Consider the following 57,200-nt stretch of genomic DNA (forward strand, 5'->3'; position numbering starts at 1 on the left):
TCGGCCCCGCATTCGTGCGTTTTATGCCGTCGATTGAAAAGCTGCCAATGCCTGGCGATTTAACCCAGGTCAATATTGAAAGTTTACTGGCGTTGCATCCGCAGGTCGTTTTCGTCGCTAACTATGCCCCTGCCGCCATGATCCAGCAGATTCAAAATGCCGGTATTCCGGTGGTCGCCATTTCGCTACGTGAAGATGCCGCAGGCGAGAAAAACAAAATGAACCCGTCGATGCCCGACGAAGAACACGCCTACAACGAAGGGCTAAAACAGGGCATCCGCCTGATTGGTGAAGTGGTGAATCGTCAAGATGAAGCCAACTCGCTGATTGATTACACCTTCGCCGCCCGCGCAAAGTTTAACGCTGCGGTTGCCAATATGGCCCAAAAAGACAAAGTGCGGGTGTATATGGCTAACCCCGATTTAAATACCTATGGCTCTGGTAAATATACCGGCCTGATGATGCAACATGCGGGCGCCATCAACGTGGCCGCCGCCAGCGTCAAAGGCGCACGCCAGGTTTCGTTAGAACAGGTGCTGCAATGGAACCCGCAGGTGATCTTCGTTCAGGATCGCTACCCGGAAGTGGTGGAACAGATAACCCACGACCCGCAATGGCAGGCTATCGATGCGGTTAAAAACCACCGCGTGTGGCTGATGCCAGAATACGCTAAAGCCTGGGGCTACCCGATGCCGGAAGCGCTGGCGATTGGCGAGCTGTGGATGGCAAAAAAACTCTACCCGCAGCGTTATAAAGAGATAGATGTCGATGCTCAGGCGCAGGACTACTATCACCGTTTCTATCGCACAGACTGGCAGGCTAATGCACATCAGTAGTCGGCCTAAAACGGTTCAGGGCGGGCTGATGTTGCTCACTCTGGGGGTCGCCGTGGTATCACTGTGTTTCGGCCAGTACGGCTTATCGCTTAGTGATGTTTTACAGCAGTTGGCACACCCGCACGATACCCACGATATCGCGCATCAAATTGTCTGGTCAGTACGCTTGCCGCGTATTGTGATGGCGCTGTTAGCAGGCGGTGCGCTGGGGTTATGCGGCGCAACGCTTCAGGGCGTGTTTCAAAACCCCCTGGTTGACCCGCATATTATTGGCGTGACCTCCGGCTCTGCCTTTGGCGGCACGCTGGCTATTTTGTTGGGGTTAAGCCTGCCGCTCATGATGAGCACCACCTTTTTCTTTGGCCTGCTGGCCTTAACGCTGGTCTACCTGCTGGCGGCGCTTCAGGGGCGGGAAAGTACGCTGGTGTTAATTTTGGCGGGCATTATTCTCAGCGGTTTTTTTGCCGCATTAGTCAGTTTGATGCAGTACATGGCCGACACCGAAGAGGTGCTGCCGAACATTGTTTTTTGGCTGTTGGGCAGTTTTGCCACCGCCAACTGGACAAAGGTCTGGCTGCTGGCAATCCCCGTCGCGGTTGCGGCGTCGGTGTTGTACCAACTGCGTTGGCGAATCAATTTGCTCTCGCTCGATGATAAAGACGCCCGGGCGCTGGGCGTACGGGTCACTGCGCTTCGACGCGGCGTTTTACTGTGTTGCGCGCTGCTGGTTGCCGCCCAGGTCGCCGTCAGCGGCAGTATCGCCTGGGTGGGATTAGTGATCCCGCATCTGGCGCGGATGCTTACCGGAGCCGATCACCGCCGCCTGTTGCCCTGCGCTTTTTGGCTGGGCGCCAGTTTTATGCTGCTGGTTGACGACCTCGCGCGCACCTTAACCGCCGCTGAAATCCCCATAGGGATTATTACCGCACTGGTGGGCGCACCGTTGTTCACCGTGATGCTGGTACGCGCCAGCCGGAAAGGAATGCTCAAATGACTCCTACGTTGACGCTTTCACAACTGGAATACGGACATAAGTCACCGCTGTTTGCACCGTTAAACCTGCACTGCCAGCCCGGAGAAATCTGGGCAATATTAGGCGCGAATGGGCGCGGCAAAAGCACGTTGCTCGATACCATCACCGGCGTGTTACCGGCACTATCCGGTGAGATAACCGTGACGGGCGGTGTGGGCATTGTGCCGCAGTCTTTTCGCCCTGCTTTCGCCTGGCGCGTGCGCGAAGTGGTGCTGATGGGGCGTGCGCGGCATATCGCGCTGTTTGCGCAACCGCAGGATGAAGACGAACGGCAGGTGATGGCGGCGCTGGCATTACTGAACATTACGTCGCTCGCCGATGCGTTATTCAGCACCCTTTCCGGCGGCCAGCAGCAGTTAGTGATGATTGCCCGCGCGCTGGTGAGCGCCAGCCAGAATATTTTGTTGGATGAACCCTGCTCGGCGCTGGATTTAGGCAACCAGCAAACGGTTTTGCAGCTTATCTCTGACCTCGCCCATAAGCAGTCGCGCAGCGTAATGTTCACCACGCACGACCCGACTCATGCGCTACAGGTGGCAAGCCATACGCTGTTGCTGTTGCCAAACCGCCAATGGCTCGCGGGGCCAACGGCGGAAGTGGTGCAAGAAAACGCTCTGCAACAGGCTTACGGTGTGGCGGTGCGAAAAATCCAGCTTGAGGATTACCCTACCGCCGTCGTTACCCCGCTATTTACTCTGCGCCGCTAGCCGCAATAAATCCGGCCTCGCGCAGGCAGCGTTGCCCTTCATCCGCAAGGACGAACTGGTAAAACTGCCGCGCGGCGTCGCTATCATCAAGCAGCGCCATAAAGTATTCACAGTTGATATTCCACGGTGAAGGGATGTTGACGCAGAGGATATCGTCTTGCCCCGCCAGCGCCGTCGCGTAGTGCGCATAGCCGATGAACAGGTCGGTTAAGTTTTCGCGGATAAGCCAACTGCTCGCCAGCACGTCCGGCGGTAACGTCAGGGAATCGCGCCCGCCGACTAATGGCATTGCCCGCAGTTTCAGCGCGTCCCCCAAACCCGGATAGCTCTCCTCCAGGCGCGAAAACAACTGCCAGGTGTAATCACCGGAAGGGTCGCACAGCGGGGTTGAGGTCGCCAGGCGCAGCGAGGGATCCTCTAGCAGCGCGAGCCAATCTTTACCCGCCGTTTGTGCCGTGTTCCTCGCAGTCAGGATCAGGGCGTTGCGGGCAAAAATACGCAAACCGTGCGCTCGTCCAGCTTCACAAAGCGCCTGCGGGTGCTGGCGATTAGCAGAAGCGAAGAGCGAACACGGCGTGCCGTTTTCTATGCGTTCACGCAGTAGGCCGGCTGGGCCAAAAACCATTTCAATCGCAATGCCAGTCCGTTGGCGAAAAAGCGCCTGTAATGGAATAAAGGCGCGGCGGAGGCTACCCGCCGCCAGAAGTGTCAGTGAGGCGTTCATGGTCAGTTATTCACAGTCTGGAGAGAGCGTTATGTTACCCAGGCTATTACGCGACTGACCAGCGCTTTAGCGATCAATTTCTGCCAGCGCTTTCAACTGCTCCGGGGTGGCTACCGGTAAATGGAAGAAATCAAGATAGGCGGGGATCATCTCAAACAGCATATCTGTGCCCTGCTGTATCGGGCAGTCGCGCGCCAGTGCCGCCTGTAAAAATGGCGTAATGGCCTGTTTCATGACCACTTCCCCGACAAACGTGCCGGGCGCAATGCGCTGTACATCCATCGGGAGTGGGTCACCTACAGACATTCCCAGCGGCGTGGCGTTAACCACCAAATCATGCCCTGCCGGATCGTTACTCATCACCGTTAAATGTAACTGCGGATAATAGCGTTGCAAACGCGCGGCGAGCGCCTGCGCAACTTCCGCACGGGCGTCATACAGCGTTAGCGCGCTTACGCCCGCCGCCGCCAGCGAGGCGGCAATCGCAGACCCCACGCCACCGCTGCCCACCACCAGCGCACGTGCGCCGTGGGTGCGAAAACCTTTACGTTGGATACCGCGCACAAACCCTTCGCCATCAAACATATCGCCGGTTAGCGTGCCGTCGGCTTCACGGCGAATGGCATTACAGGCTCCGGCAATTTGCGCCGTTGGGCTAAGGCGCGCCAGCAGTGCGCAAGTCGCCACTTTATGCGGCATCGTGACCAATGCACCGGCAATATTGGTCAGCGAGAATAACGTAGGGATAAACGCGGCATAATCCTGCGGTTTCACCCCCATTGGCACGACTTTGACGTCCACACCCTGATTTTCAAACCACGGGTTGTAGATCATCGGCGCTTTAAAACTTTCGGTCGGATATCCCAGGTGGGCAATTAACTGTGTGCGTCCACTAATTTGCATGAGACTCTCCTTGCGCCGGGACATCCAGCTCGATACGTTTGACATCGCCTAAGATAAACAGATAGGCCACCACTCCCAGCAGCGCTGCGCCGCCGATGTACACCAGCGCATAGAAGAAACTGCCAAAAGCCGCCACGATAAAGCCAATCACCAGCGGCGTGAGGATCCCTGCCAGGTTGGCGCAGAAGTTAAACAATCCACCGGTTAAACCGCCCAGCCCTTTCGGCGCCATATCGGAAATCAGCGTCCAGCCCAGCCCTACCATGCCCTGTCCGAAGAAGGCAAAAGACATCACCAGGATCACCGCCGTATCGCTGGTCAGCCAGTTAGCGCTAATAATGCAGCTCGCCATCAGCAGCCCAGCGATAATTGGCAGTTTGCGCCCCAGATTGGCGCTACCGGTCGCTTTCAGCAACTTATCGGAAATCCAGCCGCCAAACATCACACCGCCCGCCGCCGCGAGGAATGGCAGAATGGCAAAGAAGCCCACCTTCAGCCACGGCATATGGCGCTCGGTGGCTAAATAGGTCGGGAACCAGGTCAGGAAGAAGACCAGCACGGTGTTACCGGCAAACTGGCCGATGCTGGCACCAATAATCTGCCGTTTACCCAGCAACTGGCGTACCAGCGGCCAGCTAAACGCCTGATGTTGCTCCGCGCCACTGCTCATCCCGCCGCCTGCGGTAATGTATTCACGCTCTTGTTGGCTTAAACGGGTGTCTTCGTGCGGTTCGCGATAATGCCGCCACCAGACCAGCGCAAACACGATACCCACTACGCCAACGGTGATAAACAGCGTGCGCCAGCCGAAGCCGTCCATAATCCAGAACAGCAGCGGCGCAAAGCAGGCTAGCCCAAGATATTCCCCGACGGTATACACCGCCGTGGCTTTTGCGCGTTCATGCTGCGGGAACCAGGCGCTGACCACTCGGCTATTGACCGGGAAACACGGCGCTTCGCTCACCCCGAGGCCAAAGCGGCACAGCAGTAGCGATTTTAAGCCGACGGCAAAACCGTGGAATAACGTAAACAGTGACCACAGTGCCAGCGACAGAAAATAGGTCACTTTGTTACCAAAACGGTCAAGGAACAGGCCGCCGGGAATTTGCGCCAGTGCGTATGTCCACGCGAAGGCGGAAAAGACAATCCCCATCATGGCGGCGCCAATCCCCAACTCTTGGGTAAGCTGCGGAGCGGCGATGCCAAGCACGGTACGGTCGAGGTAGTTGATCATCGTGCCGACGGCGAGCAGCGACAAAATGCCGATACGCCGCCGCGAGCGGGGAACTGCGTTTACCGCCTCAGCGGAAGCCACGCGATTATGGCGAAGAGTGTTCATAGTTGTTACCTGTTGTTGTCGAGTGCAGATGAATATTATTTTTATGGTCTATCTTTGGCCGCATACGTACCGATTGGTACAGCTACGCGTCTAACGGTACTGCATTGCCGAAAGCCGCACGGCGGCGTTCACCGCCCCATACTGGGCATAGCCGTGGCGTCTTTCGGTTAATTCAAAGAAGAAACGGCCTTCGCTAAATGGCCAGGTATAACGGTGGAGAAACTCCCCGCCTGCGCTATCACGATCGTAGAGAATCTGTTGGCGTTGCAGTTGCGCAACTCGCTGCGGGTCACCAAAACGCGCCAGCAGATCGTCGTAGTAGTTGGCAGGAACAGACAGCGAGAGCGACGCCGCCAGCGGTTGGTTTTCCAGTAATGCCGGTAAATCATGGCAGGCAAACGCCGCATGTTGCAGACCCGCGCCCTGATAACAGGCGACCGAGCGGGCAATTTGCGTCGCCCGACTTTGCGAGATATTGAGCGCCAGACGGATATTTCCCTGCGGGCTTTGTACCGCCAGGCTGCGCACTAAACCATACGGATCGGGCAGGGTTTGTTCGTGTTCGAGCGTAAAGCCCAGCACCGCGCGGCAAAACATCACCCAGTTATCGCGGCTGTCGGCTTCCATCCCCAACGCCAGGTGGTCAATCCCCAGCAGTGCGCCGCCGTTGGCCGCCGCAGTCAAATTGAAATCTTGCGAGTAGATATCGAGATGGTCATCGACTAAATAGACCAGGCTGCCGTCTGGCGCACAGACTGCCGGAATGGTGCTTTCGTTCGGCCCCACTTCGCCCTGCCAGGTGGCATAGCCATAGGCTTTTGCGCGCGCTACGATGGGCGCGCTGTCGCTAACCCGCAGCGCCATCGCGCACAGTGAAACGCCATGACGCTGATAGAAGTGATCCGCCCAGCTATGAGGCTGATAGTTGATAATCACCCGCGCCCCGCCGTTGCTCCACAGCGCCACTTGTTTTGAGCGGTGCATTCCCGCCAACTGGAAGCCCATGCCGCTGAGCATGGTGCTGAGTTTTTTTGCCTCCGCTGGGCTTGCGGCAAACTCGATAAATTCAGTGCCTTTGAATGTGGGCAAATCCGCCGTGTGGAACAGGTCAGCGTCGTTGTGCGCCAGCGCGCGGTAAGTTTGTTCTTCCAGCCACAGCAGTGAACGGTAGCCATCTTTGGCGGTAGAACCGTTGGGCGAAGCGCGAAAACCGTCGTTAAAAATTTCCAGCGACCACGGCCCGCGATAGCCAAGGCGGGTCAGTTCACTGGCAAATTCCACCAGCGGTAACTCCCCTTGCCCCGGGAAACAGCGGAAATGGCGGCTCCATTCGAGCACATCCATTTTCATCAGCGGTGCATCGGCAAGTTGCAGGAAGGTGATTTTATCCATCGGCACTTCATGTAGCCGCCGCAGGTCATCGCCCAGCGACAAGATATGGAAGCTATCCAGCACAATGCCAAGCGCCGGGCTATTCACCGCTTTCACCCGTTGCCAGGCCTGATACCAACGGTTGACGTGAGTTCCCCAGGCCAGCGCTTCATAACCGATATGGATATTTTCCTGCTCCGCTAACGTTGCCAGCGCGCGCAAGTCGGCGACCTGCTGGTCAAAATCTGCAGAACAATCTGCCTGTACGTTGCTGCACAGCAGTAAGGTGTCGCAGCCCAGTTCATGCATCAGCGCAAACTTACGCTTTGCTCTTTCCATGTTCGCGGTAAACTGGGCGCGAGTGCTGCCTTCAAAGTCTCGAAACGGTTGAAACAGTGTGATTTTTAGCCCCAGATCGTCGGCCATGTTTCGGATATCGGTCGGCGTACCGGTATAATAGAGCAGATCATTTTCGAAGATTTCAACGCCCTGATAGCCCGCCGCCGCGATGGCGCTTAGCTTTTCAGGCAGGGTTCCAGAAATAGACACGGTAGCAATCGAACGCAACATGGTTTCACCTGGCTCATACTGTGACAGTTGCATCGAATATGAATCATTTGGTTCAGCCATGCCAGAATTAGTTGCCAATTTGTGATCATTATGTGTATTTTCTGTGCCACTGGAAAAGTCAACAGGAGTTGTTATGTCCACCCTCGTTCCCGATGAAGCTCAATCGCTTAAAACCCGTATTTTTACCGCTGCGATCGCCGTTTTCGCCGAACATGGGCTGGCTGGAGCCAGGATGGAACAAATCGCCGGAGAGGCGCAAACCACCAAGCGCATGGTGGTTTATTACTTCAAAACCAAAGAGCAGTTGTACCAGGCGGTACTGGAATATGTGTATACCCGCATTCGCGAAACGGAGCAGCAGCTAGGGCTTGAGAATCAACCGCCGGTTGAAGCATTGGTGCAACTGGTGAAATGGAGCGTGCGCTATCATGCCGAACATGCTGATTTTATGCGGATTATTTGCATGGAGAACATGCAACGAGGCAAATGGCTGCTGGCGTCGGGAAACCTGAAGCGGTTGAACAAAAGCGCCCTTTCGCTGCTGGAGCATATTTTACATCGCGGGCAGCAACAGGGCATTTTTCAACCCGCGCTGGAAGCACGGGATGTCCATCGCTTGATCAGTAGCTTTAGCTTTTACCAGGTATCCAACTTCTACAGCTTTAATAGCCTCTATCTGGAGGGGCCGCTTCCGGACATCGATGACGATACGCTCATCGCCCACCATAGCGAGCTGGCGGTTAAAGCGATTCTGCGCTTTGTCATCGCGTAATTATTCTTAATATCAGGTGGTTATGCCTGGCCTGCCAGCGCAGCTACCACCCTTTGCATCGCTTCGCGCGTTAATTCTGAACGCTGAACTTTGCTATTCGCCAACTCGGTTCGTAGCACACCAGCGATAACAATATGTTTCGGTTCTTGCCCAAGATCGCGCATTTCGAGTACCACTTTACCCACCACGCGACACATCTCCTGGTATAAAACGTCGTCTTTTGTCAGATTTCCCATCGTTTACGCTCGCTAATTTCCATTAAGAATCAAATTATTATTGTTTCTTTTGAGCGACAAAGCAAATTGCCACACCGTGCTGATACCATGTTGTTGCGCACCGAAACTGTTACAGTTTCACACAAAAATCGTTTTTGTTTTGTTAATTAACACATTTTGTTTTTGAAACAGCGTTTTTATTTTCTTTTTTGCGTATTACATCGTATAATCCGCACCGTTTCTTTCTTGAATGGTTTCAGCTCATTGGACTGCATTAATAAACGATTAAAACATCGCCTATTTAACTATGCTGAACCTCTAGCACACTTTCCTCTGCACGCTTTTTTTATGTCACCTATTCTTATGGCGTGGCATAGCAACTTTCGTAACACAGGTTTGACTCCGTGGCCGTGCGCGCATGGGGCGAGAATTTCATATCCTTTCCAATCTCAACTTAAAGACTAAGACTGTCATGAAAAAGACCAAAATTGTTTGCACCATCGGGCCGAAAACCGAATCCGAAGAGATGTTAGGCAAAATGCTCGACGCGGGCATGAACGTTATGCGTCTGAACTTCTCTCACGGCGACTATGCTGAACACGGTCAGCGCATCAAGAATCTGCGCAACGTGATGAGCAAAACCGGTAAGAAAGCCGCTATCCTGCTGGATACCAAAGGCCCAGAAATCCGTACTATCAAGCTGGAAGGCGGTAACGACGTTTCCCTGAAAGCTGGCCAGACCTTCACTTTCACCACTGATAAGTCCGTTGTCGGTAACAGCGAAATCGTTGCTGTCACCTATGAAGGCTTCACCAAAGACCTGAGCGTTGGCAACACCGTACTGGTAGACGATGGTCTGATCGGTATGGAAGTTACCGCTATCGAAGGTAACAAAGTTATCTGTAAAGTGCTGAACAACGGCGACCTGGGTGAAAACAAAGGCGTTAACCTGCCGGGCGTTTCCATCGCGCTGCCAGCACTGGCTGAGAAAGACAAACAAGATCTGATCTTCGGTTGCGAGCAAGGCGTTGACTTCGTTGCTGCGTCCTTCATCCGTAAACGTTCTGACGTTATCGAAATCCGTGAGCACCTGAAAGCGCACGGCGGCGAAAACATCCAGATTATCTCCAAAATTGAAAACCAGGAAGGCCTGAACAACTTCGACGAAATCCTCGAAGCGTCTGACGGTATCATGGTTGCTCGTGGCGACATGGGCGTTGAAATCCCGGTTGAAGAAGTTATCTTCGCCCAGAAAATGATCATCGAAAAATGTATCCGCGCACGTAAAGTCGTTATCACTGCGACCCAGATGCTGGATTCCATGATCAAAAACCCACGCCCTACCCGCGCTGAAGCAGGCGACGTGGCTAACGCCATCCTCGACGGTACTGACGCAGTTATGCTGTCTGGCGAATCCGCTAAAGGTAAATACCCGCTGGAAGCTGTGACCATCATGGCAACCATCTGCGAACGTACCGACCGCGTGATGACCAGCCGTCTGGATTTCAACCACGACAGCCGTAAACTGCGCATCACCGAAGCAGTCTGCCGCGGTGCGGTTGAAACGGCTGAAAAACTGGACGCACCGCTGATCGTCGTTGCAACCCAGGGCGGTAAATCTGCTCGCGCTATCCGTAAATACTTCCCGGATGCCACCATCCTGGCGCTGACCACCAACGAAACAACCGCTCGTCAGCTGGTGCTGAGCAAAGGCGTTGTGGCGCAGGTAGTCAAAGAAATCAACTCTACCGATGATTTCTACCGTCTGGGTAAAGAAGTCGCTGTTGAAAGCGGTCTGGCACAGAAAGGCGACGTTGTAGTGATGGTTTCTGGCGCCCTGGTACCAAGCGGAACCACCAACACTGCTTCCGTACACGTACTGTAATAATCAACATACTTATTATAGTTTGCTTAAAAAGCGCCCATTGGGCGCTTTTTTTATACACTCTGATAACACTGCTCAATAAAAAAGCAAATAGGATTTCACTATTTAATCTTCGATTATCTAAGATGAATCCGATGGAAGTTCCCTGTTTTCACAGACTTTTTCCCTACTAAAACGTAAAGTCGATGGTTCTTTGAGCGAACGATCAAAAATAAGGGAAAACGCATAAAAAAATATTCTCAATATAAAAAAGTTTGTGTAATACTTGTAACGCTACATGGAGATTAACTCAATCTAGAGGGTATTTATAATGAATCGTACTAAACTGGTACTGGGCGCGGTAATCCTGGGTTCTACTCTGCTGGCAGGTTGCTCCAGCAATGCTAAAATCGATCAGCTGTCTTCTGACGTTCAGACTCTGAACGCTAAAGTTGACCAGCTGAGCAACGACGTGAACGCAATGCGTTCCGACGTTCAGGCTGCTAAAGACGACGCAGCTCGTGCTAACCAGCGTCTGGACAACCAGGCTCACTCTTACCGTAAGTAAGAGTTCTGGTAATAAAAATGGCGCACATTGTGCGCCATTTTTTTTGTCTGTGATAGCCCTTCCCTTACTGTGTGACCTTCCCTGAGTTTGCCTCGTTTTGCACCGACAGCACTGGCGCTGCCGCCGCGGTCGTCCCCTTCGCGTCAGACACAATCACCGGATAGCCAGCACGCCGTGCCAACGTTTTCTGTACCTGAGCGTCGTTCACACTGCCATGATCGGCAAATTGCTTAAAGCCCGATGACAACGTCAACTTCATGGTTTGCGTGTCCTGCGCGTCGCTTTGCGACAACGGGCGATGCACTTCAAGATAACCCGCGCCATTCGGCTCCAGCGAATATTTCACCGGCTCGTTGATAATCCGCACCGGCGTACCGCTGCGCACCTGAGCAAACAGCGCTTTAATATCCGGGGCGTTCATTCGAATACAGCCAGAGCTTACGCGCAGCCCGACGCTGTCCGGTGCGCTAGTGCCGTGAATCAGGTATTCACCATTGCCATATGCTAAACGCAGCGCAAAGCGCCCCAGCGGGTTATTTGGCCCCGCAGGGACAACCGCAGGCAACGTGACACCGCGCTCCAGCGAACGGGCGCGTATACCCGGCGTTGGCGTCCACGTTGGGTTCGGGATTTTTTGCCCGATGCGAGTGGTCATTTCCGGCGTTTCCAGCCCTTGCAGGCCAATGCCGATAGGATAAACCTGCACTAGCTGCTGGCCCGGCGGGAAGTAATACAGCCGCAGTTCCGCCAGGTTCACCACAATCCCTTCACGCGGAACATCCGGCAGAAGCATTTGCGACGGGATAGTGACTACCGTGCCCGGTTTCGGCACCGGAGCGATCGTATTGTTGGCCTCCAGGATCAGCATAGCGGCGGTATCAAAACGCCGGGCGATGGCCTGTAGGTTTTTATCCCCCTCCTGAACGGTGTAGGTTTGATTGTGGCCGATTAAACGACTGTTGGCAGGGGGTAACGGGTAATCGACTGCCCAGGCGCTTGAGAACGCGCTGAGGGCGCTTAAAATGCTGAGGGTTAAGAGGGACGCGCGCTTCATATCTGGATTCCTTATTCATATTCACTGACACAATGCCAGAAAGCTGAACTACCCGTTGGCGGGCTCGCGGCCCGCCTTGCGTAACAGAATGAAAGCTGTCTTTTCTATATTAGCTAAAACTCGCCGCCTGCGTGCGAATTGCGCGGATCATCGCTTCCAGCCCCTGCGAGCGCGAGGGCGTGAGGTGTTTCGCCAGCGCCAGTTTTTCAAACCAGGGGCGAACATCAAACGCTACAATATCGGCGGCGGTCATCCCATCATAGAGAATAAAGACGACAGCAATCAACCCTTTAACGATTGCCGCATCGCTATCCCCCTCAAAAGCAACCCGCCCCTGCTCATCGCTCGCCATCACAATCCATACCTGGCTTTGGCAACCCTGGATAAGATGTTCAGCGCGATGTTTTTCTGGGCTAAGCGCCGGTAAACGCTGGCCTAACTCAATGATATAGAGATATTTTTCTTCCCAGTTGGCGCAACGGTTGAAGTTGCGCACCAGTTTGTCTTTATCCGGTAAAGCCGCCATTGATTGGCACTCCCTGTTAAGCCAGCAAACGCTGAATACGCTGTAACCCAGCCACCAGCCGGTCAACCTCTTCCACGGTGTTATACATCGCCAGCGAGGCCCGACACATGGCGGGAACCTGATAAAAATCCATCAGCGGCATTGCGCAATGATGCCCGGTGCGCACCGCAATGCCGTAGTTATCGAGGAAGCTCCCCACGTCGTAAGCGTGGTGTTGGCCTAAATTAAACGCGATAACGCCTAGCCGTTGTGCGGGGCCGTACAGATGCAGCTCGGGCACATTTGCCAGCGCGTCCAAGGCGTAGCGCATCAGCGTCTGCTCATATTCCGCGATAGCGGTAAGCCCCAGCGCGCTAACGTAATCCAGCGCAGCCCCCAGGCCGATGATCCCGCCAGTGTTCGGCGTACCCGCTTCAAATCGCCACGGCGCTTTTGCCCATGTCGTGCCTTGCGTCAGGCTTACCGTGGCAATCATCGCCCCACCGCCTTCCCACGGCGGCATCGCCTGTAAGATGTCCGATTTCACATACAGCGCGCCAATGCCGGTTGGCCCATACAGCTTATGGCCGGAGAAGGCGTAAAAATCGCAGTCCAGTGCCTGCACATCGACGGGCAAGTGCATAACCGCCTGCGCCCCGTCCACCAGCACTTTTGCGCCATGCTGGCGCGCCAATGCAATGAGCGCGGTGAGGGGATTTTCCGTGCCCAGCACATTCGACACCTGCGCCACTGCCAGTAATTTGGTTTTATCGTCAAATAACGTGGCGGCGATATCCCGTTGTAATGTGCCGTCGGCATTTAGCGGGATCACCCGCAGTTGCGCGCCGCTACGGGCGCAAAGCATCTGCCACGGCACAATGTTGGCATGATGTTCCATCGCGGTAATCACGATATTGTCACCCGCCACAACGTTGGCGTTACCCCAGCTATTCGCCACCAGGTTAATCGCCTCGGTAGTGCCGCGCACGAAGACGATTTCTTCCGCGCTGGCGGCGTTCAAAAACGTGGCGACTTTCTGCCGCACCTCTTCCATCCGCGCCGTGGCCTCGGCGCTGAGAGTGTGAATCCCCCGGTGTACCGCCGCATAGCCGTGGCGATAAAATGTCGCTTCAGCGTGGATTACCGCCTCCGGTTTTTGCGCACTGGCGGCAGAATCGAGATACACCAGCGGCTGGCCATTGACTTCGCGAGCTAAAATAGGGAAATCCCCGCGCACCTGTTGTACTGAAAAGGTCATAAGTTGCCTCCTGCCAAACGCTGCCCAATGCGCGCTAACACGGACTGTTTAAGCGGCTCCAGGACAATGGCATCCGTCAACCCGGCGGCAAACGCATGGAGGAGGATGTTCCTCGCCTCCTCCTGCGCAATCCCGCGCGAGCGGAGATAAAAGAGCTGTTCGTCGTCGATTCGCCCCACCGTCGCGCCGTGGCTGCACTTCACGTCATCGGCGTATATTTCTAACTGCGGTTTGGTATCGACTTCCGCCAGACGCCCCAGCAACAGGTTGTTGTTGGTCATCTGTCCGTCGGTTTTTATCGCATGTGGCGCAACGGTAATCACCCCGTTAAACACCGCCCGACCTTTGTCATTGACGATGGTTTTGTGCAACTGGCGGCTATTACAGTAGCCCTGATTGTGCTCAAGCCAGGTGCGGGTGTCGCAAACCTCGTTATTGACCGGCATCGCCAGGCTATTGAGCCGTAGCGTGCTGTTCTCACCATTCAACTGCGTGCTGGTGTGATGGCGCGTCACCGCCGCGCCCAGCAAAAAGCTGTGGCTGGCCGCCAGAGCATCACGCCCCAGGCGTAGATCGTTATGCGCAAAGTGATAGCTCTGGGCGTTTTCAAAACCAAACTTAACATGCTGGAGCTGTGCGTTATCGGCCACCGTCATGGTCAAGCGCGCGCCGGTAAAATGGCGCCACGCGTTCAGACTGACATACTGCTCAATCAGCATGGCTTGCGCGCCTTCGTCCAGTTGTAAATGGTGACGATAATGCGCGGTGTTCATTTCGTCCGTCTCCAGACCACGGGTAATATGCAGCAACAGCAACGGCCTGGCGGGACGTTGATGGCGTCCCACCTGAATATGGGTGACGCTGGTGGCGAGGCTTTCCGTCAGATGTAAGAACACCTCACCGCGAATAGCCTCCGGCAGCGACTGTCGTTGGTCGTCCACGCGCACCACAAAACCGCTGTCGGTAAGGTCGTCACTCAATTCTGCGACATACTGCCCGTCTACAAAGACTAACCGCCACGCATCGAGCGCCAGCGCGTGCGCATCACGTTCGGCAGCGCTCAGCGCAGGCAGTGCTGGTGCAACAAAGGTGCTCGCCAACAACTTGTCCAGCGGGGTGTATTTCCACTCTTCATCTTTGCGCGTTGGCAGCCCCAGGCACTGTAGCTGCTGGAGATGCTGCTGCGCCTGAGTGGACACCGACCCACCGCGCGACTGAAACAGCGTTTGCCATTGTTGTAACGCGCTATTGTTGTTCGCTAAGCCAGCCATAGCCCTGCTCCTCCAGTTGTTTCACCAGTGTGAAGTCACCGGATTTCACAATGCGCCCCTGGTAAAGCACATGCACCACGTCGGGCTTGATATAGTCCAGAATGCGTTGGTAGTGCGTCACAATAATGAACGCCCGCTTACCGTCGCGCAGTGAGTTCACGCCGTCGGCTACGATCTTCAACGCATCAATATCCAGCCCTGAGTCTGTTTCATCCAGTATGCACAGCGCCGGTTCCAGTACCGCCATCTGGAGAATATCGTTACGTTTTTTCTCACCGCCGGAAAAACCGACGTTGACCGAGCGGGTGAGCAAATCTGCGGGCATTTTGAGCAACTCAATTTTTTCTTCCATCAGATCCTGAAAATCAAAGCGATCCAACGGTTCCTGACCACGATGTGCTCGCACCGCATTCAGCGCGGTTTGCAGGAAAAATTGGTTACTGACGCCGGGAATTTCAACCGGATACTGGAAGGCCATAAAAATACCTTCGCCCGCGCGTTCTTCCGCTGACAGCGCCAGCAAGTCGTTGCCGTTAAAGCTCACCGCCCCGCCCGTGACGGTGTAATCCTCACGTCCGGCAAGCGTGGCAGAGAGCGTACTTTTACCGGAACCATTCGGCCCCATAATGGCGTGCACTTCACCAGGGCGAACTTCCAGATTCACGCCACGGAGGATGGCTTTATCGTCAACGGCAACCTGTAACTCTTTAATACTCAACATATTGTTCCCTTAATCTTTAACCGACGCTGTGTTCAAGGCTGATAGCCAGCAGTTTTTGTGCTTCCACGGCAAACTCCAGCGGTAGCTCAGAGAAAACATCCTTACAAAAACCGTTAACAATCATTGAAATAGCGTCATCCTCGCTGATACCGCGCTGTAGGCAGTAGAACAGCTGGTCTTCGCCAATCCGTGACGTTGTCGCTTCATGTTCCAGTTGGGCGCTGTTGTTGCGGCACTCGACGTAGGGGAATGTGTGCGCGCCGCAGTCCGGGCCAATCAACATGGAGTCACATTGGGTGTAATTACGGGCGTTGGTCGCCGTCGGCATGATTTTGACCAGCCCCCGGTAGCTGTTCTGGCTGTGCCCTGCGGAGATCCCTTTTGAGATAATGGTCGATTTGGTGTTTTTACCAATGTGGATCATCTTGGTGCCGGTATCGGCCTGCTGATGACCGCTGGTCAGCGCGACTGAGAAGAACTCGCCCACGGAGTTATCCCCGCGCAAAATACAGCTCGGGTATTTCCAGGTGATCGCCGAGCCGGTTTCCGACTGTGTCCAGGACATTTTGCTGTTTTCGCCTTCGCACAGCGCGCGCTTGGTGACAAAGTTGAGAATACCGCCGCTGTTGTTATCGCCGGGGAACCAGTTCTGTACGGTGGAGTATTTTACCTCCGCGTCTTTATGGATAATCACCTCAACAACCGCCGCATGTAGCTGGTAACTGTCGCGAACGGGCGCTGAACAGCCTTCAATATAGCTAACATAGCTGCCTTCATCGGCAATCAGGATGGTGCGTTCAAACTGACCGGTTTTTTCAGCATTAATGCGGAAATAGGTTGAAAGCTCCATCGGACAGCGCACACCTTTCGGGATATAAATAAATGTGCCGTCTGAGGCCACTGCGGCGTTAAGTGCGGCAAAGAAGTTGTCGTTTGCCGGAACTACCGTGCCGAGATAACGCTGTACCAGTTCAGAATGCTCGTGAATCGCTTCGCCAAAGGAGCAAAAGATGATGCCCTGCTCGGCCAGTTTTTCCCGATATGTTGTCGCCACCGACACCGAGTCAAAAATGGCGTCCACCGCCACTTCTTTACCTTCACGTACCGGCACACCGAGCTGATTAAATGCGGCTTCCACTTCATCCGTTAAAAAGCCGCCCGTTCCGGTTTGTTGTTGCGCCCCCGGCTGCGACGCGCAGGTGTCATCGCAATTACCACAAGATGGCGCCGAGTAATAGCTGTAGTCCTGATAGTTGAGCCTGTCGTAATGCGCCTTCAGCCAGTGTGGTTCTTCCATTTCTAGCCAGGCATTAAAAGCTTTAAGGCGAAACTCCAGCATCCATTCGGGTTCATTACGTCTGGCTGAAATTGCTCGCACCACCTCTTCGTTGATGCCTTTTGCCAGTTCGTCAGTTTGCAGACGGGTGAAAAAGCCCTCTTTATAGTTGAGCGGGCCGCCCGTCCAGCTTTGGACATCGTCAGTTGCGTCAGTATTACGCGTCATTATGTACCGCCTATACCCCGAAGCTTTCGCCGCAGCCACATTCGTTCTGCGCCTTCGGGTTATGATATTTAAATAGCTGATTCAGGCCTTCGCGCACGTAATCCACTTCCGTGCCGTCAAGAAACGGCATTGCGCGTAAAGGAACCCACAGCTTTGCGCCATCGGATTCAAACAACAGATCGTCTTTATCCGGCTCGCTGACCGCGTCCAGCACATAACCAAAGCCCGCACAGCCGGTTTGTTTCACCCCTAAGCGCACGCCCTGAATCCCCGGCTGCTGTTTTACCAGCTCCCGGATATGCGCCGCCGCAGGCGGTGTGAGCGTGACACCACGCCAGGTCACATCGTTAGGGTCAAAAGTTCCTGAATGCAAATCCATAGGTCTACCTCATAGTGGAGCCACAAAAGGGATAACGCTATGTTAGTGATAATGATTATCACTTCAACCCGTGCCGAGTGGGGGTATTCCCCTCTGCGCCCATCCGTCATGGCTTTTTATAAGCATAGACCCTGCCGCCAGCGGCGAGTGGGATAGATGAATTTTTACAATGCTTTGAAAAATAATGGATTTATTAAGAATGAAAGGTATCAGGGAAGAGAAAGATAAAGATGCATAGCCAATACCTATTTATTTGATAGTTTTTTGGCTGTTCTGTGAATCAAAGGGTTAGAGGGTTATCAAGAGGTTAGCAAAACCACCCGTAGCGATCCGTGCATACGTACCATTGGCGGTAGCCGTTTGTCGGATAAAGACGATTTAACGAGGCCTTCGACTCCGCTACCTTTTGTTACCTTTCTTGAATATTTGCCATGACAGTTATATTGTTTATGTTATGAATATGAAAGAGTTGGCGCAAAACGAACCACCATCATCATCGGTTTTGAGTTGTTTTGCGCTAATTTTTTACCCCATAAATCCAATATCAATGAAACCGATCGATTGCGAGATTTCGGTCGAAATGACCAATTAGCCCAAAAAACCTTATCAGTGAATCGTTACCATAAAGTCAAAAATGAGGTGAATGTATGTGGTGGTTTATTGGCATCCTTGCCGTCGTTTTTCTATTTGTGGTACTCGTTATCAGGTCGAAAATACAAGATGTTGACGATGATTATTAAGATTCAATCCTATCCGCGACAGCCATTTTTAGCTTACGCAGCTGACGCATGTAGCGAGTCATTAGTCAGCCCTCCTCCCGCGCGTTTTCTCAGGAAATAAGAGGAGCGGTAAGTGTCAACGGAGTCAACCTCTCCAAAAAACCCGCCGAAGCGGGTTTATTTCAACGGAAGTGGCGTTACCGTCAATGATCTTTAGCCAGTTCCTCGATACGTTGTTTCTGACTGTCTGTGGTTTTCGAGGCGGCATGAAGTAACGCATCAGTGCATGTACGCCCGGGCTTGCTGCATGATTTCGCTATTGTGTTTTTATTATCTTCGTAAACGACACGAATAGCCGCCTGGAATTTGTTGGTGATTTTATCCTCCAGCAGCATAGCGACGATATCTGCGCGTGTTTTCTTTGCCGAATCTTCAGTAAAAGTGCATTTCTTCAGCATCGGAGTGTGCATGATGTATTTATCCATCGAGCATAAGAAATCAATTTTTGACCCTTTCTCTAACTGAAGTATTTTCTCATCATCCCCATTGACATACAGAAAGACGTTTTGGAATTCATTATTCCCATCTACCTTAACATAAGCATCACCAGTAACGTTTTCACCGATTTCTGATGCAACAGACTTCACTCGAACCCGCTTGCCCTTAAGTTTTTTATTTGCCGCCAACTCGTTCTTTTCATACATCGCAAGCAGTTGAGATGCAGAGTAAGGGCCAACAACTGAAGCACCTATTGTGGAGTCACCGCCTCTCATAAATGTGGCATACTCGTTGTCTGCTATTGATTCAACCAGATTGATATAATTAGGATCTTTTACGGTGGATTCATCTGCCAATACTGAATGCGAAACGACGGCGACAAGTAACATCGCGAAAGTTCTCTTCTTCATCCACTTACATCCTATTGCCGTTAAATGAGCACACCTGCAAGGTGTATTTTATAATCTGATGCTACCATAGAGAACAGTTGTAATGAACTGTTCAGTATTAACCTGGTAGCCAAATCAGAGCACCGTTATCCCATTGCGGGTGTCGTCTGTATAACTGCTGAAAAATTAGGAAGATATAATCATCATCATAAAATAAGGATATTTTCTCAAATTCAACATGAGATATGTTTATTCAACTGGTAAAATATAAAAAATCATTGTAAAAATTGCACATCAAAGGCTTCACCATTGTGTTACACAAAAAAAACTTCATTGCTACTAGTGTTATCACCGTTCTCACAACCACCCTCTTTGTATCGATTTTGGCCGATGAAGTAAAACAGCTACACAACTACTTAAAGTATATTGTCGAAAACGGCAAATCGGCGTTATCTTTTGAGGAGTACCTCAATAAGAAAACGGCATTCACTTTATCGAAAAATTTTTCAGCGCAGGATTCACAAAATAAAGATAACGATACTCAGGATATCTGCGCCAATGTTGAAAAAATCGGTGATATTTCAGGCATTAACCTGACGAACAAAAATTTTCACGGCATTGACGGTACGTTGCAAACACGAAATGCAGACTGTCAGACCTGGAGTCGTGATTTCCCGGCATTAGCAGATATCAATCACGTTAGATTAAAAAGAGAAGGCGAATACAGCTTTTCAAACTACACTGGCTATCGGTTCGATGAGATCAAATATTATATTGATCTTGCTAACAATTACATCTATATCAATAAGCCAGTCAATTCCGGCCACTACACTTTTAATAACTGGTTAGTAGACAATGGCCACACTATCGACATCTCAAAGAGCGCCCAATCGATAAAAATAGAATACTCTGCGCTTACCGATCTTTTTTCAGGTAATAGTATCACCTCGCGTATCTACGAAGATGGATACACTCAGAAAAAAATCATCAGTATGCTTACCCCTGTTTTTAACAATGGTAACCTGAAAGGTATTTTTATCACTAATATCGGCATTGAGAGCCTTGCAAAATCATTCTATACCGTTGACCGTCCCTATTTATGGGAATTTCTCAATATCTATGTGACAGATAACAACACAGGTGCAGAGATTGCATTCCATAAATCAAAATCCCCTTCACCATTCACCTTAGATTACGAAGAAGAAGCGACCAAGTACTACACCCTGCACATTAAACTGGATTACCTGTACATTTTAATGCGTAATGCATGGTTAGTGATTTTGTATATAGTAAGCACGGTTCTACTTTGCAAGTATACAAAGTTCCAGCTTATAAAACATGAATCATTATCGAAGGGTCGCGTTACAGATACCATGACGGGGCTATATAACAGAAAAATCATAACCCCTGCTCTGCATGAAAAAATAGAGCGGTTAATTGAAAGCGACGTTTCCATCTGTGTTATTGCCATAGACAGCGATGGTCTAAAAAAGATCAATGATACACAAGGGCAGCATATGGGGGATAAAGTTATTCAAAATCTTGGTCTGGCATTGGCCCAGTCTATTCGCAAGAGTGATTATGGCATACGCCTTGGCGGCGATAAATTTAGTTTGATCCTCATTGATAACACACAGGCAAGCGCCTATGAGGTTATCTCACGCGTCCATGAAAAACTTGCCGTCATTGACAGAGATAAGCTGATCAACTTCTCTTATGGCTGTTACCAACTACGCAAAAATGACACGCTAGAATCTGCATTTATTAAGGCTGACAGCCTGCTGTATCAGCACAAACGTGATAAATACGCGTTTCGCCACGCTGAGATGCCAAACCATTCCTGAGCAAGTCAGTCGTGCTATCAGCGATAAACACAAGCCCTCAATTAGGGGGCTAGATAGGTTTCAAGCAAGTGAATGAGGAGAGGAAGCAAAAGATGTGAAGGAGATGTAGCGGGTAATACGCCTGCGGGTTTTATATTAAAACGGAGAAATCGAGTTCCCCATAGGGCTTAATAAAAACAGCGCGGGCGTTTATTTTCGATAATCAATGCGCGCTTGGCCTGACTGTAGATGCAAGTCAATGTTATCAAAGGTGATCATTGCTGATTTACAGAAGATGCATTTTGCACCAAACGGATTTTTTGCCGTCACATCAAATATAGAGGTTCGGTATTGAGAACCGTGACAATGAGGGCAACGGAAGTGGATAGTATCTGTAATTTCATCGTCCTCAGAGATTCACTTTAATAAACAAACCGCTTACGTCGTCTATGATGTACAGCGGAACATATAATGGCATTTTTTTCATAATAGTATACCTTTTGATATCTCTCACTTCTGTATTTCTGTCTACTCGGGTCAAAACCGTCATCGTTATCGCAAAAAAACAGAAGTCAGAATAAATTAACCTACGATGACAACCTGTGTTGCCGCCGGGCCTTTTGCTCCGCTCTCAATCACGAACTGAACTTTTTGGCCTTCAAATAAAAGCTGGTCTTTAACGCCCTGGATAGAAGAAAAATGCACAAACACATCTTTGCTACCGTCGTCAGGAGAGATAAAACCAAAACCTTTATCTGCATTAAACCATTTTACTAAACCAGCCTGCTGATTAGACATCAATCATATCCTTAATTTAAGCCTTTACGGCGAATAGGGTCTTTATTACAGAACGACTTCGTGCTTAGTGGAGAGGCTCAAAAGAAGGAATATTAGGAATAACGCCTGATGATGAGAGCTACTTTAGTAAACTACTTAGTTTGGGGTCTGTTTTTCAAACCGAGGCATTCATTAACGCACGAGGTTACAGATTAAGCAACACTTATTTTAGCCGTCCAGGAGTCTTAGTGGTAAAGATAATAATAACGCTGGCTTTATTTTTTTCCCTGCGTATAGTGCAGCGCATTATCACCAGCAAGGAAATTATTTGCCTAGTAAAATGACAGGTATTGTCAAATCGTTCGATGGAAAAAGTGGAAAAGGTCTCATCACCCCTTCAGATGGTCGTAAAGACGTTCAGCTTCACATCTCAGCCGTTAACCCCTCAGATTCAGACATTCTCATCCCCGGCGTGCGCGTCGAGTTTTGCCGAATTAACGGCTTACGTGGCCCCAGTGCGGCTAACGTTTATTGCTCATAAGCCCCCTCTTCCCCAAGTGTAAACCAGAAAACGCCGCAATCCTCTGCACGTCGCTGCCCAGTGTTCAACGGTGTGGATGCTGCAAGGGCGTTGGTCGCCCACCGCTTTACGAGTATTTTCGCTGACTGCTTATATTTTAAGCAAAAATTTTGATGAACATTATGTTCCCCCGCGATAGCTAAAAGTTACCGTTTACACATTTGGGTGACTGCCGTTGCATCAATGGGCGCGGAATATTGTTAGGTGTTCAGCGGCGTCGGTGTGTTGCTGATAGCACTGCACCCGATCTCACTAAAATATATCAAGCCATTGCTTTTGAAATAATATGTTAACTTAATTGCTTGTTCTCAATGATGTTGTCTGTAGACTGTTTCTCAACTCGCCTGCGAAATGGATATCTTTATCGCATTATTGGGGTCATCGTTAAATCGGTGACCTGCTGGCATCAGATTATAAAAACAAAATTCAGATGGTTTCATGTTACAAATGAAAAGAAATTCGACAGAAAAACAAAATAAAGAATCATTTATTACGTCTCGTTACATAATAATCTGTGTTGGCATTCTTTGTTGCCTGGCAATTTTGTTGGTGAGAGTGGCAGACCTGCAATTTTTAAACCACCCCATGCTTGCCCGCGAGGCCGATCAGCGCTCACTGCGCACCGTGGTACTACCAACAAACCGTGGAACTCTGGTGGATCGCAACGGTGATGCCCTGGCGATGAGCGTGCCGTCACGTGATGTTGTTGCCGACCCGGAAAAAATCGTCGAGCAAACCCCTAATTTCCACGACCCCAAATGGCAGTATCTCGCCTCGGCACTGAATACCACACCCAACCAAATCGCGAGCAAGATTTATCAGAATGCACACCGCCACTTTCTATTTCTTGGGCGAAAAGTTGAGCTAGGGATCGCCAAAGACATTACCAATCTGCATATTAAAGGGATTACTGAGGTGTACGATGACAGCCGCTTTTATCCGATGGGCGAAGCGGCGGCTCCTTTAATAGGCATTGTTGGCGCAGATAATACGGGATTGAACGGGGTTGAGCGCGGTTACGATGCTATTTTGCACGGTCAGCCGGGGAAAGAGGTCTATCGCAAAGACGCCGCTGGCGGAATTATTAGCGTATTAGATTACGAGGCTCCCAAACAGCCCCCTACCGTGCAGTTGAGTATTGATAAATTTGACCAGTACACGCTATACAGCAAATTGCGCGATGGCGTATTACTGAATAAAGCTGACTCCGGTGCGGCGGTGCTGGTCAAAATTGATACCGGCGAGATCCTCGCGATGGCGTCCTATCCATCGTATAACCCCAATAATTTTGATGATGCCACCCAAACGCAAATGCGCAATGTGGCCATTAACGACAGCTTCGAGCCAGGTTCCACAGTCAAACCGTTGGTGATCGTCGAAGGGCTGGAGCGTCATATCATTCAGCCCAATACCTTGCTGGATACCACGCCATATCGCGTGAACGGGCATCTTATTCGCGATGTCGGTCACTGGCCGCAGCTAACGCCTACCGGTATTTTGCAAAAATCGAGTGATATCGGCGTGTCGCATATCGCGTTGGCGATGCCCGCACAGGCGTTGGTCGATACCTACCAGGCTTTTGGGCTGGGTAAACCAACCGACCTGGGGCTTAGCGGCGAGAGCGTGGGATATTTCCCGCTGCACCGTCGGCTGTGGGCAGATATTGAACGAGCGACGTTCTCATTCGGCTACGGCTTGCGGGTTACGCCACTCCAGATTGCGCGTGAGTATGCCACGCTTGGGTCATTCGGCGTTTATCGCCCGTTGTCGATAACCAAAGTCACGCCTCCGGTTATCGGCCAACAAGTGGCCAATCCGGAGACGGTGAAAACGGTCGTTCATATGATGGAAAGCGATGTTCTGCCGGGCGGCAGTGGCGTTAGAGCCGCAGTACCGGGGTATCGGCTGGCGACCAAAACGGGTACAGCAGAGAAACTCGGTGACAGCGGTAAATATGACGGTGGCTATGTGAACTACACCGCTGGCGTGGCTCCGGTGAGCCATCCTGAAGTCGCATTGGTGGTCGTGGTGAATAACCCGACGGCAGGCACTCACTTTGGCGGGTCGGTTGCCGCCCCCATTTTTGGCAACATTATGGGGCCGGTGTTGAAAAACATGAACATTGCCCCAGATGCCCTGGTGCAGTAGGCACAAAATAGCCTGGCAGGATGCCTGATGCTTGTCAGTTAAGCGCAGAATTTTTTGCAGAATATGAAATCTATGTACCGGTGAACGGACAAAGGGGGCAACCGCGCCCCCTTCACAATTCCCACGGCCCGTAAGGAAATCGGTGCGACTCCCAGCGTTGTGTCGAGCTTATTAACCCCGCCACATCACACGACCGCCGTGGTTAACCGCGACGAACAACATAAATTCCCCTGCTCATCGAAGATTTCAATTTGCCAGACCTGATGGCGACGCCCGGCGTGTAACGCTTTGCAAACACCGCGCACTCGCCCACTGCGTACGGAGCGAATATGGTTAGCATTCACCTCCAGCCCAACGACTCGCTGCTCCCCTTCGGTACACAAATAACCGGCAACAGAACCCAACGTTTCCGCCAGCACGACCGATGCGCCACCGTGTAACAAACCAAAAGGCTGATGCGTTCGTTGATCGACTGGCATAGTCGCCTCCAGTGAGTCATCGCCCAAATGCTCAAACTGAATATCCAGTAGCCCAACCATATTGCCTTCGCCCAAGCCATTGAGCGTGGCCAGCGTCGTTTGTCGTTTCCAGATCACCCAATAATCTCCAGTAAAGCCTGTAACGGATGGCGCACCCCATTGCCCTCAACGCGCTTCACCTGACTGCGGCAGGAATACCCTGTCGCCAGGCAACGGTTGCGTGGCAGGCGTTGCATCGCTTGCTGCCAGGAAAGTGCGTAAATGCCCAGCGAGTTCGCGTGATTTTTTACTTCATGACCGTAGGTTCCGGCCATCCCGCAACAGCCAACGCTAACGTTTTCCAGCTTCGCGCCGAAACGGGCGAAAATAGAGGCCCATTGTTTGGTTGCCGTTGGTAACGCGGTGACTTCAGTACAGTGACCGAACAAATACCACGGCTCCCCCACCAGAAGCGCACTTTCTTGTTGATCTAACACTTGCGGTAGCCATTCATGTACCAGCATCACGTTGAAATCGCCGCGTTTATCGCCCAACACCTGCTTATATTCGTCACGATAACAAAGTACTAACGCCGGATCGACACCGACCATCGGCATTCCTAATGCCGCCACTCGGTTGAGGTATTCCGACGTTTTTTGCGCCGTTTTGGTAAAGCGGTTCACAAAGCCTTTAATATGCTGCGCTTTACCATTCGGCGAGAACGGTAGCAGCACCGGTTGCAGCCCCAGTTTGTCGATGAGACGAACAAAATCAGTCACTACCTGGGCATCGTAATAACTGGTGAACGGATCCTGGACAACCAGCACCGTCTGCGCTTTTTGCTCTGGGGTCAGCGCTTCTAGCTGTTCCAGCGTCAGGTTAGCCGAACGATGCGTCACCATCTGTTTTTGCAGCGAAGGCACGGACAACAGCGGTAAATCAACCATACCGATATGTTTTTCCGACAGCTTCCGCACCAGTGGCTGGCTCATAAAGAAGTTAAAGGTTTTGGGCGCGCGGGCCATCAGCGGCGCGTAGCTTTCCACCGTCGCCACCAGATGGTCGCGTACCGGGCGCAGATAACGCGTGTGGTAAAGCTGTAAGAAGCGCGAGCGGAACTCCGGCACGTCGATTTTAATCGGGCACTGTGTCGAGCAGGCTTTGCAGGCCAGGCAGCCCGACATGGCCTCTTTCACTTCGTGCGAGAAATCATACTCACCTTTGCGTGCGTGCCAGCTATTGCGCGTCCGCTCGACCAACGAACGCAGGCTAGCACGTTGCTCCGGCAGCTCTTTCTCCAGTAGCAGCGGGTCAACGCCGCGATCGGCGAGCAGCCGCAACCACTCGCGCACCAGCGTCGCTCGCCCTTTCGGTGAATGCATCCGATTATTCGAAATTTTCATCGACGGGCACATCGGACTTTTAGCGTCAAAGTTGAAGCACAGACCGTTACCGTTGCACTCCATTGCCCCACGCCACGAAGAACGCACGGTGACGGGAATCTGGCGATCGAAGGTTCCGCGTTTTACCGCGTCCACTTTCATCATTGGCGCGTCAACGCCTTCTGGCGGGCAGATTTTACCCGGATTCAGGCGGTTATTCGGGTCGAACGCGGCCTTCACTTTACGCAGCTCGCCGTACAGTTGCTCACCGAAAAAGGCCGGGCTGTATTCCGCACGGAAGCCTTTGCCGTGCTCCCCCCACAGCAGCCCGCCATATTTTGCGGTCAGTGCCACTACGTCATCGGAGATCTGCTTCATTAAAATCTCTTGCTGCGGGTCGCACATATCCAGCGCTGGGCGCACGTGCAGCACCCCCGCATCAACGTGACCAAACATGCCGTAGCTCAGGCCGTGGCTATCCAGCAATGCGCGAAACTCAACGATATAATCCGCAAGATGTTCCGGTGGCACACAGGTATCTTCGGCAAAAGGAATCGGCTTCGCCGCCCCTTTGGCGTTGCCCAACAGGCCAACCGCTTTTTTACGCATCGCATAAATACGCTCAATACCGTCGAGTTCATTGCAACGCTGCCAGCCAATTACGCCACCTTCATGCTGGGCTATCAACTCATCCAGACGCTGGCACAGCGCGGTGACCTGGCTTTCAATCAGCGCTTCATCATCACCGGCAAATTCAACGATATTCAGCCCTAACATCTCTTTGTCGGGCACATCGGTAATCAGTTCACTCACCGAATGCCAGACAATGTCTTCCCGTGCCAGATTGAGCACTTTCGAATCCACGGTTTCAACCGATAACGCGCGGGCTTCAACCATAAATGGCGCGTTACGCAGCGCGGAATCAAAAGAGTCATATTTGATATTCACCACGCGGCGCACTTTCGGAAGCGGCGTGATGTCCAACCGCGCTTCGGTGATAAACGCCAGCGTACCTTCGGAGCCGGTTAACACGCGGGTGAGGTCAAATTCGCTCATCGCGTCGTTAAACACATGGCGTAGATCATAGCCAGTCAGGAAGCGGTTCAGTTTGGGGAATTTATCGATAATCAGTTGGCGGTTATCGCGGCAGCGTTCATAGACGGTGCGATAAATTCGCCCCGCCGCCGACTGCTCTTTCGCCAGGGTTTCAGCCAGCGCCACCGGCACAGGCTGGGTATCGAGAATATCGCCGCCCAGCAGCACGGCGCGAACACCGAGCACATGGTCGGAGGTTTTACCGTATACCAGAGAACCTTGCCCAGAGGCATCGGTATTAATCATCCCACCGAGCGTAGCGCGGTTACTGGTTGACAGCTCCGGTGCAAAAAAATAGCCATAAGGTTTCAAATATTGATTAAGCTGATCCTTAATGACCCCCGCTTCAACGCGCACCCATCCCTCTTTCGGGTTGATTTCAATGATGCGATTCATATAGCGGGACATATCAATAATGATGCCCTGATTCAGCGACTGCCCATTAGTACCCGTGCCGCCGCCGCGTGGTGTGAAAATCAGGGATTTAAAGCGTTCATCTTCTGCCAGGCGCGCTAGCAGGACGACATCAGCAGTGGAACGAGGGAATACTACCGCATCAGGGAGAAGCTGGTAGATACTGTTATCGGTCGCCATCGTCAGCCGGTCGGCGTATCGGGTGGCGGTATCGCCGGTAAAACCTTGTTGCTCCAGTGCTTGTAAATAATTCAGCACCAGCTGAACCACGCCAGGTGCCTGGGAAATCTGTGGGATCATTACGTTTGACCCTTTCTGAGTGTTGTGTTGTACGCACAAAATCTCACCAGACTGCTCGCGAGCGGCAGACGGTAAAGATGATGTGGATAGATAATTAATCGTTTGCGTTGTGCAGTTATCGTTTTATCACATTTTTTTCTTATGCGCCCGGTAGTTTTTGTCGCAGAATCAGCGGCGGGAATTTATTGATATTATTATCAATGAATGGATTTACGCTGAGTCAAACGTCTGACCAGCAACAGAAGGTAAAACTTATTTATGAACACGATTCCTCGGCCTCGTGATATTCCACAAATACTGCTATCAGTGCTGTTTATAGCGCTGATGATCATCGCTTGTTTATGGATTGTGCAGCCATTTATTCTGGGATTCGCCTGGGCATCCACCATCGTTATTGCCACCTGGCCGGTGCTAATTTGGCTGCAACGCCGCCTTTTTGGCCGACGTTCACTCGCCGTATTGGTGATGACGTTACTATTATTTTTATTGTTCGTTATCCCTATCGCGCTATTGGTAAACAGCCTGGTAGACGGCAGCGCACCGCTGGTACATTCCATGACCAACGGCACATTAACCCTGCCAGACCTTGCCTGGCTAAACAGCATTCCGTTTGTTGGCGCGAAGCTCTACAGCGGCTGGCATAGCCTGCTGGACATGGGCGGCAGCGCATTGATGGCCAAAGTTCGTCCTTACCTCGGCACGACCACAACCTGGTTTGTTGGCCAGGCGGCGCATATTGGGCGCTTCCTGATGCACAGCGCCTTAATGCTGTTGTTTAGCGCACTGCTGTACTGGCAAGGGGAAAAAGTCGCCTTCGGTATGCGCTATTTCGCTACCCGTCTGGCGGCAAAACGCGGTGATGCTGCCGTGCTGCTCGCTGGGCAAGCGATTCGCGCCGTGGCGCTGGGCGTGGTAGTCACCGCGCTGGTGCAAGCGGTGCTGGGCGGGATTGGCCTTGGCATCTCTGGCGTGCCTTACGCGACATTGCTCACCGTGGTGATGATTTTCTCGTGCCTGGTGCAACTGGGGCCATTGATTGTGCTCGTCCCGTGCATTATCTGGCTGTACTGGACGGGCGATACCACCTGGGGCACGGTGCTGCTGGTGTGGAGTTGCGTCGTCGGTACGATGGATAACGTGATTCGCCCGATGTTGATTCGTATGGGCGCAGACCTGCCAATGATTCTGATTCTTTCCGGTGTTATCGGGGGGCTGGTCGCTTTCGGGATGATTGGCCTGTTTATCGGCCCGGTGCTGCTGGCGGTTTCCTGGCGTCTGTTCGATGCCTGGCTGCATGAAGTTCCACCGCCGTCTACGGACCCCGATCAGGTTCTTGAGGAGCTGACCGAGCTAGAACAGAATAATTATCCGAAACAGTAAGATAAACGAAAGGCGGGGCAATCCCGCCTTTTACTTAAGATAAATTGATATATCCAGACGTTTCCCCGACCTAACCTTCCCCGATTTGCGACCCACTTCGATAATCATTCACATTTATTTAACTATTGGGACGAATCCGATCGACGCAAAAAACGCACATGCCTACTATAAACCTCAAGGTACTAAATCAACCTATTGATTTATATATCCCCTGAGTGAAACACCGAATTGCTGTGTGTAGTCTTTGCCCTTCTCCCACGAAGGGCTTTTTTTTGTCTACCACACTCGGTTCCGCTGCGTTTTTAGCCGTTGACCTGCAATGCGTGGTCAGCCGCAAAGCGTGATAGATAAAAAAAATCCCGAACGCAATGTCCGGGATTTTAGCGTCACAGCGCTTTATTTTTTCAGTTCAGCGAGGCTTAGCCAGGTCTGCACGACGGTATCGGGGTTCAGCGACAGGCTGTCGATCCCTTCTTCCATCAGCCAGGCGGCAAAGTCTTCATGGTCGGACGGCCCCTGACCACAAATCCCGACGTATTTACCCTGCTTTTTCGCCGCGCGAATCGCCATCGACAGCAGCGCTTTCACCGCGTCGTTACGTTCATCGAACAGCGCGGAAACCACGCCAGAGTCACGGTCAAGACCCAGCGCAAGCTGTGTCATGTCGTTCGAGCCGATGGAGAACCCATCGAAATGTTCGAGGAACTGTTCTGCCAGCAAGGCGTTGGACGGAATCTCACACATCATGATGATTTTCAGCCCATTTTCGCCGCGTTTCAGCCCCTGACGCGCCAACTCATCCACCACTGCTTTCGCCTGCTCAACGGTACGCACAAACGGCACCATGATTTCGACGTTGGTCAGCCCCATGTCATTACGTACGCGTTTCACCGCGTCGCACTCCAGCGCGAAGCAATCACGGAAGCTATCAGACACATAGCGGCCCGCGCCACGGAAGCCGAGCATTGGGTTCTCTTCTTCCGGCTCATAACGCTCGCCGCCCACCAGGTTGGCGTATTCGTTAGACTTAAAGTCAGACAGGCGCACAATCACGCGTTTCGGGAAGAATGCCGCACCAAGCGTTGCGATCCCTTCCGTCAGACGCCCAACGTAAAACTCTTTCGGCGAGTCAAAACCTTTCATCATCTCGCGAATTTGGTTTTGCAGCTTAGGCTCCTGGTCGTCAAACTCCAGCAGCGCACGTGGGTGCACGCCAATCATGCGGTTGATGATAAATTCCAGACGCGCCAGACCAACGCCTTCGTTTGGCAGGCAGGCAAAGTCAAACGCGCGGTCTGGGTTGCCGACGTTCATCATGATTTTCAGCGGTAGTTCCGGCATGGTATCGACGCTGGAGCTTTTTACGCTAAAGTCCAACAAGTCAGCGTAAACATAGCCGGTATCGCCTTCCGCACAGGATACGGTAACTTTTTCGTCATCTTTCATACGTTCGGTGGCATCACCACAGCCTACCACAGCTGGAATGCCCAGCTCACGAGCGATAATCGCCGCATGGCAGGTACGCCCGCCACGATTGGTGACGATCGCCGCCGCTTTTTTCATGATAGGTTCCCAGTCCGGGTCAGTCATGTCAGTCACCAGCACATCGCCCGGCTGGATACGGTTCATTTCGCTGATGTCCTGAATCACTTTCACCGGCCCCGCACCAATGCGATGACCGATGGCGCGGCCTTCAGAGACAATACGCCCCTGTGAATGCAGCGTATAACGCTCCATCACCTGCCCACGCGAACGCACGGTTTCCGGGCGCGCCTGGACGATAAACAGCTTGCCAGTATGGCCGTCTTTTGCCCATTCGATGTCCATCGGGCGACCATAGTGCTTCTCAATCTGTACCGCCTGTTTCGCCAGTTCCTGCACTTCATCGTCGGTCAACGAGAAGATATCGCTCTGCGCTTGCGGCACATCTTCAATACGCACCTGTTTGCCATGCTCCTGCGTTGGAGCATAAACCATGCGAATCTTTTTCGACCCCATCGTGCGGCGAACGATAGCTGGGCGGCCGCCCGCCAGCGTCGGTTTGTGCACGTAGAACTCATCCGGGTTCACTGCGCCCTGCACGACCATTTCCCCCAGGCCCCAGGCGGAAGTGATAAACACCACTTGATCAAAGCCGGATTCGGTATCGATAGAGAACATCACGCCGGACGAGGCTAAATCAGAGCGCACCATCAACTGCACGCCCGCCGAAAGCGCCACACCGCGATGATCGTAACCCTGATGGACGCGGTAAGAGATAGCGCGGTCGTTAAACAGCGAGGCGAAGACGTGTTTAACCGCCACCAGCACCGCGTCAAAGCCCTGCACGTTAAGGAATGTTTCCTGCTGGCCGGCGAAAGAGGCATCAGGCATGTCTTCTGCCGTGGCGGATGAGCGCACGGCAAAGGAGGCATTGGCGTTGTCCGCCGCCAACTGGTTATACGCGTCGTGAATAGCCTGTTCCAGTTCGCTCTGGAAAGGAGTGTCGATGATCCACTGGCGGATCTGCGCCCCAGCTTTCGCCAGCGCGGTAACGTCATCAATATCGGTATTATCCAACAGTTGATAGATCTGCTGATTCACACCGCTCTGATCAAGGAACTGATTAAACGCATCGGCAGTGGTAGCAAATCCGTTGGGTACAGACACCCCCATCCCGGACAGATTAGTAATCATTTCACCCAAGGAGGCATTTTTGCCTCCAACTCTGTCTACATCATTCATGCCGAGTTGGTTGTACCACAGCACCAGCGGTGACGAGCCATTGTTGGACATCGAGACAATCCTTTTTTGATTAAAGAAGCAGTGATAAGAAACGACTGACTACTCAAAATATCCTCGCATATTTAAACGGCTGAAAAAAACGGTGAATCGAGTAAGCAAATTATTTTTTTACTTTTTAGGATTGATTCCTGGTTATTCATAACCTACTGATTCGGTTAAAAAGGCACAATAAACGGCGGTCTACTGCTGGTGTTTAAAAAATGAAATGGGCATTTCATTAAAAATAAAAATAGCGTTCCATTTTTATTTCACGACAAATACCGCGCGATTGTGGTTAAATTTAATTTAATCTTTGGGATGGTTAACGGGAGCCACACAGAATGGAAAGCGCAGTCGATCGCCAGGTATTTTATATTTCCGATGGTACGGCCATTACCGCGGAAGTTCTCGGTCATGCGGTGATGTCACAGTTTCCCGTGGCGATAAACAGCATTACTTTGCCGTTTATCGAAAGCGAAGGTCGAGCCAGGGCGGTGAAAGAACAGATAGACGCTATCTACCAGCAAACGGGCGTGCGCCCTCTGGTCTTCTATTCCATCGTTATTCCCGAAATTCGCGACATTATTCTGCAATGTGAAGGTTTTTGTCAGGATATCGTGCAAGCGTTAGTTGCACCATTGCAAGAAGAACTCAAGCTCGACCCTACGCCAATTGCCCATCGCACCCACGGTTTAACGCCCGGTAATCTAACCAAGTACGACGCGCGTATTGCCGCCATTGATTACACTTTGGCGCACGATGACGGTATTTCGTTGCGTAACCTCGACCAGGCGCAGGTCATTTTGTTGGGCGTGTCGCGCTGTGGAAAAACACCGACCAGCCTTTATCTGGCTATGCAGTTTGGTATTCGCGCCGCCAACTACCCGTTTATTGCCGACGATATGGATAATTTAGTGCTGCCAGCGTCATTAAAGCCGTTACAGCACAAACTATTTGGCTTAACCATTAACCCGGAACGCCTGGCGGCAATACGGGAAGAACGTCGGGAAAATAGCCGCTATGCTTCTATGCGCCAATGCCGAATGGAAGTGGCAGAAGTCGAAGCGCTTTACCGTCGCCATCAAATTCCGTGGATTAATAGCACTAATTATTCGGTTGAGGAAATAGCGACCAAAATCCTCGATATCATGGGATTAAGCCGCCGTATGTATTAACGCGTAACACTGGAGCGCTGGCTGCCACCGCTCCAGTGATAATGGTTAGTGCGCCTTATCGGCAGAAAAAACCATTCCCGCAGAGTGACGCGCGGCATCCAGTATTTCCATCACCTTCAGGCTATGCGCTAACGCGGTGTAGCACTCCTCATAACGTTGCTGCGCGAACTGTTCACTAAAAATTCGCACCTCCGGCGTCAGGCGATTCTCAGGTAGTTGACCATTCAAGGTAACGCTATGCTCGGCGGTTTGCAGGTCAATCTGCGCGCAGCCGTTAATTCCCCCGACCACGTTGAGATAACCCTTTTCGCCCTGAATCTGGGCGAAATTCAGGCTGAATGAATCTTTTGCCCCGCTGCACACGGCAACGAAATCCGGGTAACGCATCGTCACGATTCCCGAAGTATCAATGCCCTTGTTCATATTGGCGATATAATTGACCTGCTGCGGCGCGCCAAACAATGCGGCCACGAAATGCAGATTATAAATATTAATGTCCATCAGCGCGCCGCCAGAAAACTCGGCGGTAAATACGTTGGGCTGCTGATTTGCCAAAAATGCTGGGTATTTCGATGAGAGTTGACTGTAGTTACACTGCACCATTCGGATACGCCCTAAGGCCGAAAGGTACTGGCGGATTAGTGCAAAATTCGGCATATGAATGACCGAGATGGCCTCAAATAGCATCACCTTTTGCTGTTTCGCAAGGGTTATCAATTCCCGCAGCTCTGCCGCCGTCGAGGTGAACGGTTTCTCACAGATAACATGTTTCCCCGCCGTTAACGCCTGGTGGCAATGGGCGAAATGCAGGCTGTTGGGGGAAGCGATATAAATCACATCAATATTGTCATCCGTCAGCATCACTTCGTAGCTGTCGTAACCACGCGCTACCTGGTGCTGCTGTGCGAACGACTGTGCCCGCGCCAAATCACGAGAATAGACGCCGTTAATACAAACGCCAGGCACAGACTGCGCGGCGGCAATAAACTGCGCGACAATAGCACCCGTACCGACTGTTCCAATTCGCATGACTACGCCCCTCGATATTGATTTTTAGCGGCCACCATCCCCTGCTCCAGCAGGCCCATCACGCCAAGCACTTCATCATCCTGAACCGGTTTATCCGCCCCGTGGCGAATGGACTGATACAGTGCCTGATAAAGCAAGCCGTAATCGGTCACTTCGGAAGGGATACGCTCATGGCAGTCATTACCGCTTTCATCGCGATAATAAAGCTCCCCCCAATTCTCTTGCGCTTCCGGTGTGAAACTCACCGTCGTGGGTCCGTGCGAATTTTTGTGTTGATGACCGCTGCTATTTTTAATAAAACACCCTTTGTCACCGTAGACGCTAAATTTCGCTGGAGTTTTCTTCACAAAATCGCTGCATTTGATGGTGACTTTGGTGACGCCATAGAACAAATCGATATCGACAAAATCATCATTTTCGCCGGGGAAGTAGATACTGCGAACGTCATAAACCACGCGGTCAGGCTTGCCGAAATAGGACCAGACTTGGTCGAGCGTGTGTACCGCTAAACCGTACAATTTGCCAAATCCGGGTTTCACTTTTTCCGGCATAAAATAGTCGTAATGCGATTGCAGTTCGACAATGTTGCCTAGCTTGCCGCTTTCGAGCACTTTTTTCAGAGTCAGGAAATCAGCATCAAACCGCCGGTTTTGGTTCGCCATCGCAATCAAGCCCTTCTCTTTCGCCAGCGCAAAAACCTGTTGTGCCTCGGTGGTATTATTGGCAAATGGCTTTTCAACCAGCACATGTTTGCCATGCTGTAACGCCCCTATCGCATATTCCGCATGGGTATCGACATGTGTGCTCACCACAATCAATTCTATTTCTGGGTCATCCCAGAGATCATCAAGCTGCGAAGTGAAGGTGATGGCGGGATACCATGTTTCAGTTTCACGATCGTTTTGTCTGTCTTCTTCACGGCGAAATATTTTCTTTACGCAAATATTATTCATCCTTGCCAGATACGGCAGATGATAATTGAGCACACTATTCCCATAGCCAATAAATGCTATATTCAACATAATAACCTCTTAAATTAGACAATTAATTTTTTACTAACTGTGATTTTTCCCACGCCTTCCAGAAGGGATAATAGATAACCACGCCAACCAGAAAATTAATGAATACAATGCATGGCGCGAGCCAATCTCCACCAGTGGCGATATAGCCAGAAATAAATGGAGGGGTCGCCCACGGTAACTCTACAAATACGCGATTAATCCAGTGCAGATCGAATACCACATAAGTAATCAGTGAACCGACAGTGCCAGAGAGAATAAAGGGCACAATTAAAAACGGATTTAATACCAGCGGCAGCCCAAAGACAATCGGCTCAATAATCGTAAAGACGGCGGCTGGCGTCGCCATAACGGCTAACTGTTTTGCTGATTTAACCGGCGAGCGCCACATTAAAAATAATACGCTCCATACCGCTGCCGGCCAGACGCTCATTCGGTCAACCACGGTTGTCCAGATATGCGGTAATTGGGTTAAGCCCACCCCTTCGGACACCGCTTTAGCATTATCACTGACCCATTGATAAAGCATGGGGGATACCACTGGCGACAGCATATTGTCACCATGCATACCCACACTCCACAGCAGTAGTGTGATAAATTTTATAATAATAAACATCACTACGTTATCAGAGGCATTAACGAACGGAACCAATGAGGCATTTAAGAACTGCGTGAAATCGAAATTAAAACCAGAGCGCAGCAACCAAAACACGGTCAAAATAACGCTGTAGGGAATTAACGCCACAAAGGCGTTGACAACATTCGGTGGTACGCCTTCTGGCATTTTGATTACTATTTTATGCTGTAAAAACAAAGCATAACACCGAATACTGAGCAGCGAACTGACTATCGCGGTAAACAAGCCTCCTGCGCCAAATCCACTGACATTCATCCCTGAACTGATGTCATTAATATTGAAAAGAATAAACGAGGATAACGCCAGGAGCGCCGCACCAACCCGGTCAACATTGAGGTTTCCGGCATAAATAATACCAATGGCAACTGCCGCATACAGCGCCATAAACCCCATAGTAAGCTGGAAAAACAGTACCATTACGGCTGAGTACGGCGCCAAAAAAGGCAATAGTTTATGGCTACTGAACGTGTTGTCCTGCCCTAGCATCGATAATAATAAAAACAGACTGCCAATAATAATGAGAGGGATTGTCGCCACTAAACCATCGCGCACCGAACTGACCGCCGGATACTCGCCAAACCGGATCATTGGGCGCGCCAGAAGGTTAACGACAAAATCAGATAATCTCTCGATCGAAGATTTACCGTTATTCATTTAACTGTTCCATTTAGTATGCAGAGTAAAATAACAAACGCGCTGAATTTCCATCAACCCCAATAAACCTTAATTGACTTATAATCGATAGCGACAAAGCGAAGCAACCCTCAATAAAATAAAGGTTGAATCTTTCATTTTTTCTGCGAAGATTATTTATACTTCTGAAAGGTTCTTTCATTGCGAGAGGATATATGGACTATTTTAGCTGGCCATTAATTAAGTTTACCCCTCAAGAGCAGCGCATCCTCAACTATTTACGTCTACATCCGCAAGCTATCACCCAGCACAGCGCAGAAAAACTCGCGGCTCTAACGTGGACGAGTGCGGCAACGTTAAACCGCCTGGGGCGTAAATTAGGTTTTAATGGCTTTAGCGATTTTAAACTCCAAACCGTGACGGACTTAAAAAATGGCTATCCCGACACTGCCTTCTTTCTCGCTAATTTCAATGAAAGTAATATGACAAATGAGATATTCTTAACAGAATTAAATAAAATCATCTGTTTTGAAAATCGTCGTTTGCTGCAATCAGCCAATAACCACTTTCAGCAAGCCTTAATGGCGTTGCGCAATGCCAACCATATCGACATCTACGCCACCGGCAATAATCTCCCTTATGCACATATTGCCGCCCGCAAACTCTCCTGTAGCAGGAAAACGACGCGAACGTTTCATTACGTAGAGGACGATCATCTCAACAATCTGCCCGCGACAAATCTCTCGTTTATTGTTTCCCGTACCGGCAACAATCCGCTCTGCCTGTATGCTGCCGAAAAACTGCTTAATATTGGCCAGCCGGTTATCGCTATCACCGGAGAATTTGACTCACCGCTCGCCACGCGTTGCCCGTGGGTACTGCCCTTCTGGTATCAAGCACAGGCGCATCCCTTAAACCGAATCATTGAAGCGGACTCGCTCAATTACCTGTTTAATGCGCTTTGGTTTGGCATGTCTCAGCCAGACTAGAATTTTGGGCTTGCAGTATGTACCATCAAACTAGTTCAATGAGTCAGTAATTTGTGTTACGGTTATCACACGTTGACGACTCTTGAAATAACCATGAATTGGTTTATCGTGATGTGCATCACTTCCCAGCGTATTGACTGGTGAAGCAACAAATTTTTGAGATCCCATGAATAAGACCGATGAACTGCGTACTGCTCGCATTGAGAGCTTGATTACGCCAGCTGAACTTGCTCAGCAATACCCTGTGTCGCCCGATGTTGCGGCACACGTTACCGCATCGCGCCGACGGATTGAAAAAATCCTTAACGGTGAAGATCGCCGCCTGTTGGCTATTGTCGGCCCATGTTCTATTCACGACCTGGATGCGGCGATGGATTATGCCCGTCGCTTGCAGACGCTGCGTGAAAAACACCAGGGCGAGCTGGAAATCGTGATGCGCACCTATTTTGAGAAACCGCGCACCGTGGTGGGCTGGAAGGGATTAATTTCTGATCCAGACCTCAACGGTAGCTATCGCGTGAATCACGGCATTGAGCAGGCGCGCAAGCTGCTGCTCCAGGTCAACACGCTGGGCGTGCCAACCGCGACCGAGTTTCTGGATATGGTGACCGGTCAGTTTATCGCCGATTTAATCAGTTGGGGCGCGATTGGTGCACGCACGACGGAGAGCCAGATTCACCGCGAAATGGCTTCTGCGCTCTCTTGCCCGGTTGGTTTTAAAAACGGGACGGATGGCAACACGCGTATTGCCGTAGACGCTATCCGCGCCGCGCGCGCCAGCCATATGTTCCTGTCGCCGGATAAAAACGGCCAGATGACCATTTACCAGACCAGCGGTAATCCTTACGGGCACATCATCATGCGTGGCGGTAAAAAACCGAACTATCATGCAGATGATATTGCTGCTGCATGTGATACGTTGCATGAATTTGACCTGCCGGAGCATCTGGTGGTCGATTTCAGCCACGGTAACTGCCAGAAACAGCATCGTCGCCAATTAGAGGTCTGTGATGATATCTGCCAACAGATCCGCAATGGATCGTCGGCCATTGCGGGCATTATGGCGGAGAGCTTCCTGCGCGAAGGGACGCAAAAAATCATTGCCGATCAGCCACTGACTTACGGGCAGTCGATTACTGATCCTTGCCTGAGCTGGGAAGATACTGAGATTTTGCTGGAAAAACTGGCCGCTGCGGTCGCCACCCGTCTGTAGTTTTTTGCCCGCTAGTCGGCGGGCAATTTCCCCTTACTCCCCCTGCTGACTCAACATACTGATAAATAACACTTGCGGTTAACTTATTGAATACTGATAATGGTTATCATTGTTACATTGATTTGCATTATGAAAAATGTCGCTAATGGATACTTGCGCAAAACAAAAACCGCAAACGGATAACACCCCACGCCCTCTCTCCAGCGATCGTCGAATCGACAGCCAGATGCTGTTAGGCCAGGAAGGTCGCTTAATTATTCAGCACGGCGAGCAGCAATATTTGCTGCGTCAAACTCAGGCAGGAAAACTCATTTTGACTAAGTAGCTGCGCCGCCTTGAGCAGCGCAGCAGTGGTGATTAGCTTGAACAGCTCACTTCAAGCCCTTTCCCCCAGTCTGGCGGACGTCGACTGTAGTCATCCTCGCGGTCGCTCCACGGGTCGCGCAGCGCAGCGTGTAACCGATGCAACTCCTGGTAATCGCCTTTCTCCGCCTGTTCGATAGCCCGTTGTGCCAGCCAGTTACGCAATACCAACGCAGGGTTAGCCTGTTTCATTGCCTGTTGGCGCTGTGCATCATCAACCTGCTCTTGCTGTAAACGTCGGCGATACTGAGCAAACCAGTCGTCAAACGCTGCCCGGTCAATAAACTCATCGCGTAGCGGCGATGCGTGACTATGCTGTTCCGTTTCGCTCAGCAGACGGAAGGTACGGGTATAATCACTGCCCTCGCGTTCCATCAATGCAAACAGCCCGTTTAGCAGGTCATTATCGCCCTTTTCTTCGCTAAACAACCCAAGCTTTTGGCGCATCCGCTGGCCATATTCACGGAATAACGCAGACTGGTAATGATCAAGCGCCGAATCCAACGCCTCAACCGATATCAGCGGTGACAGCGTTTGCGCCAGGCGTTGCAAGTTCCACAGGCCTACCGCCGGTTGGTTATCAAAGCTGTAGCGCCCCTGATGGTCGGAATGATTACAGATAAAACCCGGTTGATAGTCATCCAGGAAACCGAACGGGCCGTAATCCATTGTCAGGCCAAGAATCGACATATTGTCGGTATTCATCACACCATGAGCGAAACCGACCGTTTGCCAGCGCGCAATCATCTGCGCGGTACGGGTGACAACATCCTCAAACCACAAGGCATAGCGGTCAGTTTGCTGCTGTAAATGCGGCCAATGATGACGGAGGGTGAACTCAACCAACTTACGCACGCTGTCATTATCACGGCGATAGTAAAAATGTTCGAAGTGACCAAAACGGATGTGGCTTTCGGCAATACGCATCAGCATCGCACCGGTTTCGACGGTTTCTCGCTGCACTGGCGTGTCGCTTGCGACCACCGCCAAAGCGCGAGTACCCGGGATCCCTAACGCATACATCGCCTCCGACGCCAGGCTTTCGCGTAGCGTTGAGCGCAACACTGCGCGACCATCCCCCATACGGGAATACGGCGTTAACCCTGCACCCTTTAAGTGCCAGTCTACCGATTTGCCGTTTTCCAGTTGTTGCTCGCCCAGCAAAATACCTCGGCCATCGCCCAATTGACCAGCCCATACGCCAAACTGGTGGCCGCTGTAGACCTGCGCCAGTGGTGACATGCCTGGCAGCAAGGCTTCGCCGCCCCATACGCCAGCGCCATGTTCAGGCGTGAACAGAGATTCAGGGATCGCTAATTCACGCGCTAACGGCGCGTTGTGCCAAATAACGCGGGCATTGTGCAACGGCGTAGGCGATAGCGATTGGTAAAACTCTGGCAGCTCGTCGCGCCAGCGGGTGTTAAATGACAGGTTCATGGTTCCTCCTGCCCGTAGTGTATTGGGTTACTGGGCGTTAAACACCCGGCTAAAGGTGTGGTTATCGTTGCACTAATGTTATTAGTAACGACTCAGGAACCAGTGGCCACAGGCCACCGAGCATACCGCTAAAACCGTAAGGCATCACACGTTGGCGGAGATCCTCATCGTCAATACCGGAGATCATCACGCCCTGACAATAGGGCTGGATCTGGCTGACAATGGCGCGCATAAATGGCTCAAAAGAGGTGGATTTCGCCTGGCGCTGAACGAAGTTGCGATCCAGCACGATACGCTGAAAAATTCCGGCGAAAATCGCTTTGGTTGACGCATCGCCTGAGCCAAAGTCACTGAGAACCAATGGGAAATATTGACTTAACTTGCTGAGCGAATGATTTTCGTCAATATCATTCAACCCATGAAAGCGTTCACTGACGGCTAATTCGAGAAAAGAGAAACGCCGGGTGCTGGCAGCCAGCTCATCTTGAGTGAGCAGCGCATCCGCAATGCCGGGCGAAATGGCAATCCACGCTTTAAGACCATGCTGAAGGAAAAATAGCTGGCAGGTGGTGAGCTGATCCAGTTTTTCCTGGAATAGCGTAATTTCTTCTTGCAGGGTTAGTCGCGGCAGAACCAGATTAGTTGGGATGCGAATGTGATTATCTAGCCCGCTAAACTGGCTAACCACTTTTAGGCCAACAAGTTGCCCTTCGCTATTTCTGGCGGGAAGGAAAAACAATTGAGAACAATACGTATTATCCAGCGTTACAATCATTGCGACTGCCCTTCACTAAAAGTCATGTCCGGGTTCCTAACGTCACAAAGCAAAAAACCTACGGTAATGGGTGCGGTAGTTATTACTTTCATCGGTTCCTTTTTTATTTCATTGCTCCGTCACTGGATCGTAATGATTGTAATCGAAAGTAATGGATTAACACAATCAACCTTAAGTTTCATGAACTCGTTTAACAAAATGAGAATATAGCGGGCTATTAATTTTAAAATTTATGTGTGACAAAAAAGGGAAAGGAGGCATTTCGCCTCCTTTCCCTTTTTGGTTAAATTCGCCTGGCTTGCCAGAAGTTTTTACGCCAGTAAACGTTGTTAAGTGATGATCGTGTAACACCTTTACTCGTTGAGGCATGTATGAATGTGTTATCGGTATCATAAATGCCAACGTGCAATCCGTTCTCTCCGGCTCCGGTTTTAAAAAACACTAAATCACCGGGTAAGAGGTCGTCTTTATCTATTTCTGTGCCAATTTGCGCCTGCTTACGCGTCTCCCTTGGCAACTGCATTTCAAATTTGTCACGGAAGGTCACCAGCACAAAAGCCGAACAATCCACCCCACCCCGGTTCATGCCGCCGTAGCGATAAGGCGTACCATGCCAGTTTTGCAGCTGATCGTTCAGGCTGGCAATAACGGTAATAGGATCCGCCAGGCGGGGATTCGGCGGTGGAGCGCGATGGCTGCTACACCCGGCTAAAATGAATGCCACGAGAAAGAGAGTCCAGAAACGCATATCCAGCGAATCCTCTGTATTTATAATCAGCTAACAAATTATATCGATTAGCAATCGACTGGCAAGCAATGCCCCGCCATTAAGTAGGTGTATGAGCTATTTTTCGCCGTTGCCATCATAAATGAGCATTTGATGACCGGCTAATTCCAATCGCTGAAAGACCATATTATATGCAGTGGTTAAATTCTCCGGCTGCATTACTGTGTCAGTATCACCACTGGCAATCATTCGCCCATCACATAATAACCATGCGCGGTTAGCATGACGCAACGTATAGTTTAGGTCGTGACTACTCATCACAATAGTAATACCTGACGTGCAGAGTTCAATCAATAGCGTATCTAGCGCGGCCTGTTGGGCGACATCAAGGCTATTCATCGGTTCATCCAACAACAGCAGTTGCCCTTGCGGATTCACCTCAGGATGTATTTGTAAAATCACCGCAGCAAGCCTTACCCGCTGCCATTCGCCGCCGGAAAGCTGATGCACATTACGGCCAAGTTTATTGCTTAATCCCAACGCATTGGTGACATGGACAGCCACAGGTGTATCTGGATTTTGTTGTTGATGCAGCATCAGGAATTGCCAGACGGGCATCGCAAACGGCGGCGACTGATGCTGGGACAAATAGGCCCGATGGCGTGCCAGCGTTGGTGCAAACCATTCATCAAGCGGTTGTTCATTCAGCGTGACCACGCCCTGCCCACGGCTCAACCCCGCCATTCGAGTCAGTAACGTGCTTTTGCCCGCACCGTTTGGCCCTACGAGGTGGATTATCTCACCGTGGCCAACATCGGCATTAATACCGTACAGCCGCCCGCTCTCGCTAACATCCTGAAGCTGCATCAATGGCATCATGATTGTGCAAGTGCCTGCTTAATTGCGGCGGTCAGCGTTGGGTCATCCGGTGTCATATCCGGCGAGAAACGATGAAGTACTTCACCATTGCGACCAACTAAGAACTTTTCAAAATTCCACAGAATATCGCCAGGATGTGCCGGAGCGCGCCCTTTGCTCGCCATACGCTCATAGAAGCCGCTGCCCTGTGGGGCAATCGCCGTTGGCGCAATCTCGGTCAACTGGCGATACAACGGATGTCTGTTTTCACCATTCACATCAATCTTACTGAACAGCGGGAAAGTCACGCCGTAGGTCATGCTACAGAAGGTTTTAATTTCTTCTTCGCTGCCAGGTTCTTGCCCCAGAAACTGGTTGCACGGAAAGCCCAGCACCGTGAAGCCTTGATCCTGCAACGAGGTCTGTAAGGCTTCCAGTTGCTCGTACTGTGGCGTTAAGCCACACTTTGAAGCCACATTGACTATCAGTAGCACCTTGCCTTTGTAAGCCTCCAGCGTGGTGTGTTCGCCATCAATCGTGGTGATAGGCGTGTTCAGAATGGTGGTTTGCATAGGATCCTCTTTTCAGTGTGTGTCTTGTCTAGCGCCCGGCCTTTAATAGTAGCCAGATAAAGACTGGCGCGCCCAGCGTTGCGGTGACAACGCCAATAGGCAATTCAGCGGCGGACAGCGCCAACCGCGCGATGATATCGGCAAACAGCAGCGTGCTCGCCCCTGCCAGTGCGCTGGCAGGCAACAGCACCCGATGGTCGGTTAAGCCGCACAGGCGCAGCATATGCGGCACAACCAGCCCAATAAAGCCTATTGCTCCCGCCAGCGCCACACTAACTCCCACCAGCCAGCCTGTCGCCATCACCAGCAGTTTTCGCCATAGCGCAATCGGGACGCCCAACTGACGCGCAGAGGTTTCCCCCAGCGCCAACAGGTTGAGCGGCTGTGACTGAAAACAGACCCAGGCAATCACCGGCAGTAGCGCCACCATCAGCCACAGTTGCTGCCAGTCAACGCCACCAAAGCCGCCCATCATCCAATACATCAGCTGGCGTAGATCAAATGAGGTTGAAAAATAGACCGCCCACGTCATTAACGCGCTACAAATAATTCCCAGCGCCACACCTGCGAGCAGGAGTCGGCTGGTTGAAAGATGCCGACGGGCAAAGCGCATCAAAATAGCGGTTATCAATAACGCGCCGATAATCGCCGCCAGCCCAGGCATCCAGCCAGGTAAACTGCCCTGACCGAGCATAATCGCCGCGATAAGCCCTACTCCTGCGCCGTTGGACACACCAAGCAAACCTGGCTCCGCCAATGGGTTTTCAAATAGCGCCTGCATCACCGCACCGGAAAGCGCCAACGCCGCCCCCACCAGCACCACTGCCAGCGTGCGCGGCAGACGAATCTGCCAGATAAAGAGCTGCCCTTTCGCGCTAAACCATTCACCAGGAACAATCCACTGTTCGCCAGCACACAGGCCAATCAGGATCATCGCCAATAACAGCAACGACAAAATGGTTAGCCAGTATCGGTCACGGCGACGTTGTACTTGTGCGAAAGATTGCATGTGTCTACTTTCTTTATGGGTTATCTCATTAATTTTACGGTGAAAGCAGGCAACATGGAAGGAAGTGCGAAGCGTAATTGACAGAACAAGGCGCAACGGAGTCGTTCTCTGATAGTGATACCATATGCACCGCTAGCGATATCAGACATGAATATGAAATGATTAATTCTGCTGTTAATCGACAAGCCTCCCCACTTGGACAACATGCCTGGGTGTCATTATGTCGATATTATTCTTTCATTTGTTGAAGGTGCTATTATTGGTTTTATATTTACCCCATTATTCCAGGGTAACCCGGAGTAATTGCACCAGTAAAAAACGATCGCTTGATTCCTGCCCATTATAAAAAACAACACCTCCATTATATTTACATGCAACTAAAGAAAAAGCGCCGTGCAAATACCCACGCTTGTTAAAGCCCTTGATATTGGCGAAAGAACGCCAAATGATAAATATAAAAAGGCTTGCATATTAGAATCTTTTAATACGATTGAGTTCACCGCTTTCACTATATTCCTTCCTGGAGAGACAATACGTTCTCTTTTTTCCTGCGGCTTACCTGGAGGGAAAGGTAGCAACCAGGCGGTAGCAAATTTGCCATCACATGAAATGTGTATTAGAAAGACGACATTCTGCCAAACATTGGCAATACCCTACAAATCAAAACATAAGGAAACGAATAGATTTGCCTTTGTAGCTTTATCACCATGCCTGGCGTTCACGTCGTACGCCGAACAACTGATGATGAAGGCAACCAAGGGCAAACCACTAATGGTGAGTTCCAGACGTATCTCTGGAAAACGGGTGCCAGTCTATTTACAAAAGCCTATAATTCGCAAAGCCCCGATGTTAAAGAGACGAATCAATTTATTGGGCTTGGCTATACCCATCTTAAAACTGAGGGATGGTGGTTTAAGCCCTGTATTGCTCAACAATACATTACCGCCCACAGTAATTTCGGCCCCACTTATGATATTAACGACCTGAATATTTTTACTGTTAGCTGGAATGAAATTGATTTTAATGATGATTACACATATAACAATTACGGCGCAAATGATTCAAACGGCGGCCTGAATATTATCTGGAAAATAATGCCGCATATATCTACCACATTAATGTACCGATATTTTTATAACAAACTCGGTGCAGACGGATATGGCGACATTGTCATTTATCGCCTGGCCTATAACTTCTGACTGAAGGAACAATAATTATGTTAAGTCCCCACTGGCCTGAACTCACATCAGCACAACGTATTGCCTTAACTACCCTACCCGTTAATGGCAAAGTTCCCATCGTTATTGATAGCAATACCTATAATGAGATTGACGATCAAATGGCTATCGCCTGGGCGTTCCTGCACCCTGAACGCCTCGATTTACAAGCCATCTATGCTGCACCGTTTACCAATCACTATTTCGGCAAAGAAGGTTCACACACCTACGTTGACAATCCCGCCACGGGAATGCAATTGAGCGTTGATGAGATCCATCGCGTATTGGAAAAACTCCCTGCGCGTGAAGACATGCCACGAGTCCTGCACGGCTCCACATGTTATCTCAAAGAACGCGACCAACCAGAAATATCCGCAGCAGTAGAGGATCTGATTCATCGGGCAAGAACGGCTGCACAAACCCTGCATGTGCTGGCCATAGCCGCACCGACCAATATTGCTAACGCGCTTCTCCTCGCACCGGAAATCATCAGCAAAATTCATGTTATCTGGCTTGGTGGAAACAGCTACGACTGGAAAGATAATCAGGAATTCAACCTGATGCAGGATATCACAGCAAGCCGAGTACTGTTTGATAGCGGCGTTGCCCTCACCCAAATCCCCTGCTTTGGCGTGGCCTACACAATGGCGTCGTCTGTTCCAGAAATGCAACACTACTTTGCCAATACCAGCCGTATCGGTAGCTATTTTGCTGAAATTGCGCCGCGATGCCCGTAGATTGGTTTTGCATCCCGCAAAGTCATTTGGGATATCACAACCGTTGGCTATGTTCTGGACTCCCGATGGTTCACCTGTGAATACCGTTCATCCCCATTGATTAATGACAACCTCAACTGGAGCTTTGATAACCGCCGTCATCTTATTCAGGTCGTGAAATTTATTGAGCGAGACAATCTCTTTAAAGACCTTTTCAGAACCCTCATTGATGCTGACGGAGAATAATTGATGCAAATATTCATCGTCATGCTGGGCATCGTTATCCTGCTGCTGATTGCCTGGCTGTGTTCAGAGAATAAAAAAGCCATTCGTCTACGCACCGTCGGCGGAGCCTTTGCTATCCAGGCGATGTTCGCCGCTTTTGTTTTGTACGTCCCTTTGGGCGAAAAAATACTCCTGGCGATATCAAACAGCCTGTCTGGCATTCTCAACTATTCATCAGAAGGAATTAACTTTCTGTTTGGTAATCTTGGGCAGTTTAAGATGGGGTTCGTCTTTGCGGTGCATGTTCTGCCGATTATCATTTTCATGTCCGCACTGTTTTCCGTCCTGTACTACCTGGGCATTATGCAGTGGGTCATCCGTTTTATCGGCACGGGGATCCATAAACTGTTACGCACCAGCCCTGCCGAATCCATGGCGGCAACGGCCAATATTTTTGCCGGTAATACCGACGTTTTTGTCCTGATGAAGCCTTACGCCCCTCGTATGACACATTCAGAACTGTTTGCCTTAATGACCGGCGGCGTTGCTTCTATCGCAGGCTCAGTATTAGTAGGCTATGCCAGTATGGGAATTGAAATTCGCTATCTGGTTGCTGCCTCCTTTATGTCTGCGCCCGGCGGCCTGTTAATGGCGAAGATGATATTCCCAGAAACGCAAGCGGATAACACCGCCGATGTCACCGGAGATGCACTGGGAAGTGATGAGAAGCCTATCAACATTGTTGAGGCCGCGACGAATGGCGCCACGATGGGGCTTAAACTGGCCGCTAACGTGGGGGCAATGCTTCTGGCGTTAATTGCCTTGATTGCAATGGTAAACGGCTTACTGGGTTGGTTTTGCGGCTTTTTCGGCTATGGGGACGTGACGTTGCAATTTATCTTCAGCTATCTCTTTGCGCCGGTTGCCTGGATGTTAGGTATTCCCAGTCATGAAGTCTTGCAGATTGGCAGCCTGTTAGGCCAAAAACTGGTGCTGAATGAGTTCGTCGCGTATACCAGTTTTATTCCGATGAAGGAGCATTTGTCGGAGTATTCACAAATTATCACGATTATGGCGTTGGCAGGATTCGCAAATTTATCCTCTCCTGCGGCATTGATTGGCGTGTTGGGCGGGATCGTCCCCGAGAAAAAAAGGTTCATTGCTAAAATGGGCCTGAAAGTTATCCTGGCGGGTACGTTGTCTAACCTGCTGAGCGCCGCGCTCACGGGTTTGTTTTACCTTCTGGCGCACTAAGAAAAAGGCCGCATAAGCGGCCTTTTTAGTTAGTTCAGATTACTCTTCTTTCGGTGTTGCGTTTTCAACCCGGCTTTTTAACTTCTGACCAGGTCTGAAGGTCACCACACGCCGGGCTGTAATGGGAATATCTTCACCCGTTTTTGGGTTACGTCCCGGGCGTTGATTTTTATCACGCAGATCAAAGTTCCCAAAACCGGAAAGTTTAACCTGCTCGCCATTTTCCAGAGCGCGACGGATCTCTTCAAAAAACAGCTCTACCAGTTCTTTGGCATCCCGCTTGCTAAGCCCAAGCTTATCAAACAGATATTCTGACATTTCAGCTTTTGTAAGCGCCATAGGTTCAATCCCTCAATGATGCCTGGAATCGCTCTTTTAATGCCTCTACACATTTGGCAACGGTAGCGGCAATCTCCTCTTCTTCGAGTGTACGGCTGGTATCTTGTAGGATCAGGCTGATAGCAAGGCTTTTATAGCCTTCCGCAACACCCTTACCACGGTACACGTCAAATAAGTTTACGCCAACTATCTGATTTACGCCAACTTTCTTACATTCGTTTAAAATATCTGCAGCAGGGACATTTTCAGCGACAACAACCGCGATGTCACGACGGTTCGCCGGGAAGCGAGAAATGTCCTGAGCCTGAGGAACCACGCGGTCTGCGAGCTTATTCCACTCCAGTTCAAACACCAGTGTGCGACCGTTCAGATCAAGCTTACGTTCCAGTTCAGGGTGAATAACACCAATGAAACCAATACGTTCACCTTTCAGATAAATCGCCGCAGATTGCCCCGGATGCAACGCTGGGTTGGCTTCGGCTTTAAACTGAATTTCAGACAATTTACCGGTCAAATCGAGAACAGACTCCAGATCCCCCTTCAAATCATAGAAATCAACGGTCTCTTTTGCCAGGTTCCAATGTTCTTCATAACGGTTACCGCAGATAACCCCGCCCAGCATAACATCCTGACGGATGCCCAGCGGAGCCTGAGTATCAGGAACAAAACGCAGGCCAGTTTCAAAAATGCGCACACGGTTTTGTTGACGGTTTTGGTTGTATACCACCGTTGACAACAGACCTGTCCAGAGGGACAGACGCATAGCAGACATTTCGCTGGAGATTGGGCTTGGCAGAATCAGCGCTTCTTCACCAGGGTGCACCAGTTGCTGTATTTTCGGGTCAACGAAGCTATAAGTGATCACTTCCTGATAGCCTTTGTCGTTCAGCATCGTTTTCACTCGCTTGAGCGACAGATTCGCTTCTTTATGGCTGCCCATCACCAGACCAGCCTGTACCGGCTCGTTCGGAATGCTGTTATAGCCATAAATGCGCGCAACTTCTTCGACCAGGTCTTCTTCGATTTCCATATCGAAACGCCAGGTTGGCGCAACGGCCTGCCACTGATCGTTACCCACGGTCACTTCGCAGCCCAGGCGAGTCAGGATATCGGTAACCTGGTCGTCGGCAATGTGATGGCCAATCAGGCGATCCAGTTTGCTACGACGCAGCGTAATCGTGGCACGTTTAGGTAGAGTCGCTTCATTAGTGACATCAATAACCGGGCCAGCTTCGCCGCCGCAGATATCAATCAGCAGGCGAGTAGCACGCTCCATCGCTTTGTATTGCAGCACAGGGTCTACGCCACGCTCGTAGCGATGAGACGCATCGGTGTGCAGGCCATGACGACGTGCGCGGCCAGTAATAGACAGCGGGCTGAAGAAAGCGGATTCCAGCAGTACGTTCTGGGTTTCATCGTTCACGCCAGAATGCTCGCCGCCGAAAATACCGGCCATCGCCAGCGCTTTATTGTGGTCCGCAATAACCAGCGTATCCGCTTTGAGCTTCGCTTCAGTACCGTCCAGCAGCACCAGCGTTTCGCCCTCTTTCGCCATACGCACGATAATGCCGCCTTCAATGCGGTCTTTATCGAACGCATGCATCGGCTGACCCAGCTCCAGCAGAACGTAGTTGGTGACATCAACCACGGCATCGATTGAACGAATACCGCAACGACGCAGTTTTTCTTTCATCCACAGCGGGGTTGCCGCTTTCACGTTAATGCCTTTAATCACGCGGCCCAGGTAGCGCGGACAAGCGTCTGCAGCTTCAACCTGAATCGGCAGCACATCATCAATGGTTGCCGCAACAGCGTTAATTTCAGGAACGTTCAACGGCAGCTTGTTCAGCACGGCGACATCACGCGCCACACCGATAATGCCTAAGCAGTCAGCACGGTTTGGCGTGACGCTGATTTCGATGGTGTTATCATCGAGTTTCAGGTATTCGCGAATATCAGTACCAATTGGCGCATCGGCCGGCAGCTCGATAATGCCGTTATGGTCATCGGAAATACCCAGCTCGGAGAAAGAGCACAGCATCCCTTCAGACGGCTCACCACGCAGTTTAGCCGCTTTAATTTTGAAATCGCCCGGCAGTACCGCACCAATAGTTGCTACCGCAACACGCAGGCCCTGACGGCAGTTTGGCGCACCACACACGATGTCCAGCAGACGCTCACCACCCACGTTAACTTTCGTTACGCGCAGTTTGTCCGCATTCGGGTGCTGGCCGCACTCAACGACTTCACCCACAACCACACCGTGGAAGCTACCTGCAACGGCATCAACGCCATCGACTTCCAGGCCAGCCATGGTGATTTGCCCAGACAGCGCTTCGCTGTCAACGGCTGGGTTAACCCATTCGCGTAACCACAGTTCACTGAATTTCATTGTTTTATCCTGCCCTTATTTAAACTGTTTGAGGAAACGCAGATCGTTTTCGAAGAACGCACGTAAGTCGGTGACACCGTAACGCAGCATGGTCAGACGCTCCATGCCCATCCCGAAGGCGAAGCCGGAGTAAACTTCTGGGTCAATGCCAACGTTACGCAGTACGTTCGGATGCACCATCCCGCAGCCCAGCACTTCCAGCCATTTGCCATTTTTGCCCATCACATCGACTTCCGCAGAAGGCTCAGTGAACGGGAAGTAGGACGGACGGAAGCGAATCTGCAAGTCTTCCTCAAAGAAATTACGCAGGAAATCGTGCAATGTTCCTTTCAGGTTGGTAAAGCTGATGTTTTTATCAACAATCAGGCCTTCCATCTGGTGGAACATTGGGGTGTGCGTTTGGTCGTAGTCGTTACGATAAACGCGGCCTGGCGCAATAATGCGGATAGGCGGCTGTTTTTCCTTCATGGTACGAATCTGCACGCCAGACGTCTGGGTGCGCAGCAGACGCGTAGCATCAAACCAGAAAGTGTCGTGGTCAGCACGTGCCGGGTGATGCCCTGGAATGTTCAGCGCATCGAAGTTGTGATAATCATCTTCGATTTCCGGGCCGGTCGCCACGGTAAAACCGAGCTCACCGAAGAAACTTTCGATACGGTCGATAGTGCGCGTAACAGGGTGTAAGCCGCCGTTTTCGATGCGGCGACCTGGCAGCGAGATATCGATGGTTTCCGCAGCCAGACGCGCATTCAGCACGGCGCTTTCCAGCTCGGCTTTGCGCGCATTCAGCGCTTGTTGCACCTGCTCTTTCGCTTCGTTAATCACCGCCCCTGCTGCCGGACGTTCTTCTGGCGGCAACTCGCGCAGGGTAGTCATCTGAAGGGTCAAGTGCCCTTTCTTGCCCAAATATTCGACGCGGACATTGTCTAACGCGGCAACATCTGAAGCCTGGTTAATGGCGGCCGTTGCACTGGCAACCAGCTCTGCGAGATGTGACATGGTTTTCCTCGTTATGTGGCTATATTCATTCGTCGCATGTATATACACAAAATCATTCAAGTTGCATCAAGGCGGCAAGAGAGCGAATCCTCAGAAGCGTACATAAGTACGTGACTGAGGTAAGCGAATGCAGCCAACGCAGAGGCAGCGTGAAGGATGACATGTATAAAAAAAGCCTCCACCAGGGAGGCTTTTAGGCGCTGTTTTCCGTTTCTTCTTTCACGCGCAAGCCTCCTGAATTCAGGTGCTAAAGTAAAAGAAGAAGCGGAAAATAGCAGCATTCATTGCTTGCGTTACCTTGTGTGGTAAGAACCGTAATGCCTTTATTGAAAGGGCTACGAAGATAAATGTCAATGCATTGATATAGTTAAAACGAAAAGAGGGAGACAAGCTCCCTCTTTCAACTGGCTTATGCCAGAGCTGCTTTCGCTTTTTCGACCAGAGCGGTGAACGCTACTTTGTCGAATACTGCGATGTCAGCCAGGATCTTACGGTCGATTTCAACAGAGGCTTTTTTCAGGCCATTGATGAATTTGCTGTAAGAAATACCGTTCTGACGTGCTGCTGCGTTGATACGCGCAATCCACAGTTGACGGAACTGACGCTTACGTTGACGACGGTCACGGTAAGCGTACTGACCAGCTTTGATAACAGCCTGGAAGGCAACGCGGTATACGCGAGAACGCGCACCGTAGTAACCTTTAGCTTGTTTCAAAATTTTCTTGTGACGTGCACGTGCAATTACACCACGTTTTACGCGAGCCATATGTGCTCTCCTGTATCTATATTCTTAGTAAAAAATTAATTAAACGTTAACGGCTTATGCGTACGGCAGGCACGCGATAACCAGACCCAGATCGCCTTTAGAAACGAGGCCTTTTGGACGCAGGTGACGTTTACGCTTAGTAGATTTTTTGGTCAGAATATGACGCAGGTTTGCGTGCTTACGCTTAAATCCACCACCACCGGTTTTTTTGAAGCGCTTAGCAGCACCGCGTACGGTCTTAATTTTTGGCATCTTAATAACTTCCACTTCGCATTGTTAATAAACGAAACGTAGGCGAACAACAGCTGTGGAACCCGCAGGCTCCACAGACATTGCTACTTGAAGGCCTTACTGTTTCTTCTTAGGAGCGAGCACCATGATCATCTGGCGGCCTTCGATCTTCGTTGGGAAGGATTCGACTACTGCCAGTTCACTCAGATCTTCACGGACGCGGTTAAGCACTTCCATACCGATCTGTTGGTGGGCCATCTCACGACCGCGGAAACGCAGTGTGATCTTAGCCTTATCGCCATCTTCGAGAAAGCGAACCAGGCTGCGGAGTTTTACCTGGTAATCACCATCATCGGTCCCAGGACGGAATTTAATTTCCTTAACCTGGATAACTTTTTGCTTTTTCTTCTGTTCCTTAGAAGATTTACTCTTTTCATAAAGGAACTTGCCGTAGTCCATGATACGACAAACTGGCGGTTCGGCGTTAGGGCTGATTTCAACTAAATCTACTCCAGCTTCTTCAGCCTTTTCGATTGCTTCTCTCAGACTCACAATCCCCAGCTGCTCGCCTTCCAGACCTGTTAAGCGAACTTCCTGGGCGCGAATCTCGCCATTGATACGATTCGGACGTGCCGTTTGAACTCGTTTTCCGCCTTTAATACCTTATTCCTCCAGTTGTTGAAGACTGCGGCTGCGAATCTCTTGTTGCAGCTTCTCGATAACTTCATTTACGTCCAGGCTGCCCAAGTCTTTGCCACGACGGGTACGCACGGCAACTTTGCCTGCTTCTACCTCTTTGTCGCCACAGACCAACATGTAAGGGACACGACGTAAAGTGTGCTCGCGGATTTTAAAGCCAATCTTCTCATTTCTCAAGTCTGCTTTTACGCGAATGCCTGCATTTTGTAATTTACGGGTCAATTCGTTGACATATTCAGACTGAGAATCGGTGATATTCATCACCACTACCTGCACAGGGGCCAGCCAGGTCGGGAAGAAACCGGCAAATTCTTCGGTCAGGATGCCAATGAAGCGCTCCAGGGAACCCAGAATTGCACGGTGAATCATCACCGGGACCTGACGTTCGTTGTTTTCGCCTACATAAGAGGCGCTCAGACGAGCCGGCAGAGAGAAGTCTAACTGTACAGTACCGCACTGCCATGCACGATCGAGGCAGTCATAAAGGGTAAATTCAATTTTCGGGCCGTAGAACGCGCCTTCACCCAGTTGATACTCAAACGGGATGTTGTTTTCTTCCAGCGCAACAGCCAGATCCGCTTCTGCACGGTCCCACATTTCATCGCTACCGATACGTTTTTCCGGGCGCGTTGAAAGTTTGACCACGATTTTCTCGAAACCGAAAGTGCTGTACATATCATAGACTAAACGAATGCACGCGTTAACTTCATCACGCACCTGCTCTTCTGTACAGAAGATATGGGCGTCATCTTGAGTAAAGCCGCGCACACGCATTAAGCCATGCAGTGCACCTGACGGTTCGTTACGGTGGCAGCTACCGAACTCCGCCATACGCAGCGGCAGGTCGCGGTAGGATTTCAGACCCTGGTTAAAGATCTGAACGTGCCCCGGACAGTTCATTGGCTTGATGCAGTATTCACGGTTCTCTGAAGAGGTCGTAAACATCGCATCTTTATAGTTGTCCCAGTGGCCGGTTTTTTCCCACAGCACACGGTCCATCATGAACGGGCCTTTCACTTCCTGGTACTGGTACTCTTTCAGCTTAGAGCGGACGAAAGTTTCCAGTTCGCGGAAGATAGTCCAGCCATCGTTATGCCAGAACACCATACCCGGCGCTTCTTCCTGCATGTGATACAGGTCGAGCTGCTTACCAATCTTACGGTGATCGCGTTTCGATGCTTCTTCCAGACGTTGCAGGTAGGCGTTGAGGGCTTTTTTGTCCGTCCACGCAGTACCATAGATACGCTGCAACATCTTGTTGTTGCTGTCACCACGCCAGTATGCACCAGCAGTTTTCATCAGTTTGAAATAGTGGCAGAAACGCATATTCGGCACGTGCGGACCACGGCACATGTCGACATATTCTTCGTGATGGTACAAGCCAGGCTTGTCATCATGAGCGATGTTTTCATCAAGAATGGAAACTTTGTAAGTTTCACCACGTTTCACGAAGGTCTCGCGGGCTTCATGCCAGCTGACTTTCTTCTTGATGACATCGTAGTTTTTCTCGGCGAGCTCGTGCATACGTTTCTCGAGCGCGTCGATGTCTTCCTGGGTCAGGGTGTGGTCAAGGTCAACGTCATAATAGAAGCCGTTGTCGATAACCGGACCGATCGCCATTTTGGTGTTTGGCCAAAGCTGCTTAATTGCATGACCGAGCAAGTGCGCACACGAGTGACGAATGATTTCCAGACCGTCTTCATCTTTTGCAGTGATAATAGACAGCGTTGAGTCATTTTCAATCAGATCGGAAGCATCAACCAGTTCGCCGTTAACACGCCCAGCAATGGTGGCTTTCGCCAGACCAGGGCCAATGTCCAGAGCAACATCCATCGGGCTAACAGCGTGGTCGTAATGGCGTTGGCTGCCATCAGGAAGAGTAATTACAGGCATTTCATGTCCTTATTTGCAGTGGTGCCCCACACGAAAGAGCACATACAAAACTATATGATTAAATTTATCAACACGTTATGGATTGATTTCCGCTTCACTCTGCGAAAAATGAGGAACATGTACGTTGTACAATGCTCTGCCTACATCCGCCTGTTGATAACACCGTGAGTTAGTTTACACATCATCTCGGCCTGATAAAAGCCAGAATTACCCTCTCCTGCCCTCATTGCTAATTTTGCCAGCAATTCTGATACACTTAGGTAACTGTTTGAGCCAAAAGGGGCTAACCATGTCGACAAATCGATTTGCCAAAAAACATTGGAAAATGGTGCTGGTGCTCATTGCCATTTGTGGCGCGATGCTGTTGCTACGGTGGGCGGCTATGATATGGGGATAATAAAGAGATGTGTGAGTGACTGAAATTCACTCGCTTACATTTTCAGAACACTAAGTTATATACAAAAAATGCGTTTAATGGGTATTTATTGACAATAAGTACCGGGGAATGATTTACGATTTAAAACAAAATACGAATATTCTGATTAGAACTAATACAACAACAGCAAGAAAAACCGGTACTACTCTACCCGGTTTTCTCTGCCGGTATTAATAATTAAACGAAAATCAAATTATTACAGCACAGAATTATTAAGACCAGCCACCAGCGACCAACGTGTGGACGTTGAATGCATCATCCATAGACTGACCGGTAGACTGAGAACCCGGAGCGATGTTAGAGCCTGCTTCAACGTCGTGAGCATTGGAGATGCCAATGTGCTGTGCAGTCGTTACGTGAGAGGTACTGGCAGGCTGAGTTGCAGGCTCGGCGGCAAATACGCCGAAAGACAGTGCTGACAGCATAATAGCCGCAGTTGCGATTTTGATATTTTTCATAATGTTTATTCTCTGACTTGATTAAGACTTCGAAATGCTAAGGCATCATTTCGCCCTTGAATACAAGTGTAGATCCAGATCACACTTTTGACTAGTCAAAATATTTAGCTATTCGTGTCAAATTTATTGAATATATGTCAGAGAAACCAATTATGGAGATATTATGAAGAACCTGTTTTTTTAATTAAATAAAACAGCGGTTGTATTAAATAATAACACAAAACGATAAATGACAGAATACGGGCCGGGAATTCCCCAGCCCGTAAATGATTACATTGTGTAACCCAGCGTCAGTGAGGTACGACGATCGGTGTGATTTGGTGCACTGGCCGGCGGCTCAGAGTTCCAGCTCACGTCATAAGCGACTTTCAAACCAAAGTGCTCGTTGATAGCCACAGCCAGCGCCGTTTCAGAGTTCAGCGTGGTATCGTCAGCACCCAGCACCGAGACGCCCTGAGTGAATTTTGTGGTATCGGTCATTTTCCAGGCATAGGCCGCAGAGGCATAACCCAGCGGCTGCGTTTCGGTATTGCCATCGGTGTATTCATCGTAACGCACGCCAGGACCGAATTCGAAGCGGAGGCTGTGGATCGGCCCGTTAAGGAACTGATGACCATAACCCGCAGTGAAGACATCACGCTCGTGATAGCCATTGTAGCGGTCGGTTAACCAGCTGGCCTGACCGAACAGGTAGTCCCTATCGGTCATGTTGTAACGGCTACGCCCGCCTACCGAATATTTTTCGGAAGAGCGCTCGCCGTTAGATGAAGAGTTGCTGGCAGATCCCCATAAGGACCATGCCGTCGTATCGCCATACCA

At 50.8% G+C, this 57,200-nt stretch carries 56 protein-coding genes, 1 other RNA gene and 1 other annotated feature (2 of these 58 only partly in view); of the genes, 20 read left to right on the forward strand and 37 right to left on the reverse strand.

The features are described from left to right. The 3 genes in view from AC6I4B_RS12775 to AC6I4B_RS12785 are tightly spaced (each overlapping or abutting the next) and all read left to right on the forward strand, a layout consistent with a single transcriptional unit that may run on beyond the window. Positions 1 to 836: the 3' portion of an ABC transporter substrate-binding protein gene (locus tag AC6I4B_RS12775; RefSeq protein ID WP_497765591.1), read on the forward strand. Its footprint begins 232 nt before the window's first position; 836 of the gene's 1,068 nt are visible here — the last part of the coding sequence; its start codon lies off the left edge, out of view; it ends in the stop codon at positions 834 to 836. Continuing rightward, positions 823 to 1,830: a FecCD family ABC transporter permease gene (locus AC6I4B_RS12780; protein ID WP_497765593.1), complete on the forward strand. Its 1,008-nt coding sequence runs from the start codon at positions 823 to 825 to the stop codon at positions 1,828 to 1,830. The genes AC6I4B_RS12775 and AC6I4B_RS12780 overlap by 14 nt, the downstream gene beginning before the upstream one ends. Continuing rightward, positions 1,827 to 2,576: an ABC transporter ATP-binding protein gene (locus tag AC6I4B_RS12785; RefSeq protein ID WP_497765594.1), complete on the forward strand. Its 750-nt coding sequence runs from the start codon at positions 1,827 to 1,829 to the stop codon at positions 2,574 to 2,576. The genes AC6I4B_RS12780 and AC6I4B_RS12785 overlap by 4 nt, the downstream gene beginning before the upstream one ends. On the opposite strand, the gene AC6I4B_RS12790 is transcribed toward AC6I4B_RS12785, so the two are convergent. From AC6I4B_RS12790 to AC6I4B_RS12805, 4 genes are all read right to left on the reverse strand, one after another. Next, positions 2,560 to 3,300: a substrate-binding domain-containing protein gene (locus AC6I4B_RS12790; RefSeq protein WP_497765596.1), complete on the reverse strand. Its 741-nt coding sequence runs from the start codon at positions 3,298 to 3,300 to the stop codon at positions 2,560 to 2,562. The two genes, AC6I4B_RS12785 and AC6I4B_RS12790, sit on opposite strands and share 17 nt — an antisense overlap. 66 nt (positions 3,301 to 3,366) lie before the next feature. Next, complete coding sequence (locus tag AC6I4B_RS12795) at positions 3,367 to 4,203, reverse strand: shikimate dehydrogenase family protein (RefSeq protein ID WP_497765597.1); 837 nt, start codon at positions 4,201 to 4,203, stop codon at positions 3,367 to 3,369. Further along, positions 4,193 to 5,542 carry an MFS transporter gene (locus tag AC6I4B_RS12800; RefSeq protein ID WP_497765599.1) on the reverse strand — a complete coding sequence of 450 codons (1,350 nt, stop codon included), beginning with the start codon at positions 5,540 to 5,542 and terminating at the stop codon, positions 4,193 to 4,195. Before AC6I4B_RS12800 ends, AC6I4B_RS12795 begins: the two co-directional genes overlap by 11 nt. A gap of 90 nt (positions 5,543 to 5,632) precedes the next feature. Next, a complete protein-coding gene (locus AC6I4B_RS12805; protein WP_497772142.1) occupies positions 5,633 to 7,483 on the reverse strand; it encodes a bifunctional sugar phosphate isomerase/epimerase/4-hydroxyphenylpyruvate dioxygenase family protein in 1,851 nt (616 codons plus the stop codon). Between the two features lie 133 nt (positions 7,484 to 7,616). Here AC6I4B_RS12805 and AC6I4B_RS12810 point away from each other — a divergent pair, with 133 nt between their 5' ends. Further along, entirely contained in the window at positions 7,617 to 8,255 is a 639-nt protein-coding gene (locus AC6I4B_RS12810) for a TetR/AcrR family transcriptional regulator (RefSeq protein ID WP_497765600.1), read from the forward strand. 20 nt (positions 8,256 to 8,275) lie between these two features. Here the strand turns inward: AC6I4B_RS12810 and fumD are convergent, their stop codons facing one another. Further along, on the reverse strand, positions 8,276 to 8,491 hold the full coding sequence (gene fumD / locus AC6I4B_RS12815; RefSeq protein WP_497765602.1) for a fumarate hydratase FumD: 216 nt from the start codon (positions 8,489 to 8,491) through the stop codon (positions 8,276 to 8,278). A 243-nt stretch (positions 8,492 to 8,734) separates the two neighbouring features. Between fumD and ynhH the strand changes: the two genes are divergently transcribed. The 3 genes from ynhH (at position 8,735) to AC6I4B_RS12830 (ending at position 10,902) form a co-directional block, all read left to right on the forward strand. Continuing rightward, positions 8,735 to 8,935: a protein YnhH gene (ynhH, locus tag AC6I4B_RS12820; RefSeq protein WP_497772144.1), complete on the forward strand. Its 201-nt coding sequence runs from the start codon at positions 8,735 to 8,737 to the stop codon at positions 8,933 to 8,935. Between the two features lie 7 nt (positions 8,936 to 8,942). Beyond that, positions 8,943 to 10,355 carry a pyruvate kinase PykF gene (gene pykF / locus AC6I4B_RS12825; protein ID WP_497765604.1) on the forward strand — a complete coding sequence of 471 codons (1,413 nt, stop codon included), beginning with the start codon at positions 8,943 to 8,945 and terminating at the stop codon, positions 10,353 to 10,355. A gap of 310 nt (positions 10,356 to 10,665) precedes the next feature. Further along, a complete protein-coding gene (locus tag AC6I4B_RS12830; protein WP_002908860.1) occupies positions 10,666 to 10,902 on the forward strand; it encodes a major outer membrane lipoprotein in 237 nt (78 codons plus the stop codon). A gap of 64 nt (positions 10,903 to 10,966) precedes the next feature. Here the strand turns inward: AC6I4B_RS12830 and ldtE are convergent, their stop codons facing one another. The 8 genes from ldtE to AC6I4B_RS12870 form a co-directional block, all read right to left on the reverse strand. Next, on the reverse strand, positions 10,967 to 11,956 hold the full coding sequence (ldtE, locus tag AC6I4B_RS12835; protein ID WP_497765605.1) for a L,D-transpeptidase LdtE: 990 nt from the start codon (positions 11,954 to 11,956) through the stop codon (positions 10,967 to 10,969). 109 nt (positions 11,957 to 12,065) lie between these two features. Beyond that, complete coding sequence (gene sufE / locus AC6I4B_RS12840; protein ID WP_497765606.1) at positions 12,066 to 12,482, reverse strand: cysteine desulfuration protein SufE; 417 nt, start codon at positions 12,480 to 12,482, stop codon at positions 12,066 to 12,068. Between the two features lie 16 nt (positions 12,483 to 12,498). Further along, on the reverse strand, positions 12,499 to 13,719 hold the full coding sequence (gene sufS, locus AC6I4B_RS12845) for a cysteine desulfurase SufS (protein ID WP_497765608.1): 1,221 nt from the start codon (positions 13,717 to 13,719) through the stop codon (positions 12,499 to 12,501). Further along, entirely contained in the window at positions 13,716 to 14,990 is a 1,275-nt protein-coding gene (gene sufD / locus AC6I4B_RS12850) for a Fe-S cluster assembly protein SufD (RefSeq protein WP_497765609.1), read from the reverse strand. The genes sufS and sufD overlap by 4 nt, the downstream gene beginning before the upstream one ends. Then, on the reverse strand, positions 14,965 to 15,711 hold the full coding sequence (sufC, locus tag AC6I4B_RS12855; protein WP_497765611.1) for a Fe-S cluster assembly ATPase SufC: 747 nt from the start codon (positions 15,709 to 15,711) through the stop codon (positions 14,965 to 14,967). Before sufC ends, sufD begins: the two co-directional genes overlap by 26 nt. A 16-nt stretch (positions 15,712 to 15,727) precedes the next feature. After that, positions 15,728 to 17,215, reverse strand: a complete 1,488-nt coding sequence (gene sufB, locus AC6I4B_RS12860; RefSeq protein WP_497765612.1) for a Fe-S cluster assembly protein SufB — start codon at positions 17,213 to 17,215, stop codon at positions 15,728 to 15,730. Positions 17,216 to 17,225: 10 nt separating this feature from the next. Continuing rightward, on the reverse strand, positions 17,226 to 17,594 hold the full coding sequence (sufA, locus tag AC6I4B_RS12865) for a Fe-S cluster assembly scaffold SufA (RefSeq protein WP_497765613.1): 369 nt from the start codon (positions 17,592 to 17,594) through the stop codon (positions 17,226 to 17,228). A gap of 922 nt (positions 17,595 to 18,516) precedes the next feature. Next, a complete protein-coding gene (locus AC6I4B_RS12870) occupies positions 18,517 to 19,221 on the reverse strand; it encodes an OB-fold protein (protein WP_497765615.1) in 705 nt (234 codons plus the stop codon). A 290-nt stretch (positions 19,222 to 19,511) separates the two neighbouring features. Between AC6I4B_RS12870 and dgcJ the strand changes: the two genes are divergently transcribed. Then, the gene (gene dgcJ / locus AC6I4B_RS12875; protein WP_497765616.1) at positions 19,512 to 21,044 is read left to right on the forward strand and encodes a diguanylate cyclase DgcJ; all 1,533 of its coding nucleotides are present in this window, start codon (positions 19,512 to 19,514) and stop codon (positions 21,042 to 21,044) included. Between the two features lie 189 nt (positions 21,045 to 21,233). Here the strand turns inward: dgcJ and ymcF are convergent, their stop codons facing one another. Continuing rightward, a complete protein-coding gene (gene ymcF, locus AC6I4B_RS12880) occupies positions 21,234 to 21,422 on the reverse strand; it encodes a cold shock small protein YmcF (RefSeq protein WP_497772145.1) in 189 nt (62 codons plus the stop codon). A gap of 183 nt (positions 21,423 to 21,605) precedes the next feature. Further along, complete coding sequence (locus AC6I4B_RS12885; protein WP_497765618.1) at positions 21,606 to 21,821, reverse strand: cold shock domain-containing protein; 216 nt, start codon at positions 21,819 to 21,821, stop codon at positions 21,606 to 21,608. A 307-nt stretch (positions 21,822 to 22,128) separates the two neighbouring features. On the opposite strand from AC6I4B_RS12885, the gene cspF reads away from it, so the two are divergent. After that, positions 22,129 to 22,341, forward strand: a complete 213-nt coding sequence (gene cspF / locus AC6I4B_RS12890) for a cold shock-like protein CspF (protein ID WP_497765619.1) — start codon at positions 22,129 to 22,131, stop codon at positions 22,339 to 22,341. Positions 22,342 to 22,827: 486 nt separating this feature from the next. Further along, complete coding sequence (locus tag AC6I4B_RS12895) at positions 22,828 to 24,528, forward strand: penicillin-binding transpeptidase domain-containing protein (protein WP_497765621.1); 1,701 nt, start codon at positions 22,828 to 22,830, stop codon at positions 24,526 to 24,528. 185 nt (positions 24,529 to 24,713) lie between these two features. Here the strand turns inward: AC6I4B_RS12895 and menI are convergent, their stop codons facing one another. Further along, positions 24,714 to 25,124, reverse strand: coding sequence for a 1,4-dihydroxy-2-naphthoyl-CoA hydrolase (menI, locus tag AC6I4B_RS12900; protein ID WP_497765622.1), 411 nt, complete (start codon positions 25,122 to 25,124; stop codon positions 24,714 to 24,716). Continuing rightward, positions 25,121 to 28,177 (reverse strand): D-2-hydroxyglutarate dehydrogenase YdiJ, encoded by a 3,057-nt coding sequence (gene ydiJ, locus AC6I4B_RS12905; RefSeq protein ID WP_497765624.1) that lies wholly within the window; start codon positions 28,175 to 28,177, stop codon positions 25,121 to 25,123. Before ydiJ ends, menI begins: the two co-directional genes overlap by 4 nt. 258 nt (positions 28,178 to 28,435) lie before the next feature. Here ydiJ and ydiK point away from each other — a divergent pair, with 258 nt between their 5' ends. After that, complete coding sequence (gene ydiK / locus AC6I4B_RS12910) at positions 28,436 to 29,557, forward strand: AI-2E family transporter YdiK (protein ID WP_497765625.1); 1,122 nt, start codon at positions 28,436 to 28,438, stop codon at positions 29,555 to 29,557. A gap of 176 nt (positions 29,558 to 29,733) precedes the next feature. Beyond that, positions 29,734 to 29,833: antisense sRNA RprA (gene rprA, locus AC6I4B_RS12915), an RNA gene on the forward strand. Between the two features lie 120 nt (positions 29,834 to 29,953). Here the strand turns inward: rprA and ppsA are convergent. Then, a complete protein-coding gene (gene ppsA, locus AC6I4B_RS12920) occupies positions 29,954 to 32,332 on the reverse strand; it encodes a phosphoenolpyruvate synthase (protein ID WP_497765627.1) in 2,379 nt (792 codons plus the stop codon). Positions 32,333 to 32,661: 329 nt separating this feature from the next. On the opposite strand from ppsA, the gene ppsR reads away from it, so the two are divergent. After that, positions 32,662 to 33,495 carry a posphoenolpyruvate synthetase regulatory kinase/phosphorylase PpsR gene (ppsR, locus tag AC6I4B_RS12925; protein WP_497765628.1) on the forward strand — a complete coding sequence of 278 codons (834 nt, stop codon included), beginning with the start codon at positions 32,662 to 32,664 and terminating at the stop codon, positions 33,493 to 33,495. Between the two features lie 45 nt (positions 33,496 to 33,540). On the opposite strand, the gene AC6I4B_RS12930 is transcribed toward ppsR, so the two are convergent. The 3 genes from AC6I4B_RS12930 to AC6I4B_RS12940 are packed head-to-tail and all read right to left on the reverse strand — an operon-like array spanning position 33,541 to position 36,834. Further along, on the reverse strand, positions 33,541 to 34,524 hold the full coding sequence (locus AC6I4B_RS12930) for a Gfo/Idh/MocA family protein (protein WP_497765630.1): 984 nt from the start codon (positions 34,522 to 34,524) through the stop codon (positions 33,541 to 33,543). Positions 34,525 to 34,526: 2 nt separating this feature from the next. After that, positions 34,527 to 35,546, reverse strand: coding sequence for a Gfo/Idh/MocA family oxidoreductase (locus AC6I4B_RS12935; RefSeq protein WP_497765631.1), 1,020 nt, complete (start codon positions 35,544 to 35,546; stop codon positions 34,527 to 34,529). A gap of 22 nt (positions 35,547 to 35,568) precedes the next feature. Continuing rightward, positions 35,569 to 36,834, reverse strand: a complete 1,266-nt coding sequence (locus AC6I4B_RS12940) for a PTS sugar transporter subunit IIC (protein WP_497765633.1) — start codon at positions 36,832 to 36,834, stop codon at positions 35,569 to 35,571. Between the two features lie 125 nt (positions 36,835 to 36,959). Here AC6I4B_RS12940 and AC6I4B_RS12945 point away from each other — a divergent pair, with 125 nt between their 5' ends. From AC6I4B_RS12945 to hemP, 3 genes are all read left to right on the forward strand, one after another. Then, a complete protein-coding gene (locus tag AC6I4B_RS12945; protein WP_497765634.1) occupies positions 36,960 to 37,802 on the forward strand; it encodes a MurR/RpiR family transcriptional regulator in 843 nt (280 codons plus the stop codon). 166 nt (positions 37,803 to 37,968) lie between these two features. Beyond that, positions 37,969 to 39,015 carry a 3-deoxy-7-phosphoheptulonate synthase AroH gene (aroH, locus tag AC6I4B_RS12950; RefSeq protein ID WP_497765635.1) on the forward strand — a complete coding sequence of 349 codons (1,047 nt, stop codon included), beginning with the start codon at positions 37,969 to 37,971 and terminating at the stop codon, positions 39,013 to 39,015. A gap of 145 nt (positions 39,016 to 39,160) precedes the next feature. Next, on the forward strand, positions 39,161 to 39,340 hold the full coding sequence (gene hemP / locus AC6I4B_RS12955; RefSeq protein ID WP_497765636.1) for a hemin uptake protein HemP: 180 nt from the start codon (positions 39,161 to 39,163) through the stop codon (positions 39,338 to 39,340). A 32-nt stretch (positions 39,341 to 39,372) separates the two neighbouring features. On the opposite strand, the gene selO is transcribed toward hemP, so the two are convergent. From selO to btuC, 6 genes are all read right to left on the reverse strand, one after another. Next, complete coding sequence (gene selO / locus AC6I4B_RS12960; RefSeq protein WP_497765637.1) at positions 39,373 to 40,815, reverse strand: protein adenylyltransferase SelO; 1,443 nt, start codon at positions 40,813 to 40,815, stop codon at positions 39,373 to 39,375. A gap of 61 nt (positions 40,816 to 40,876) precedes the next feature. Next, on the reverse strand, positions 40,877 to 41,590 hold the full coding sequence (locus AC6I4B_RS12965) for an EAL domain-containing protein (protein WP_497765638.1): 714 nt from the start codon (positions 41,588 to 41,590) through the stop codon (positions 40,877 to 40,879). 283 nt (positions 41,591 to 41,873) lie between these two features. Then, the gene (locus AC6I4B_RS12970) at positions 41,874 to 42,338 is read right to left on the reverse strand and encodes a C40 family peptidase (RefSeq protein WP_497765639.1); all 465 of its coding nucleotides are present in this window, start codon (positions 42,336 to 42,338) and stop codon (positions 41,874 to 41,876) included. A gap of 96 nt (positions 42,339 to 42,434) precedes the next feature. Further along, positions 42,435 to 43,196 carry a vitamin B12 ABC transporter ATP-binding protein BtuD gene (gene btuD / locus AC6I4B_RS12975; protein ID WP_497765641.1) on the reverse strand — a complete coding sequence of 254 codons (762 nt, stop codon included), beginning with the start codon at positions 43,194 to 43,196 and terminating at the stop codon, positions 42,435 to 42,437. Continuing rightward, complete coding sequence (locus AC6I4B_RS12980; protein WP_497765642.1) at positions 43,193 to 43,747, reverse strand: glutathione peroxidase; 555 nt, start codon at positions 43,745 to 43,747, stop codon at positions 43,193 to 43,195. Before AC6I4B_RS12980 ends, btuD begins: the two co-directional genes overlap by 4 nt. A gap of 28 nt (positions 43,748 to 43,775) precedes the next feature. Next, positions 43,776 to 44,756 carry a vitamin B12 ABC transporter permease BtuC gene (gene btuC / locus AC6I4B_RS12985; protein ID WP_497765643.1) on the reverse strand — a complete coding sequence of 327 codons (981 nt, stop codon included), beginning with the start codon at positions 44,754 to 44,756 and terminating at the stop codon, positions 43,776 to 43,778. Positions 44,757 to 45,463: 707 nt separating this feature from the next. Between btuC and AC6I4B_RS12990 the strand changes: the two genes are divergently transcribed. The 3 genes from AC6I4B_RS12990 to AC6I4B_RS13000 all read left to right on the forward strand — a co-directional run bounded on the left by AC6I4B_RS12990 (position 45,464) and on the right by AC6I4B_RS13000 (position 48,168). Next, entirely contained in the window at positions 45,464 to 45,955 is a 492-nt protein-coding gene (locus AC6I4B_RS12990; RefSeq protein WP_497765644.1) for a nucleoside-specific channel-forming Tsx family protein, read from the forward strand. Positions 45,956 to 45,972: 17 nt separating this feature from the next. Continuing rightward, the gene (locus tag AC6I4B_RS12995; RefSeq protein ID WP_497765645.1) at positions 45,973 to 46,710 is read left to right on the forward strand and encodes a nucleoside hydrolase; all 738 of its coding nucleotides are present in this window, start codon (positions 45,973 to 45,975) and stop codon (positions 46,708 to 46,710) included. A 228-nt stretch (positions 46,711 to 46,938) separates the two neighbouring features. After that, positions 46,939 to 48,168: a NupC/NupG family nucleoside CNT transporter gene (locus AC6I4B_RS13000; protein WP_497765647.1), complete on the forward strand. Its 1,230-nt coding sequence runs from the start codon at positions 46,939 to 46,941 to the stop codon at positions 48,166 to 48,168. A 39-nt stretch (positions 48,169 to 48,207) separates the two neighbouring features. Here AC6I4B_RS13000 and ihfA read toward each other — a convergent pair whose 3' ends face one another. The 8 genes from ihfA to thrS form a co-directional block, all read right to left on the reverse strand. After that, entirely contained in the window at positions 48,208 to 48,507 is a 300-nt protein-coding gene (gene ihfA / locus AC6I4B_RS13005; protein ID WP_003030571.1) for an integration host factor subunit alpha, read from the reverse strand. Between the two features lie 4 nt (positions 48,508 to 48,511). Beyond that, a complete protein-coding gene (gene pheT, locus AC6I4B_RS13010; RefSeq protein ID WP_497765649.1) occupies positions 48,512 to 50,899 on the reverse strand; it encodes a phenylalanine--tRNA ligase subunit beta in 2,388 nt (795 codons plus the stop codon). Between the two features lie 15 nt (positions 50,900 to 50,914). Further along, positions 50,915 to 51,898, reverse strand: a complete 984-nt coding sequence (gene pheS / locus AC6I4B_RS13015) for a phenylalanine--tRNA ligase subunit alpha (RefSeq protein WP_497765651.1) — start codon at positions 51,896 to 51,898, stop codon at positions 50,915 to 50,917. A 165-nt stretch (positions 51,899 to 52,063) separates the two neighbouring features. After that, positions 52,064 to 52,189, reverse strand: a sequence feature (Phe leader region). After that, complete coding sequence (gene pheM, locus AC6I4B_RS13020; RefSeq protein ID WP_001386830.1) at positions 52,139 to 52,183, reverse strand: pheST operon leader peptide PheM; 45 nt, start codon at positions 52,181 to 52,183, stop codon at positions 52,139 to 52,141. (Overlaps the previous feature by 45 nt.) Positions 52,190 to 52,307: 118 nt before the next feature. Further along, a complete protein-coding gene (rplT, locus tag AC6I4B_RS13025) occupies positions 52,308 to 52,664 on the reverse strand; it encodes a 50S ribosomal protein L20 (protein WP_000124850.1) in 357 nt (118 codons plus the stop codon). Positions 52,665 to 52,718: 54 nt separating this feature from the next. Next, positions 52,719 to 52,916, reverse strand: a complete 198-nt coding sequence (rpmI, locus tag AC6I4B_RS13030; protein WP_003030583.1) for a 50S ribosomal protein L35 — start codon at positions 52,914 to 52,916, stop codon at positions 52,719 to 52,721. A gap of 96 nt (positions 52,917 to 53,012) precedes the next feature. After that, positions 53,013 to 53,555: a translation initiation factor IF-3 gene (gene infC / locus AC6I4B_RS13035; RefSeq protein ID WP_497772147.1), complete on the reverse strand. Its 543-nt coding sequence runs from the start codon at positions 53,553 to 53,555 to the stop codon at positions 53,013 to 53,015. A gap of 3 nt (positions 53,556 to 53,558) precedes the next feature. After that, positions 53,559 to 55,487 (reverse strand): threonine--tRNA ligase, encoded by a 1,929-nt coding sequence (gene thrS / locus AC6I4B_RS13040; protein ID WP_497765653.1) that lies wholly within the window; start codon positions 55,485 to 55,487, stop codon positions 53,559 to 53,561. 289 nt (positions 55,488 to 55,776) lie between these two features. On the opposite strand from thrS, the gene yniD reads away from it, so the two are divergent. Beyond that, a complete protein-coding gene (gene yniD, locus AC6I4B_RS13045; RefSeq protein WP_497765654.1) occupies positions 55,777 to 55,884 on the forward strand; it encodes a small membrane protein YniD in 108 nt (35 codons plus the stop codon). A gap of 251 nt (positions 55,885 to 56,135) precedes the next feature. Here the strand turns inward: yniD and AC6I4B_RS13050 are convergent, their stop codons facing one another. Together AC6I4B_RS13050 and AC6I4B_RS13055 are read right to left on the reverse strand one after the other, a co-directional pair. Beyond that, positions 56,136 to 56,381, reverse strand: a complete 246-nt coding sequence (locus tag AC6I4B_RS13050) for a hypothetical protein (RefSeq protein ID WP_497765656.1) — start codon at positions 56,379 to 56,381, stop codon at positions 56,136 to 56,138. Between the two features lie 270 nt (positions 56,382 to 56,651). After that, positions 56,652 to 57,200, reverse strand: the 3' portion of a protein-coding gene (locus tag AC6I4B_RS13055; RefSeq protein ID WP_497765657.1) for a DUF481 domain-containing protein. Its footprint extends 210 nt past the window's final position; only the last 549 of its 759 coding nucleotides appear in the window; its start codon lies off the right edge, out of view — the gene reads right to left on this strand; its stop codon occupies positions 56,652 to 56,654.

The organism is Kluyvera fluvialis, assembly GCF_059725275.1.

What these genes read in the sequence shown, in the direction of transcription:
- AC6I4B_RS12780 (WP_497765593.1), top strand. Translation starts at nt 823, where the DNA reads ATGCACATCAGTAGTCGGCCTAAAACGGTTCAGGGCGGGCTGATGTTG.
- AC6I4B_RS12785 (WP_497765594.1), top strand. Translation starts at nt 1,827, where the DNA reads ATGACTCCTACGTTGACGCTTTCACAACTGGAATACGGACATAAGTCA.
- AC6I4B_RS12790 (WP_497765596.1), bottom strand. Translation starts at nt 3,300, where the DNA reads ATGAACGCCTCACTGACACTTCTGGCGGCGGGTAGCCTCCGCCGCGCC.
- AC6I4B_RS12795 (WP_497765597.1), bottom strand. Translation starts at nt 4,203, where the DNA reads ATGCAAATTAGTGGACGCACACAGTTAATTGCCCACCTGGGATATCCG.
- AC6I4B_RS12800 (WP_497765599.1), bottom strand. Translation starts at nt 5,542, where the DNA reads ATGAACACTCTTCGCCATAATCGCGTGGCTTCCGCTGAGGCGGTAAAC.
- AC6I4B_RS12805 (WP_497772142.1), bottom strand. Translation starts at nt 7,483, where the DNA reads ATGTTGCGTTCGATTGCTACCGTGTCTATTTCTGGAACCCTGCCTGAA.
- AC6I4B_RS12810 (WP_497765600.1), top strand. Translation starts at nt 7,617, where the DNA reads ATGTCCACCCTCGTTCCCGATGAAGCTCAATCGCTTAAAACCCGTATT.
- fumD (WP_497765602.1), bottom strand. Translation starts at nt 8,491, where the DNA reads ATGGGAAATCTGACAAAAGACGACGTTTTATACCAGGAGATGTGTCGC.
- pykF (WP_497765604.1), top strand. Translation starts at nt 8,943, where the DNA reads ATGAAAAAGACCAAAATTGTTTGCACCATCGGGCCGAAAACCGAATCC.
- AC6I4B_RS12830 (WP_002908860.1), top strand. Translation starts at nt 10,666, where the DNA reads ATGAATCGTACTAAACTGGTACTGGGCGCGGTAATCCTGGGTTCTACT.
- ldtE (WP_497765605.1), bottom strand. Translation starts at nt 11,956, where the DNA reads ATGAAGCGCGCGTCCCTCTTAACCCTCAGCATTTTAAGCGCCCTCAGC.
- sufE (WP_497765606.1), bottom strand. Translation starts at nt 12,482, where the DNA reads ATGGCGGCTTTACCGGATAAAGACAAACTGGTGCGCAACTTCAACCGT.
- sufS (WP_497765608.1), bottom strand. Translation starts at nt 13,719, where the DNA reads ATGACCTTTTCAGTACAACAGGTGCGCGGGGATTTCCCTATTTTAGCT.
- sufD (WP_497765609.1), bottom strand. Translation starts at nt 14,990, where the DNA reads ATGGCTGGCTTAGCGAACAACAATAGCGCGTTACAACAATGGCAAACG.
- sufC (WP_497765611.1), bottom strand. Translation starts at nt 15,711, where the DNA reads ATGTTGAGTATTAAAGAGTTACAGGTTGCCGTTGACGATAAAGCCATC.
- sufB (WP_497765612.1), bottom strand. Translation starts at nt 17,215, where the DNA reads ATGACGCGTAATACTGACGCAACTGACGATGTCCAAAGCTGGACGGGC.
- sufA (WP_497765613.1), bottom strand. Translation starts at nt 17,594, where the DNA reads ATGGATTTGCATTCAGGAACTTTTGACCCTAACGATGTGACCTGGCGT.
- AC6I4B_RS12870 (WP_497765615.1), bottom strand. Translation starts at nt 19,221, where the DNA reads ATGAAGAAGAGAACTTTCGCGATGTTACTTGTCGCCGTCGTTTCGCAT.
- AC6I4B_RS12885 (WP_497765618.1), bottom strand. Translation starts at nt 21,821, where the DNA reads ATGTCTAATCAGCAGGCTGGTTTAGTAAAATGGTTTAATGCAGATAAA.
- AC6I4B_RS12895 (WP_497765621.1), top strand. Translation starts at nt 22,828, where the DNA reads ATGAAAAGAAATTCGACAGAAAAACAAAATAAAGAATCATTTATTACG.
- ydiJ (WP_497765624.1), bottom strand. Translation starts at nt 28,177, where the DNA reads ATGATCCCACAGATTTCCCAGGCACCTGGCGTGGTTCAGCTGGTGCTG.
- ydiK (WP_497765625.1), top strand. Translation starts at nt 28,436, where the DNA reads ATGAACACGATTCCTCGGCCTCGTGATATTCCACAAATACTGCTATCA.
- ppsA (WP_497765627.1), bottom strand. Translation starts at nt 32,332, where the DNA reads ATGTCCAACAATGGCTCGTCACCGCTGGTGCTGTGGTACAACCAACTC.
- ppsR (WP_497765628.1), top strand. Translation starts at nt 32,662, where the DNA reads ATGGAAAGCGCAGTCGATCGCCAGGTATTTTATATTTCCGATGGTACG.
- AC6I4B_RS12930 (WP_497765630.1), bottom strand. Translation starts at nt 34,524, where the DNA reads ATGCGAATTGGAACAGTCGGTACGGGTGCTATTGTCGCGCAGTTTATT.
- AC6I4B_RS12935 (WP_497765631.1), bottom strand. Translation starts at nt 35,546, where the DNA reads ATGTTGAATATAGCATTTATTGGCTATGGGAATAGTGTGCTCAATTAT.
- AC6I4B_RS12940 (WP_497765633.1), bottom strand. Translation starts at nt 36,834, where the DNA reads ATGAATAACGGTAAATCTTCGATCGAGAGATTATCTGATTTTGTCGTT.
- aroH (WP_497765635.1), top strand. Translation starts at nt 37,969, where the DNA reads ATGAATAAGACCGATGAACTGCGTACTGCTCGCATTGAGAGCTTGATT.
- hemP (WP_497765636.1), top strand. Translation starts at nt 39,161, where the DNA reads ATGGATACTTGCGCAAAACAAAAACCGCAAACGGATAACACCCCACGC.
- selO (WP_497765637.1), bottom strand. Translation starts at nt 40,815, where the DNA reads ATGAACCTGTCATTTAACACCCGCTGGCGCGACGAGCTGCCAGAGTTT.
- AC6I4B_RS12965 (WP_497765638.1), bottom strand. Translation starts at nt 41,590, where the DNA reads ATGATTGTAACGCTGGATAATACGTATTGTTCTCAATTGTTTTTCCTT.
- AC6I4B_RS12970 (WP_497765639.1), bottom strand. Translation starts at nt 42,338, where the DNA reads ATGCGTTTCTGGACTCTCTTTCTCGTGGCATTCATTTTAGCCGGGTGT.
- btuD (WP_497765641.1), bottom strand. Translation starts at nt 43,196, where the DNA reads ATGATGCCATTGATGCAGCTTCAGGATGTTAGCGAGAGCGGGCGGCTG.
- AC6I4B_RS12980 (WP_497765642.1), bottom strand. Translation starts at nt 43,747, where the DNA reads ATGCAAACCACCATTCTGAACACGCCTATCACCACGATTGATGGCGAA.
- btuC (WP_497765643.1), bottom strand. Translation starts at nt 44,756, where the DNA reads ATGCAATCTTTCGCACAAGTACAACGTCGCCGTGACCGATACTGGCTA.
- AC6I4B_RS12990 (WP_497765644.1), top strand. Translation starts at nt 45,464, where the DNA reads ATGCCTGGCGTTCACGTCGTACGCCGAACAACTGATGATGAAGGCAAC.
- AC6I4B_RS12995 (WP_497765645.1), top strand. Translation starts at nt 45,973, where the DNA reads ATGTTAAGTCCCCACTGGCCTGAACTCACATCAGCACAACGTATTGCC.
- AC6I4B_RS13000 (WP_497765647.1), top strand. Translation starts at nt 46,939, where the DNA reads ATGCAAATATTCATCGTCATGCTGGGCATCGTTATCCTGCTGCTGATT.
- ihfA (WP_003030571.1), bottom strand. Translation starts at nt 48,507, where the DNA reads ATGGCGCTTACAAAAGCTGAAATGTCAGAATATCTGTTTGATAAGCTT.
- pheT (WP_497765649.1), bottom strand. Translation starts at nt 50,899, where the DNA reads ATGAAATTCAGTGAACTGTGGTTACGCGAATGGGTTAACCCAGCCGTT.
- pheS (WP_497765651.1), bottom strand. Translation starts at nt 51,898, where the DNA reads ATGTCACATCTCGCAGAGCTGGTTGCCAGTGCAACGGCCGCCATTAAC.
- rplT (WP_000124850.1), bottom strand. Translation starts at nt 52,664, where the DNA reads ATGGCTCGCGTAAAACGTGGTGTAATTGCACGTGCACGTCACAAGAAA.
- rpmI (WP_003030583.1), bottom strand. Translation starts at nt 52,916, where the DNA reads ATGCCAAAAATTAAGACCGTACGCGGTGCTGCTAAGCGCTTCAAAAAA.
- thrS (WP_497765653.1), bottom strand. Translation starts at nt 55,487, where the DNA reads ATGCCTGTAATTACTCTTCCTGATGGCAGCCAACGCCATTACGACCAC.
- yniD (WP_497765654.1), top strand. Translation starts at nt 55,777, where the DNA reads ATGTCGACAAATCGATTTGCCAAAAAACATTGGAAAATGGTGCTGGTG.
- AC6I4B_RS13050 (WP_497765656.1), bottom strand. Translation starts at nt 56,381, where the DNA reads ATGAAAAATATCAAAATCGCAACTGCGGCTATTATGCTGTCAGCACTG.